Origin of the sequence: Alkalilimnicola sp. S0819 (assembly GCF_009295635.1) — a bacterium.
Taxonomy (GTDB): domain Bacteria; phylum Pseudomonadota; class Gammaproteobacteria; order Nitrococcales; family WHIW01; genus S0819.
The window spans coordinates 1-55,514 of sequence record NZ_WHIW01000010.1 but is presented as its reverse complement, the minus strand read 5'-3'; the positions used below and the strand labels follow the sequence as shown (position 1 = coordinate 55,514).

Genomic DNA, 55,514 nt, shown 5'->3' with positions numbered 1-55,514 from the left:
CCACCGCCGCCTCCGCCTGCTTCAAGTTCTGCACCTGCGCTAGCAGAACGCAGTCCGCATCTTTGACCCTCTGGGCGAACGGGGCAAGCTCGCCAAACGAGAGCATTAGGGCGCGAGGTTGGTGGGCCAGTGCCCGATCAAGCAGCTGAGGCTTCGACTTCAAGCTCCATGTGATAAATCCGACACCGATAGGAGCGTCACCGGCTACTTCAAGCTCATGCTCCAGCCACGTTTCGTCGCCGTATCCTCCGCCGATGAACCCCAATCCGCCGGCGCGGGAAACTGCCGCGGCCAGCCGCCCACCGGCAACCAGAGCCATAGGCGCTGAGAGGATTGGGTGCTGAATTCCGAGGAGCCTCGTCAGGGGCGTATCAAGCATTGTTCATTCGCGATTATTCCGTTGTTCCTGCCGCGCGACGTTTCGTCAGCCCAACGCTTACCATGAGTCGCGGCGTCCTCGCCGTCGCGCTCGATGGTTTTGTTACGCATCGTCTTCGACATCAGCGTCTGTAAGCAGCTGGCTGGTGTGCCTGACCGTGAGGACGAAGACCGAGCGATCCACGCGATAAATGATCCGGTACTGGCCATGGAAGAGCTCCCGGACGTCGGCCCTGCTCAACTCCGGGACGCTGCGGCCGATCTCGGGAAAACCCGCCAGAGCATCAACTTTCGCGAAGATCTCATCCACCCACTGAACAGCCGCCGCCGGACTATCCAGCGCGATGTACTCGGCGTACTCCTCGACCCGCTCAAGCGCCAAGGGCGACCAGACGATATTCACTTCTTGAGCCGGGCAAGGACACGAGCCTTCGCATCCTTGTGATCGACGCCTTCTCCCGCCTGAAGCTGCCGATCGGCTTGGTACAAATCCTCCAGTAGCTCAAGCCGCTCCTGCATCGCCTCGTACTGACGAACATCAACGAGCACCGCCACGCCCCGTCCACGCTGGGTGAGTACGAGCGGACGCTTAGTTTCATGAATCTGCTTCAAGAACGAGGCCGCGCCCGACCGGAACTCGGTGAGCGGCCGAATATCCTCATCAAATCGCGTACGTACCATAGAACCTCCTGAAGACCTTTGGATGTACGTCCAAGCGTACTCCTGATGGGCAGAGACGGGAAGGGTGCACTCTTTACGAGGCATAATGTGTGATCAAGCCGCGACGGAGTCACCGGCTTGAACCGCGGCTTGCAACGGTGGGGTTTCGCGAGCCGAGAGGCAGCCTTCGAGCTTGCGGAACCGCTCCGCTGCGAACCATCAAGCCTGCAAAGCCAGCGCCAGCAACACAGCCAACTCCACCAGTTCGATCAAGGCCCCGGTGGTATCCCCGGTGATGCCGCCAAGCCGGCGCAGCATCAGCCAGCGACAGCCGCCGTACATCAGCGCCGCCGCCAGCACCGCCCACAGGCCACCGGGGACCAGCACGGCCAACAGCAGCACGCCGCCCAGTACCCACAGCGCCTGGTCACGGGGCAGATAGGCGGCCAGCGCGCTGCCCAGCCCCCCGGCGCGCACGTAAGGGGTGTCGCGGAACAGGGCCAGGGCCGACAGGCGCCCCAGCACCGGCGCCAGCAACAGCGCCCAGCCGGCTTCGCCGCGGGCCAGCAATTCCGCCAGCGCCTGCCATTTCAGCAGCAACAACAGCACCAGCACCACCACCGCCATGGGGCCGCAGCGGGGGTCTTTCATGATCTCCAGGGTGCGTTCCCGGTCGCCCTGCCCGCCCAGCCAGGCGTCGGCGGCATCGGCCAGGCCGTCCAGATGCAGGGCCGCGCTGGCCAACACCCAGACCGTGAGCAGCACCGCGGCGGCCAGGCCGGCGGCGGCCCCGCCCAAGGGCCAGGCCAGCAGCAGCAACAGCAGCCCCATGGCCAGGCCCACCAGCGGGTAATAAAGCAGGGAACGCCCCGCCGCCTGGTCACTCCAGCTCACCCGCACCGGCAGCCGGGTGAGGAACTGCACCGCCAGCAACAGGCTGCGGCCGGCCATCACGGACGCCCTCCGTGAAATACCAGGCTGGGCGCGAGCCTGCCGTTGATGTCCCGCTGCACCCGCAAGCGGCTCAGGCTGGCGTTGGCCACCTCCAGCCGCAGCACGGCGTGCAGGGGCATTTCCAGCACCCGCGCCAGCAACAATCGAATGATGCCGCCATGGGCGATGACCAGCAGATGATCCCCCTCGGCCTCGTCCAGCAGGCTGTCCAGCACCGCGCCCACCCTTCGGTGGCAGTCGGTCAGCGGCTCGCCGCCGGGGGGCGTGTGCCGCACCGGGTCCTGCCAGTAGCGCTGCAGCGCCTCGGCGTCGCGCTCCTGCACCTGGCTTGCCGTCAGCCCCTCCCAGTCGCCGAAGCTGATTTCGCGCAGGTCCGGCTCGACCCGGCAGGGCAGTTCGTGCTCGGCGGCCAGCGCCTCGGCGAAAGCCCGGCACCGCAGCAGCGGTGAGCTGACCAGCTGTCGCCAGGGTGTGGCGCCGGCACAGGCCTCGCGCATCTGTTGCCAGCCCCGCTCGGACAGGGGGTCGTCCAGGTGGCCCCGATAGCGCGCGCCGCCCCGGGGCTCGCCGTGGCGCAACAGATCGATGAAGCCCGGTTCGCCGCTGGGATGGGCGTGCATCAGCCGCCCCCGCTGATTCCGGCCTCGTCGAAGGTGGCCATGTTGTCGTGCAGGCTGCAGGCGGTGCGCAGCAGGGGCACCGCCACCATGGCGCCGCTGGCCTCACCCAGGCACATGCCCAGATCCAGCAGCGGCTCGGCCGCCAGTTCTTCCAGCACCCGGGCATGCCCCGGCTCGGCGGAACGGTGACTGAAGATCAGCCAGTCCCGCAACTCGGGCCGCAGGCGCACCGCCACCAAGGCCGCCACACTGCTGATGAAGCCGTCCACCAGCACCGGCAAACGTGCCTGACCACAGGCCAGGTAGGCGCCCACCAGCGCCGCCAGCTCGAAGCCCCCCAGGCAGCGCAGCGCATCCAGGGGCTCGCTCACCCCGTGTCGCTCCAGACCGCGCTGAATGATCGCCGCCTTGCGGGCGACACCGGCGGCATCCAGGCCGGTACCCGGCCCGGTCAGTTCGGCGGCACTCAGGCCCAGCACGGCGGCGGCCACGGCGCTGGCCGCGCTGGTGTTGCCGATGCCCATCTCGCCGCCGATCAGCATGTGGATATCGCCGGCCCGCTGCACCGCCTCGTGACCGGCATTGAGTGCCTGGGCCAACTGCTCGGCGGTCATCGCCGGCTCCTGGCAGAAGTTGCGGGTGCCGGGGGCGATGCGCTGGTCCATCACGGCATCCAGGGTCTCCAGCGGCTCCACCGTCCCCAGATTGATGACTTCCAGCTCCGCGCCGGTATCGCGGGCCAGTACGCTGACCGCCGCGCCGCCGCGAGCGAAGTTGCGGATCATCTCGCCGGTCACCGACTGGGGGAAGGCGGACACGCCCTCGGCCACTACGCCATGGTCGGCGGCGAAGATGACGGTGCGCAAACGCCCCAACCAGGGGCGGTCTACCCCCTGCCAGGCGCAGAAGTTGATCGCCAGCTGCTCCAGCCGGCCCAGGGAACCCGGCGGCTTGGTGAGGTTCGCCTGACGTTGGCGGGCACGCTCCGCCTGTACATTGTCGGGGCGGGGAATGGGCTGGTTCAGCCAGCCGAGATCACGGTGGTTCATCACTCTTCCTTCAGAATCTGCGGCAAGCCGGCGACCACCAGCGTCACCCGTTCGCACCGGGCAGCCAGTTGCTGATGGAGGCGTCCGGCTTCGTCGACGAAACGGCGAGCCAGTGGGTTCGTCGGGACAATGCCCTGGCCGACCTCATTGCTGACCAGGATGATGTGACCGGGCAGCCGGTCGAGGCAAGCGAGCAGGGCATCCCGCTGCTCTTCCAGCACCCGATCGCCGGCCTCCAGCAGATTGCTCAACCAGACGGTGAGGCAATCGACCAGAACACAGCGGTTATCGTCGGCCAGTTCCAGCAGACTGTCGGCCAGCGCCAAGGGCTGCTCCAGCAGCGCCCAGTGGGAGGGGCGCTGGGCGCGGTGTCTGCGGATGCGCTCATGCATCTCCTCATCCCGCGCCTGGGCGGTGGCCACATAGACCACCGATAGCCCGCCTTGCGCGGCGCGCCGCTCGGCCCAGGCGCTCTTGCCGGAGCGGGCACCCCCCAATATCAACTCGCGCATGTTCCACCCACGGACCGCTACGCGGCCAGGCCAAAAGGCTCATCCTACCAGCCCGCAAAGGCCTGGGGGGTCAGTGCGCCAGCATCTTCAGGTACTGGGCCATTACCACCGCATTGTTATGCTCCGGGTCGCTGGAGCCGTACAGCAGGGTGACGCTACCGCGCCGCGCCTTGTCGGCCAAGGGTCGCAGCTCTTCCCGATGACACTTCAATTCCGCCAGGTACGCCCGGCGGAAGTCCGCCCAGCTCATCTCGCCATCGTGAAACCGCTTGCGCAGCTGTTCCGAGGGGGCACAGTCCTTCAACCACTCATCCGCTTTCAGCTGCGCTTTCGACACCCCCCGAGGCCACAGCCTGTCCACCAGCACCCGGTGGCCGGCTGAGCTGGAGCCATGGTCGTAGGCACGTTGGGTATGCACAGTCATTTGCCTTGCCTCCCTGATGGTCGATCACTCCTCCATCTTGCCATGAGGGCCGAGCCTCCCGCATCGCAAGGGTGGCCGACGCCCTCTTGGCCCGCCCGCGTCGGCTGGGTATGGTTGATCGCTTACCCCCCACCGCAGGAGCAACCCATGGAATACCGCCGTCTGGGAGACACCGACCTGCAGGTCAGCCAGCTCTGCCTGGGCACCATGACCTGGGGCGAGCAAAACTCCGAGGCCGAGGCCCACGAGCAGCTGGACTACGCCGTGGACCAGGGCATCAACTTCATCGACGCCGCCGAGATGTATCCGGTGCCGCCCCGCGCCGAGACCGCCGGCCGCACCGAGGAGTATCTGGGCAGCTGGCTCGCCGCCCGCGGCAATCGGGACAAGCTGGTCATCGCCAGCAAGATGACCGGTCCGGGCAACGGCGTGCCCCATATCCGCGAGGGCAACAGCCGCTTCGTGCGCGCGCAGATGCGCGAGGCGGTGCACGGCTCCCTGCGCCGCCTGCGCACCGATTATCTGGATCTCTACCAGCTGCACTGGCCCGACCGGAACAGCAACTTCTTCGGCAAGCTCGGTTACAGCCCCCAGGCCGACGAGCCGGAGCCGGACATCGAGGCCAGCCTCACCGCCCTGGCCGAACTGGTGGAGGAAGGGCTGATCCGTCACATCGGCCTGTCCAACGAGACCCCCTGGGGCGTAATGCGCTTCCTGATGGCCGCCGAGAAGCTCGGGCTGCCCCGGGTGGTGAGCGTGCAAAATCCCTACAACCTGCTCAACCGCAGCTACGAGGTGGGCCTGGCCGAGGTCAGTCACCGGGAGGGTTGTGGGCTGCTGGCCTACTCGCCACTGGCCTTCGGCATGCTAAGCGGCAAGTACCTGGGTCGCTGGCCGGAAGAGGCCCGTCTGACGCGCTTCGCCCGCTTCACCCGCTACACCAGCCCCCGGGGCATCGCCACCGCCGCGCGCTATGTGGAGATCGCCCGCCAGCACGGCCTGGACCCGGCGCAGATGGCGCTTGCCTGGGTGAACCGCTGTCCGTGGCTGACCAGCAACATCATCGGCGCCACCCGCATGGAGCAGCTGCAGAGCAACATCGCCAGCCTCCAGCTAGACCTGCCGGACGCGGTCCTGGAGCGTATCGAGGCGGTGCACCAGGATCAGCCCAACCCTTGCCCCTGAGCCCCCAACCCGCGCCCGCCACCCGGGCTGGCGCGGCTCTCCCCCCGGTACCACTCGTCGGTCCACCTTGCACCCCCGGCGCAGTCGTCCTATAGGTAGTCCACGGGTGCGCCAAGCCATGCACCCGGCCCGGGACGGCAGGCGCTAATCCACAAGGGTGGCCCAACCACGAGGAGGGCATCATGGCAGTGCAGTATCGACCCATCATCGGCGACTGGTACCTGACCGCCGAGGGGGACAGCTTCGAAGTGGTCGCCTACGACCCGGAAGACGGCACCATCGAAATCCAGTACTTCGACGGCGCGGTGGAAGAGCTGGACCTGGAAACCTGGTGGGAACTTCCCATGATCCCCAGCGAGCCGCCGGAGGACTGGTCCGGCTCCATGGACATCTCCGCCGAGGACTATGGGGTGGACCTGGAGCGGGCGAGCCCGCAGGCCATGCAGAACCCGCTGGACGACATGGAATTCTGAACCCCTGGTGAAGCTGCAAGCCCCTCACCGCTGGGATGTCTCCCCCGCCGAGGCGGTGGCCATACAGCGGGAGTTGCGCACGCAGCTTCGCCTGGAACCTCTGCGCCACACCCCGCGCCTGATCGCCGGGGTGGATGCGGGCTTCGAGGATGCCGGCCGCACCGCCAGGGCCGCCGTGGTGCTCTACCAGTACCCGGAGCTGGAACCGGTGGAGGAACAACTGGCCCGCGAACCGGTGCGCATGCCCTATATACCGGGGCTGCTGTCCTTTCGGGAAATCCCCGTGGTATTGAAGGCTTTGGCGCAACTGCATCAGGAGCCGGAACTGCTGTTGTGCGACGGGCAGGGCATCGCCCATCCACGGCGCCTGGGCATCGCCGCGCACCTGGGGCTGATCACCGATCTGCCCGCCATCGGGGTAGGCAAATCCCGGCTGATCGGAGACTTTCAGGAACCGGGCACGAACCGGGGCGAGCAAAGCCCGCTGAAGGACAAGGGTGAGCGCATCGGCACCGTGCTGCGCACCCGCGACCGGGTCAAGCCGGTGTTCGTCTCACCCGGGCACCGCATGGATCAGCGCGGCGCGGTGGACTGGGTCATGCGGTGCCTCACCCGCTACCGACTGCCGGAGCCGATCCGCGCCGCGGATCGCCTGGCCTCGGCCTGGCGCCGGAAACCCTCCCCGTAGCCGCGGCTCAGGGCCGCGAATGCCTTTGAACGGGGAAAATCGCGGCCATGAGCCGCAGCTACAGGACCAGAACCACCGCCGCGGCCACCAATGCGCCGGCCACCAGGATCGCGCCGGCGATCAAGCCACCACTGCGCGCCGGCTGCGCTGCCGCGACGTCGGCCGCCTCTTCCCGCGCCGTCTGGCGGGCGGCTTCCACGGCGGCTTCCACGGCGGCTTCCACGGCGGCTTCCACGGCGGCTTTCCGCAGGGTTTGCTCCAACTCTTCGCGCAAACCGGCCAGAGTTTCCCGCGCGGCTTCGGCGGCGGTATCCCGCGCCACGCTGCGGGTCATCTCCACCACCGGCTGCTGCAGTTGCGGCAGGGCCTTCTCTTGAATCAGCCCACTCAGGCGCTGCTCCAGTTGCTGCTCGTCGGGCTGCGGGGGGCGCTCGGCACGCAGTTGCGCGGCCATGGCCTCGGCGGCGGCACGGGATAGCTGCTCGGCATCGGCGGTCCAGGCTTGGCGCAGTTCTTCCCGCAGCGGACCCTGGCGCTCCTCCAAGAGCTGTCCGGCGGCCTGCTCCGCCAGCGGCCCGGCCACGGCTCGCACCGCCTGCTCGGCGTCATCCCGGGCCTGCTTGCTGATCCGTCCGCTCAGCTCCTCCCAGCCACGGCGCGCCGCGGCCAGCTGCTCGGCGGCACTCTGTTCGGCGGCCTCGCGGGCAATGCGGCGGATATCGTCCCAGGGGATTTCGGCCGGCACTGGTGCCGGCGCCTCGGTCTGCGCGACCGGTTCGCTGCTTGCCGCAGGCGTCGGGGGCGCCGCCGCTTCGGCCGGAACGGCGGCAGTGGGCGCCGCGGGTGCAGCCATATCGGGCACGGCCTCCGGCGACCCTTCCACCACCCGCCGCAGGATCTCATTCAAGCGCTCTTCGCTACTGGGCTTGATCAGGAAACCGATCACACCCAGGTCGGCGCCCCTGGCGCGATCCTCAGGGGTGTCCTGAGAGGTGTACATCACCACCGGCAACTGGGCGCAATTGGGCAATTCCCGCAGCTGGCGCACCGCCTCGAAACCGTCCATGTCCGGCATCATGAAATCCATGAACACCAGATCCGGCTGGGACTCGCGCAGCTTCACCAGCGCCTCGCTGCCGTCACCAGCCATGTCCACGGCCAGCTCGCGCTTCTTCAGCTGCTTGCTGAGCGCGATCCGCGCCAGCCGGGAATCGTCCACCACCAGGACCGTGTTGATCGTGCGGGCCATTTCTCCCCCGGAATTCTCGGAAAATCTTATGCCCCCACAATAATCCAAAGCCGGTGCCCGAGCTACCGACGAGGATCGATTGCGCTATGCTGGCCAAAAAACAGCACAGGAAAGCCCCCGCCCATGAACCTGGAAAAGGTGATCTTCGGTTTCTTCATCCTGCTCGCCCTGACACTGAACTTCGGCTTCTTTCTCGGCGACATGGACAACCCCGCTCACCACAATGCCTACGAGCTGTTCGCCGCCCTGGTGGTGAGCCTGGTCGCGACGGTGCTCAAATTCGGCGAGCGCACCCAGATCGGCGCGATACTGCTCGCCTCCAGCCTGGTGGCGGACCTGCAGCTGATCACCGCGGCGATCATCTGGGGGGTGGCGGTCCATGGGCTGGAGATCGGCCTGACACCCGCGGTGATGGCGAGCATCGTCTCGCTGTCCGGCGGCGCCCTGCTCGCCAACCTCACCTCGGTGGTTCTGCTGCTGGTGGAAACCACCAGCCTGCACCGCTGAGATGAAGCTCTCCGACGCCCCGGACACCCCGCGCCCCAGCGTCATCCCGCTGGTGCTGCGGCGCATGCGCGCGCCGCTGCTGCTGCTGATCGGCGCCTACACGCTGGCCATCACCGGCTTCGTGCTGATCCCCGGCCAAACGCCGGCGGGCGAGCCCTGGCGCATGGATTTTCTGCACGCGCTGTACTTTGTCAGCTACACCGCCACCACCATCGGCTTTGGCGAACTGCCCCATGAGTTCACCCGGCTGCAACGGCTGTGGGCGCTGGGCACGCTGTACTCCTGCGTTATCGGCTGGTTCTATGCGCTGGGCAGCATTATCGCGCTGATGCAAGAGCCGGGCTTTCGCCGGGCGCTGGCGCGCAACCAGTTCCGCCGCACGGTGAGCCGCCTGCGCGAGCCCTTCTACCTGGTCTGCGGTTATGGCGATACCGGCAGCCTGCTGGTACGCGCCATCAGCGAGCGCGGACGGCGTTGCGTGGTGATAGAGCGGTGCCAGGGGCCGCTGGACGCACTGAGCCTGGAAGATCTACCCCTGTTCGTGCCTGGGTTGCGGGCCGACGCACAGCACGCCGAGAGCCTGATGGATGCGGGCCTGAGCCACGATTACTGCGCCGGCGTGCTGGCCGTCACCGACGATGATCATGCCAATTTGCAGATCGCCCTGACGGCGAAACTGCTGGGGCAGGGCCTGAGGGTGATCTCCCGCGCCCATACCTCGGCGGCGGAGGAGAATCTGGCGAGCTTCGGCACGGATCACGTGATCAACCCCCATCACAGCCTGGCCGATACCCTGGCCATGGGCATTCCGCTACCCGCCTTCCACGCGGTCTACAACGCCCTCACCGGTGTCCCGGAACAGCCGCTGCCTCAGGCCATCGAGCCGCCCGGCGGGCGCTGGATCCTGTGCGGCTATGGCGCGTTCGGCGAGGCGCTGGCGCAACGATTGCGCGAGCTGGGGCTGGAAACAGTGATCGTCGACACGCAAGCCGCTGGCCGCCCCCAACCCCTGGTCACCGGTCGCGGCACCGAGGCCCATACCCTGCGCGAGGCCGGTATCGGCGAGGCCAGCGCACTGGTGGCCGCCACCGAGGACGACGCCGACAACCTCTCCATTCTGATGACCGCGCGCCAGGAGAATCCCGACATCTTCCTGGTGGGGCTGCAGCGAGAGCGTGCCAACCACGCCATTTACCAAGCGGCCCCCGCGGACCTGATCCTGGAAGCCAGCCGAGTGATGGCGCGGAGCATGCTCAGCCGCCTGGTGGCCCCCTTGCTGCCGGCGTTCCTGAGCTGGCTGCGGGAGCAGCCGCCCCAGGCCGTAGAGGAGCTGGCCGAGCGGCTGCGCCGGCTCAACGAGGGCCGCGTGCCTCATCTGTGGAGTGTGCGGCTGACCGAGCGGGAAACCCCGGCGCTGAACGAGGCCTTCGCGCGGGGCGAGGCCCTGCGCCTGGACACCCTGCTGCGCTCACCCGGGAACCGCGAACATCATCTGGCCTGCCAGGTCCTGCTGGTGCAAAGAGAGGGGGATCTGGCTGCGCTGCCCGGCGGCGACTGGTGCCTGGCTCCGGGGGACAGGCTACTGCTGTGCGGCAGCCGCTTCGCCCGGGGGAGGCTGAACTGGAGCCTGTGCAATCACAACGCACTGGCCTACCTGCTGAGCGGCGAGCAGCGCCCCAGTGGGCTGGTGTGGCGATATCTGGCGAAGCGGCGGGCGAGGAGAAGCGTTTAAGGGAGCACTGATCGGCTCCCTCGCAATAGGCATCAGCCTTCGGTGGAGCGGACCTGCTCGGCGTCGGCGAGCTGTTCGCGCAATGACTGGCGGGTGTCATGCAGCCAATCCCGAGCCACTTCACTGCCGTTGCGCGCCGCCTTGTGGAACCACTGGACGGCCTGTGCCGGGTCGCGATCCACCCCGCGGCCTTCGGCGTACATCACCCCGAGGTTGTGCTGGGCGGCACAGTTGCCTTGCTCGGCGGCCAGACCGAACCACTTCGCCGCCATGCTCTCATCCTGCACCAGCCCCTGGCCGGTAGCGTACAGGAAGGCCAGCGCTTCCTGGGCTTCTGGCAGCCCGCGCAGGGCCGCACGCCGATAGAGCCTTGCGGCGCGCGCCACATCGGGTTCCATGCCCTGACCCCATTCCAGGCGGCGAGCGAGGTAGAAGTCGTTCCAGGCCATGTCGTTGTTCTGCATGCTCAACTCCGTCCTTGCCGAACCTCGGCACCGAAGGCCGTGCAGAAAACGGGCCAACCGGCGTTTCGCGCCCTGTCGGGCTTTAGCGACAGCGGCAGAATAGCCTCAAGTGACGGAGACTGTCACTTTATGACGACAGCTTTCAGCCCATCAGATACACCGCGCCCTCGCGCAGCCGCAGCTCCACGCCCCCCAGGAACGCCCCCGCGCAGGGCCCGCTCACGCAGAAGCCGTCCTCCACGCGAAAGCGTGCATCATGGGTGGCGCATTGCAGGTGCTCGCCTTCCGGGTCCATGAAACGATCCGGCATCCAGTCCAGGCTGGTTCCCCGGTGAGGGCAGACGTTGCGATAGCCGTACACCCACCCACCACGACGCACCAGCACCAGCGCCAGCCGCTCGTCGCCGATCGCCACCTCGAACCCCCTGCCCTGGTTCTCCGGCAGTTCTTCCAGCGCACACAATCGCTGCATGACGTTCTCCTACCCTCGCCAAACTGCACCGTCACGCTCTGTGGGAGCGGCCGAGGCCGCCCCCACAGAGCGCTTCGCAGTATAGCGCCGTGGCCCTTGCCAGCCGCCAGGCCATACCCGACCATAGCCGCAGTTTTCCCCCGCAAAGAGTTCCCCATGCCCAGTTCGCCCGCCCCCCGCGCCTCCTGGCGCGAAGCCCTGACCGCCTACGCCAATCGCCGGGTGCTGGCCATGCTGTTCCTGGGCTTCTCGGCGGGGCTGCCCCTGCTGCTGGTGTTCGGCACCCTCTCGGCCTGGCTGCGCGAGGGGGGCGTGGAGCGGGCCACCATTGGTTACTTCAGCTGGGTGGGCACGATCTACTCCATCAAGGTGTTCTGGGCGCCGGTGGTGGACCGCCTGCGCCTGCCCCTGCTCACCGGCTGGCTGGGCAAGCGGCGCAGCTGGATGCTGCTGGCGCAGGGGGGTATCGCGCTCGGGCTCATGCAGCTGGCACTGCTGGAACCGTCCACCGATGTGGGCCTGATGGCGCTGGTGGCGCTGTTCATCGCCTTCAGCTCCGCCACCCAGGACATCGTCATCGACGCCTACCGCATCGAAGCGGTGGCCGACGAGCTGCAGGCGGCCATGGCCAGCACCTACCAGCTCGGTTACCGCATCGCCATGCTCATGGCCGGCGCCGGCGCACTGTATATCGCGGAGTTCAGCAGCTGGGAGCTGTCCTACACCGCCATGGGCCTGCTGATGGGCGTGGGCATGCTCACCACCCTGGCGGTGCGCGAACCCGAGCACCCCCGCCCGCCTCCCGCCGCCGCGGCCCGCGGCCCGCTGCCCTGGCTGCGGGTCGCGGTGGTGGAACCCTTCGTGGAGTTCTTTCAGCGCAATGGCCGGCTGGCGTTGATGATCCTCGCCTTCGTCGCCGTCTACCGCATCAGCGACATCACCATGGGCGTGATGGCCAACGCCTTCTACATCGACCTGGGCTTCTCCAAGGCCGACATCGCCAACGTCAGCAAGGCCTTCGGCTTTGTCATGAGCATCGCCGGCATGTTCCTGGGCGGCGTACTGGTGGCCCGCTACGGCATCATGCGCCCCTTGGTCGCCGGCGCCATTCTTGCCGCCGCGTCCAACCTGATGTTCGTGGGCCTGGCCCTGGCGGGCCAAAGCATGCCCTGGTTGGCCGCGGCCATCACCGTCGACAACCTCGCCGGCGGCATGGCGGCGACGGTGTTCATCGCCTACCTTTCCAGCCTCACCCATCATGCCTACACCGCCACCCAGTACGCCCTGTTCAGCTCGTTGATGCTGCTGGTGCCGAAATTCATCGGCGGCTTTTCCGGGCTGATCGTGGACGGTTACGGTTATGTAAGCTTCTATCTGTACTCCACCGCGCTGGGGCTGCCCGCGGTACTGCTGGCGGTTTACCTGAGCCGCACAGTGCCGGCGCCGCGCAGGGCGCGCCCGGCAGGAAAAACCCCATAGCGCGCGGCTATGGTGGGCATAAACCGGATGAAGTTCCCCCGGCCAGCCGATACCCTTACTCTATTGGGCAAATCGGCTGAACCAGCCATCACGTTTTCAGAGGACCAACACTCATGGCCGAGACCACACACGCACGCCTGTTGATTCTGGGCTCAGGCCCGGCCGGCTACACCGCCGCCGTCTACGCCGCCCGCGCCAACTTGCGCCCGGTGCTGGTTACCGGGCTGCAGATGGGCGGGCAGCTCACCACCACCACCGACGTGGACAACTGGCCCGGCGACGTGGAAGGCCTGCAGGGCCCGGCGCTGATGGATCGTATGCGCGCCCATGCCGAGCGCTTCGATACCGAGATCATCTTCGACCAGGTGCACACGGTGGACCTGAATCAGCGCCCCTTCCGCCTGGAAGGCGACAGCGGGGTGTACACCTGTGACGCACTGATCATCGCCACCGGCGCCAGCGCGCAGTACCTGGGCCTGCCCTCCGAGGAGGCTTTCCAGGGCCGGGGCGTGTCCGCCTGCGCCACCTGCGACGGTTTTTTCTACCGCGACCAGGACGTGGCCGTGGTGGGCGGCGGCAACACCGCCGTGGAGGAGGCGCTGTACCTGTCCAACATCGCCCGCAGCGTGACCCTGATCCACCGCCGCGACACCCTGCGCGCGGAGAAGATCCTCCAGGACAAGCTCTTCGCGCGGGCAGAGGAAGGCAAGATCAATCTGCTCTGGCACCATACCCTGGACGAGGTGCTGGGCGATGAATCCGGCGTGACCGGCGCGCGGGTCAAGCACGCGCAATCCGGCGAAACCCGGGAGCTGGCGCTCACCGGCGTCTTCATTGCCATCGGCCACAAGCCCAACACCGACATCTTCGCCGGGCAGCTGGACATGGCCGACGGCTACATCAAGGTAAAAAGCGGCCTGCAGGGCAACGCCACCGCAACCAGCGTGGATGGTGTGTTCGCCGCCGGCGATGTCATGGACCACGTCTACCGCCAGGCCATTACCTCGGCGGGCAGCGGCTGCATGGCGGCGCTGGACGCGGAACGCTTCCTGGACCAGCAGGACTGAAGCGGAGGGACTCATGCAGAAACCGAAGCATCTGGCGCTCTACAACTACTATTCCTGCCCCTTCTGCATGGTGGTGCGCGACGCTATCCGCCAATTGGGCGTGGACGTGGAGAACCGGGACACCCTGAAGAACCCGGCGCACAAGGCCGAACTGGTGGAACAGGGCGGCCGCGGCACCGTGCCCTGCCTGCGCATCGAGCATGCCGATGGCGAAGTGGAGTGGATGTACGAATCCGCGGTGATCGTGGACTACTTGAAGCGACTCGCCGCCTGAGCCGTAACCGCAACACCGCCGCAGTCGGGGTCGGAGACGCCCTGCGAAGCCTCCGACCCCGGCCTGCGGCGCCGCCGAAAACTGTGATGTACAGCACACTATTTTTACACATCACTCATCTTTCCCCACTGCTTGCCGCTATAGAACAGCGCATGCCATGAAACCCGGAGTCCGCCGGGCATTCCTGTCTGAAGAGGACGCGTTGTGAACACACTCTTGGCCCGCGCCGGCATCGCCGGCAAGATCCTGCTCGCCCCCGTGGTGATTCTGGTGCTGTTGCTGATGATCGGCCTGGTCTCCCAAGGCCAGATCAGTCAACTCAACGAGCGAGTGACTCGACTGGCGAAAGAGGAAGCGCCCAAGACCGGTGAGGCGGCGGAGATGCTGTTCAACCTCTACCGCCAGCGCTTGCGCCTGCAGGAGTATGTCCTGACCGCCAACGCCGAGGAGCTTGATCAGTTTCGCCAACTGGCAAACCGCCTGCGCGAGGAGATCCGCCAGGCCCAGCAGCACTTCTCCAACCCGGCCCAACTCGACCGGCTGGAAAAGTTCAGCACGCTGCAGCAACGCTATGTGCAGAGCATGGACCAGGACGTCGCGCCCTCGGTGCAGGAACGGGAGCGTGTTTTGCGGGAGGTGCTGGACGTAAGTGGCATCCAGGCTGCGAACAGTCTGGAGGAGCTGACCGTCAGCTTTTACGAAAGCTACTCCGTGAACAATGCCTACAACACCGGCCGTGCGAACCATCATCTGATGCTCGCCCGACTGTACAGCCAGCGCTACTTCGCCACCCACAACCCGGACCACATCGACCGCGTGCATGATGAGCTGGCGGAAATGGAGAATTTCCTCGGCAAGCTGGAACTGGTCGACCAACTGGACCAGGAAGCCAACGCCAAGCTGCAGGCCGCGCGCCTCGCCGCCCAGACCTTCCGCGACGGCTTCGACCGGCTGGTGAAGGCCACCCAGACCCTGGGCGAGGCTTTGGAGCGACGCATGAACCCCACTGGCGTCGAGATGGGCGCCTTGGTCGCCGACATGCAAAAGCAAGTCTTCCAGGAACTGGTGCGCGAATCGGACAGCGCCACAGAGGCCTCCAACAGTGCACAACGGAATATCACCCTGTTGCTCATTGGCGCCATCGTGCTGGGCGCGCTGCTGGCCTGGCTGATTACCCGCAGCATCGTACGGCCCATGCGCCGGGCCGATATCCTGGTCACGGACCTGCTGAGCGAGATCGAGGCCGGGCGGGGCGACTTGACCGTGCGCCTGCCCGCCCATGACCGGGACGAGTTCGGGCGCCTGAGCCTGTCCATCAACCGCTTCCTGCAGACTCTTCAGGCCCTGGTGAGCAATATCAGCCGGGAAAGCGCCCAGCTGGCCGCCGCCGCGGAAGAGCTCAGTGCCGTGACCCGCCAGACCAGCGATGGCGTGAAGACCCAGCAAAGCGAGGTGGACCAGGTGGCCACGGCCATGAACGAGATGACCGCCACCGCCCACGAGATCGCCCGTAACGCCGCTGGTGCCGCCGAAGCCGCCGGTGACGCCGACGGCGCCGCCAAACAGGGCGCCCAGCTGGTCGAACGCACGGTCGCCGCCATCCATACCCTGGCTGCCGAGGTTCAGGAGGAGAGCAAACTCGCCGCCCGCCTGCAGGCGGACAGCGACAACATCGGCACCGTGCTGGAGGTAATCAGCGGGGTAGCCGAGCAAACCAATCTGCTCGCTCTGAACGCGGCCATCGAGGCGGCCCGCGCCGGCGAGCAGGGCCGCGGCTTCGCCGTGGTCGCCGACGAGGTGCGCACTCTGGCCAGCCGAACTCAGGAATCCACCGAGGAGATCCGCACCATCATCGAGCGTCTTCAGGACGGCGCACGCCACGTGGCACAGAGCCTGCAGCGCTGCGGGCACAGTGCGGCCGAGACCGAGGAGCAGGCCAGCGAAGCCGGCGAGGGGCTTGGCTCCATCACGCAGAAGGTCACGGTGATCAACGACATGAATTCGCAGATCGCCAGTGCTGCCGAACAGCAGACCGCCACCGCGGAGGACATCAACCGCAGCACCGTGCGGGTGCGGGAAGTGGTGGACCAGACCGCCGCCGCCTCGGCGCAGCTGGACACCGCCGCCGAGGAACTGGCGCGGATGGGCAGCCGCCTGCAGGATCAGGTGAAGGGGTTCAAGAGCTGAAGCCGGGGAAGGCGGAGATCCTCGATCCCGCCTTCGGCGGCTTCGCCGCTAAGCGTGTGACAAAGCCCCCTGCAGGAGCGGCGAATGGCCTCGGCCCTCTCGGCGAAAGGCCATCGCGGCCATACGCCGCTCCCGCGGACACCTATTCCGCGGCCCAAGCCGGATAGTCATATACCAGGGTCAGTGGTGCATGGTCCGAGAAGCGCTCGGCGGTGTAGATATCCGCGCTCAACACCCGGTCCTTCAACCCCGGCGTGATCACGTGGTAATCGATACGCCAGCCCACGTTCTTCGCCCAGGCCTGGCCGCGGTTTGACCACCAGGTGTACTGATCCTCTTCCTGGTTCACCAGGCGGAAGGCGTCGTGGAAGCCCTCCTCGCCGAACAGCCGATCCATCCAGGCCCGCTCCTCGGGGAGAAAACCCGAGTTCTTGCGGTTGCCCCGCCAGTTCTTCAGGTCGATTTCCTTGTGGGCGATGTTCCAGTCGCCGCAGATAATGTAGTCTCGCCCCGAGGCCTTGATCTCTCGCAGGTGCGCCATGAAACGCGCCATGAAGTCGAACTTCACCGCCTGGCGCTCCTCGCTGGACGAGCCCGACTGCACGTACAGCGAGATCACCGACAGATTGCCAAAGCGCGCTTCCAGATACCGCCCTTCCGCGTCCACATCCGGCCAACCCAGCCCCACGATGACCTCATCGGGCTCGCGCCGGCTGTAGATCGCCACGCCGCTATAGCCTTTCCTTTCGGCGGAATGGAAATGGTGGTGATAGCCCTCGGGGTAGAACAACGCATCGGTGAGCTGCTCTTCCTGGGCCTTGATTTCCTGCAGGCACACCACGTCCGGGCGCTCCTTCGCCAGCCACTCGAACATGCCCTTTCGGGCCGCGGCGCGTATGCCGTTGACATTGATGGAGGTGACTTTCATTGGAGATATTCCTCGCGTGAAGCTCGCAAAGGCGCAAAGGGTAGCGCAGACAAAATAAAAAGGCGCCGGGGTGAGCGGGCGCACCGAATCTTCGACTATCCGGACGGCGCGGGAACGGGCGGGTGAGCATCGGCGCCGGCCGTAGGCTCCCGGTAGGCCCTGGGGGTTCCGGGGTGGGTGCGGTTCGGGGCGGCCGTCGATGCAGCCGAGCATCGCAGCCGGAAAGGGATCAGCTTGTTCGAGCGTAGCGAGTTTGCTGCTCGCCCCTCTCCGGCGAGAAGCGCAGGGGACCGGGCCAAAACGAAAAAGGCGCCGGGTTTACCGGCGCCTTCTGGCTTTCCTGCTGCGGGAGCGGGGCCTTAGAGCCGCTCGAACAGGGCGGCGATGCCCTGACCGCCACCGATGCACATGCTCACCACGGCGTAGCGGCCGCCGGTGCGCTGCAGCTCGTAGACAGATTTCACGGTAAGGATGGCGCCGGTGGCACCGATGGGGTGCCCCAGGGAGATGCCGGAACCGTTGGGGTTGACCTTGGCTTCGTCCAGCTCCAGGTCACGCACCACGGCGAGGGCCTGGGAAGCAAAGGCTTCGTTCAGCTCCCACAGGTCGATGTCTTCCTTGGCGACACCGGTGTCGGCCAGCAGCTGCTTGATCGCCGGCACCGGGCCGATGCCCATGTACTGCGGATCGACACCGGCCACGCTGTAGCCCACCAGGCGCGCCAGGGGCTTCAGGCCCTTGGCTTCGGCGACACCCCGCTCGGCCAGCACCACGGCGGCGGCGCCGTCGTTGATGGAGGACGCGTTGCCAGCGGTGACCGAACCGTCCTTCTTGAACACCGGGCGCATGCCGGCGAGCTTCTCGGTGGAAACCTCACGCGGGTTCTCGTCGGTGTCGAAGACGTTCACGCCCTTGCGGGTCTTGATCTCCACCGGGACGATCTGGTCCTTGAACACGCCATCCTGCACGGCCTTCACGCCCCGACGCTGGGCTTCCGCGGCGAAGGCATCCTGGTCCTCGCGGGAGATCTTCCACTTCTCGGCGATGTTCTCGGCGGTGATGCCCATGTGGCAGGACTCGAAAGGATCGGTGAGCGCGCCCACCATGGCGTCCAGGATCTGGCCGTCACCCATGCGCTGCCCCCAGCGGGTCGTCGGCAGCCAGAAGGGCGCGCGGCTCATGGCCTCGGCGCCGCCACCCACGGCCATGTCCGCCTGGCCCAGCTCGATCTGCTGCGCGGCGGTGACGATGGCCTGCAGGCCGCTGCCGCACAGGCGGTTCAGGGTCAGGGCGGGAGTGGAATGGGGCAGACCGGCGTTCACCGAAGCCAGACGGGAGATGTACATATCCCGTTTCTCGGTGTGAATCACGTTACCCAGCACGGTGTGACCGATATCCTCGGCCTGCGCACCGGAGCGGCTCACCGCCTCCTTGATGGCCAGGGTGGCCAGATCGGCCAGGGGCACATCCTTCAGGCTGCCACCATAGGCACCGATGGCGGTACGTGCGGCTCCGACGACTACGACTTCACGGCTGTTGTTCATGAGACCTCCGTTACTGCCCCGGTGGGGCGTGAACCCGGGCGCCCGCCCGGTTCGGGCGGAGCCTGATGGGGTGCGGCCAACAGGGCCGCGGCCAGGCACTCCGGCGCGGCGTCAGGGTGTTTCGGACAAGCCCCGCGTCCGGAAAGGTGAGCGCGATTCTATCTTGCGCTGCAACAACTTGTCGAGACAGGCGGAAAACCTCGTAAGAAATGGCTTACGCAGTGTCTACCTCGAAATGTCAGGCATGCCCCCCCTCGGGGGAGACTGATCAATCCCCACGGCCCCTTGGTCGCCTGGCGCGTTCGCCGCCGGGTCGAGAAACGCCGGGCTGGCGCGACGGCCCATGGGAATCGATCAGCGTCTCCGGAGGCGGCCTTGCGAGCTTTGCGCGAGACAGCTTCCCCCATGACGCACTGCGCCTTGATACCCCCCCGGGGCTCCGCCAGAATTGATTTCACGAACCTGCCCAGTCGGTGCCCAAGGAGGAGCCATGAGCCGCCACATCCGGTATCCCGAATCCGGCGAAAAGATCACCATCGTGGACGACCAGCTTCAGGTCCCCGACAACCCCATTCTTGGCTATGTGGAAGGCGACGGCATCGGCCCCGACATCACCCGCGCCTGTCTGCGCATCTGGGATGCGGCTGTGGAGAAGGCCTATGGCGGTCAGCGCAAGGCCCACTGGGCGGAGCTGTACATGGGTGAGAAGGCCGCCGGCCTCTATGACGGCGAGTATTTCCCCGAGGAAACGAAGGAGGCGCTGCAGGATCTGGTCGTCTCCATCAAGGGGCCGCTCACCACGCCGGTGGGCGGCGGCTACCGCTCGCTGAACGTCGCCCTGCGCCAGGATCTGGACCTCTATGCCTGTGTGCGCCCGGTGCGCCATTACCCCGGCGTGCCCTCGCCACTGCGCAAGCCCGAGGACGTGGACGTGGTGATCTTTCGCGAGAACACCGAGGACGTCTACGCCGGCATCGAGTACCAGTCCGGCAGCGAAGAGAACCGGAAGCTGGCCACGTTCCTCAAGGAGGAAATGGGCGCGAACTTCTTCGACGAGGCCGGTCTCGGCATCAAGCCCATCAGCCCCCACGGCACCAAGCGCCTGGTGCGCAAGGCCATCCAGTACGCCATCGAGCACAATCGGGAAAGCGTCACCCTGGTGCACAAGGGCAACATCATGAAGTTCACCGAGGGGGCCTTCCGCACCTGGGGCTATGAGGTGGCGCGGGAGGAGTTCGGCGACTGCACCATCACCGAGGAAGAGCTCTACGCCACCTACGGCGGCAAGCGCCCCGAGGGCAAGATCGTCATCAAGGACCGCATCGCCGACATCATCTTCCAGCTGATGTTGCTGCGGCCCAATGAGTTCGACGTGCTGGCCACCATGAACCTCAACGGCGATTACCTCTCGGATGCCTGCGCGGCGGAGGTGGGCGGCGTGGGCATCGCCCCGGGGGCGAACATGTCCAACCATGTGGCGGTGTTCGAGGCCACCCACGGCACCGCGCCCAAGTACGCCAACCAGGACAAGGTCAACCCGGGCTCATTGTTGTTCTCCGGCGTGATGATGCTGGAATACATCGGCTGGAAGGAGGCCGCCGACCTGATCACTGCCGCCTACGGCGAGGTGGTGAGCAGGAAAATCGTCACCTACGACTTCGCCCGCCAGATCGAGGGCGCCCACGAGGTCTCCACCAGCGGCTTCGCCGATGCCCTGATCGACCAGATCAACGGCGAGGTGGATGTGGCCAAGTACCGCCAGGAGCGCGAGGAAGCCGTGCGCCAGGACCGCCGGGTGCGCGAACTGCGCCGGGTCTCCTCGCCGCTGGAAGAGATGATCGCCTCCGGGCGCACGCCCCACACGGTCAAGGACCTGATGAACCCCAACCCCGTCTCCGTCCCGCCCAACACCACGGTGGAGGACGCCATGCACCTGATGCGCGACCGGGGCATCAGCAGCATCATCAGCCGCCCCGGCGAGGACGGCCAGTGGGGCATCATGACCCAGCGCGACGTGCTCTCGCGCATCGTCTCGGCCCACCGCCAGCCCGCCAGCGTGCGGGTGACCGAGGTGGCCACCAAGCCCCTGATCTCCGTGCCCGAGGACCTGAGCCTGCACGACTGCGCCGATCGCATGAGCCACCACAACATCCGCCGGGTTTGCGTGGTGGACGCCGCCGGCGAGCCCATCGGCATCATCTCCGACACGGATATCTTCGCCAGCGTCGAACAGTTCGGGCTCCCGGAGTAGCCGCGGGCGGGCGGGGTAACCGCAGAGGCGCCGAGGGCGCGACGTTACGCGGAGAAAGGCGGGGTTAGAAGCACAAAGGCACAGAGATCGACGCAGAGCGAAACGTTCCTGTGCCTCTGTGGTGAACTTCCCCCATGTCGTTCCTCCGCGTAACGCCGCGCCCTCGGCGTCTCCGCGGTCAACCCCCCATAATCGGTAAAGAACCACACAGGGACACAAGCTGTTATGGCAGACAATAACCGCGACGCCCCGCTGCGCGAGGACATTCGCATGCTCGGCGAGATGCTCGGCGAACTGCTGCGCGAGCACGGCGGCGAGCAGCTGTTCGAGGCCGTGGAGAGCATCCGCCAGTTGGCCAAGGACGCCCGGGCCGGCCAGGCCGAGGCCGAACGGGCGCTGGCCGAGCGCCTGAGCACGCTGGACGACCCCATGATCCTGCCCGTGGTGCGGGCCTTCACCCACTTTCTCAATCTCGCCAATATCGCCGAGCAGCACCACCGGGTGCGCCGCTCCCGCGCCTGGCAGCGGGACCCGGAGGCCGGCGCCCTGCTCGGCTCCCTGGACGAGGCCCTGCCCCGCCTGCTGGAGAAGACCGAGCCCGACGCGCTGCACCAGGCGGTCTGCGAGCTGAACATCGGCCTGGTGCTCACCGCGCACCCCACCGAGGTCTCCCGGCGCACCCTCCTGCGCAAGCACAACCACATCGCGGAGCTGCTGGATCAACGGGATCGCAGCGACCTCACGCCGGACGAGCAACTGGACACCGAGGATGCCCTGCGCCGGGAGATCGCCGCCGCCTGGCACACCGACGAGATCCGCACCCGCCGCCCCACCCCGGTGGACGAGGCCCGCTGGGGCATTGCGGTGGTAGAGAACACCCTTTGGGAGGCGGTCCCCCGCACCAGCCGCCGGCTCGACCGGCTGCTGCGCAAGCACACCGGCAAGGGGCTGCCCCTGGAGGTCGCCCCCATCCGCTTTGGCTCCTGGATGGGGGGGGACCGGGACGGCAACCCCCGGGTCACCGCCAAGGTCACCCGGGAAGTCTGCCTGCTGGGCCGCTGGGAAGCCGCCACACTGTATGAACAGGAAGTGGACCAGCTGGTGCAGGAGCTCTCCCTGCAGTGCGCCGATGAAGACCTGCGAATGCAGGTGGACGGCGCCTGGGAGCCCTACCGGCTGTTGCTCAAGCGGGTGCGCGCCCGCCTGCGCCTGACCATCGAATGGGTGGAGGCGCGCCTGCAAGGGCGCCAGCTGCCCCAGGGCGAGGTATACCTCCGCGCCGAGGAGCTGCGCAAGCCGCTGCTCGATTGCTACCACTCCCTGCACCGCTGTGGTGCCGGCGTGGTGGCCGACGGGCGTCTGTTGGACCTGCTGCGCCGCCTCGCCGTGTTCGACCTGACGCTGACCCGGGTGGACATTCGCCAGGAGTCCACCCGCCACACCGAGGCCATCAGCGCGATCACCGAAGCGCTGAATCTCGGTCGCTATGAGGATTGGCCGGAGGAGCAGCGCCAGGATTTCCTGGTGCGCGAACTGGAAAACCCCCGCCCGCTGATTCCGCGCGACTTCCAGTGCAGCGAAGAGGTCCGCGAAGTCCTGGACACCTTCGCGGTGCTGGCCGAGCTGGGGACGGAGTCCCTGGGCGCCTACGTCATCTCCATGGCCTCCCGGCCCTCGGACATCCTCGCCGTGGAGCTGCTGCAGAAGGAAGCCGGGGTGCGGGAGCACCTGCGGGTGGTTCCCCTGTTCGAGACCCTGGACGATCTGGAAGGCGCCGAGCAGTCCATGGAGCGGCTGTTCAGCGTGAACTGGTATCGCCAACGCATCCAGGGCCAGCAGGAAGTAATGATCGGCTACTCGGACTCCGGCAAGGACGCGAGCCACCTCACCGCCGCCTGGTCCCTGTACCAGACCCAGGAGAAGCTGCTCGCCGCCTGCCGGCGCAACAATGTGCGCCTTACCCTGTTCCACGGCCGCGGCGGCTCCGTAGGCCGCGGCGGCGCCCCCACCCATGCCGCCGTGCTCTCCCAGCCCCCGGGCACCGTGCAGGGCAGCCTTCGGGTGACCGAGCAGGGCGAGGTCATTCAGGCCAAATTCGGCCTGCCCGGCATCGCCCAGCGCAACCTGGAGCTGTACCTCTCCTCGGTGCTGGAGGCGACCCTGCAGCCGCCGGCGGAACCCGAGCAGGCCTGGCGCCAGCTCATGGACGCGCTGGCCGACACCAGCAAGCAGACCTACCGCCGCGTGGTGCGCGACACGGAAGGCTTCGTGCCCTACTTCCGCGCCGCCACCCCCGAGCAGGAGATCGCCGGCCTGGCCATAGGCTCCCGGCCTGCGAAGCGGCGCAAGACCGCCGGAGTGGAAAGCCTGCGGGCCATCCCCTGGATCTTCGCCTGGACCCAGACCCGCCTGCAGCTGCCCGCCTGGCTGGGCACCGGCGAGGCGTTGGCCCGGGCTCTGGAGGCCGGCCACGAAGCCGAACTGCAGCGCATGTACGAGCAATGGCCCTTCTTCCGTGCCTTCATGGATATGGTGGAAATGGTCATGGCCAAGGGGGACCCGAAGGTGGCCGCCCAGTACGACCAGCGGCTGGTGCCCGAGGAGCTGAAACCCCTGGGCGTGGAGTTGCGGGAACGCTTCGAGCAGACCCTGCGTGGCGTGCTGCGGGTCACCCGCCACCAGCGCCCGCTGGAATCCTCACCGGTGGTGCGCCGCTCGGTGGACGTGCGCAACCCGTACGTGGACCCGCTCAACCTGCTGCAGGTGGAGCTGCTGCACCGGGTACGCCACGGCCAGGAAGAGAAGCTGCGCAAGACCCTGCAGGTGTGCATCAACGGCATCGCCGCGGGGATGCGCAACACCGGATAGGCCACCGCCGGGGCCTATCGCGCACGGATCGCAAAGGCGCAACGGAGAAAGAAAAGATCCCCGGCGGGCGGGCAAAGCCATGATGGGCGCACCGCACCCTGGCTGGCCTGCCGCGCCCTCCCGAGGTCGTCTCTTTGCCGCTTTTCGGCCTTTGCGTGCGACAATCCCCCCTTTCCCGCAATCACCGACAACCGCTGACACGAGAACACCATGCCCAGCGATTACCGCCACGATTTCATCGACTTCGCCCTCTCCCGCGAGGTGCTTCGCTTTGGCGAATTCACCCTCAAGTCCGGCCGCATCAGTCCCTATTTCTTCAACGCGGGCCTGTTCAACACCGGCGCCAGCCTGGCGGAGCTGGGCCGCTTCTACGCCCGGGCGGTGATCGAATCGGGGGTGGCCTTCGACATGCTCTACGGCCCCGCCTACAAGGGCATCGCGCTCGCCTCCAGCCTCGCCATCGCCCTGGCCGACCATCACGGCCGGGACGTCCCCTACTGCTTCAACCGCAAGGAAGCGAAGGACCACGGCGAGGGGGGCATGCTCATCGGCGCGCCGCTCAAAGGCCGGGTACTCGTGGTGGATGACGTGATTTCCGCCGGCACCTCGGTGCGGGAATCCGTGCAGATCATCCGCGCCCAGGGCGCCGAGATGGCGGGAGTGGCCATTGCCCTGGACCGCCAGGAACGCGGCCAGGGGGAGAGCTCGGCGGTGCAGGAAGTGCGGCGCGAGCACGACGTGCCGGTGGTCAGCATCGCCGCCCTGGATGATCTGATCGACTACCTGCGCGCCCACGGGCGCATGGATGGGGATCTGGCGCGGGTGCGGGCGTACAAGGCTCGTTATGGAGCGGGTTGACCGGCAAAGACACAGCAACCGCAGAGGCGCAGAGAACACAGAGACCGATACACAGCGAAAGGCGCTTGTGTACACCCCTTCATGATCTCTGTGTCTCTGTGGTTAACTTTCCCTGGTCTTAACTCTACGAGACTCTGCGCCCTCCGCGTCCCTGCGGTTCCGCCCCTAGGGCAACTCAGGCGGCATATAGCGCCCGAAACTTCTCCGGCGCCGCCGACAGCACGTCGTTGCGACTGGCCAGGCGTACGTACCAGGCCCGCAACTGCTTGTACTCGCGCGGAATCGGCTCGCCGTAGAGCTCGGCCAGGGCAAAGCGCGGCCAGAGCGCGCAATCGGCCAGGCCCGGTGCCTTGCCGCTGAAGTACTCCTGCGCGCCCAGGCGCTGCTCCAACGCCGGTAGCGCGGCGTGGTACGCCGCCACGCCGGCGTCGATAAGCGCCTGATCCCACTCGGATTCGGGCTTGTCCCGCTTCTCGAAGACGAACGTCTTCGTGGCCTTGCCCAGGGGGTTGTCGGCGTAATAGACCAGGTTCCGCGCCTCCGCCCGGGCTCGGGGCGCGTCCGGCAGCAGAGCCGTGCCGGTCTCCGCCAGGTACTCCAGCATGGGCATGGACTCGGTGAGGACGAAGTCCCCGTCGATCAGCACCGGTACGGTGCGGTTGGGCGAGAGCCGCTCCCACTCGGCCAGCACCACCGGGTCTTCCCGGTTCAGATGCGCCACCTTGCGCCCCTGCAGCGCGGCGGCCATGCGCACGCGCCAGCAGAAGGGACACTCGGGCTTGTCGATCATGCGCAGTGTTTCACTCATAGCCTTACCAGACGCAGTTCCCGCAGATGATCCTCGACGAAGTCGATCCGGTCCTGCCCCCAGAAGATCTCCTCGCCGATGACGAAGCTGGGCACGCCCAACGCGCCGCGCTCCTGGGCCTCGTTCCAGTTGCGCTCCAGCACCGCCTGACGCTGGGGGTCGTCCATGGCGGCGGCCACGGCGCTCCGCTCCAGCCCCACCCGGTCGGCCACGTCCATCATCACCTCGGCGTCGCCAATGTCCCGGCCCTCGGCCCACTCGGCGCGCATGGTCTCGATGATGAATTCCCGCAGCAGACCTTGTTCCTCGGCCAGCAGGGATGCCGCTCCGGCGCGGGTGGGGTCGGTGGTCTTGGGCGGCGGGGTCAGCGGCACGCCCAGGCGGCGCGCCCAGCGGGCCACATCCTGGCGGGCGATGGGCATCTTCTTCACCGCGCGCTCCGGGGCGGAGCGCCCGCTCCAGCCGCCCAGGGGGCGCCAGACCAGATTGACGTGAAAGTTATCGAAAACGCCCCACATCCGCTTGCTCGCCAGGTAGCAGTAGGGGCTGCGGAAATTGAAAAACAGTTGGACGTCGACGGGCTCGACCATGACTCCTCCAGAATCGCTTGCCAGGTAGTGCCGGCGGGCACCGGCCTGCCCTTGTTATGAAAACGGGGCGCCCATGGGCACCCCGTTCGATGTGGACAACGCTATCGGCCCATGGCCTTGGCGCTCTTGCCGCCTATGCCCCAGTTGATCTTGGGCACGTCCTGGATCAGCACCCGCACCCGCTCTTCCGGGGTACCGGTGACCTCACTGATCGCCTGGGTGACCTTCTCGATGAGCTCGGCCTTTTGCGCTTCCGTGCGGCCTTCCAGGATCTGGATATTGGCAATGGGCATTGCGATGACCTCCTCAGGCGAAGCGGAAGGACAGACTACCCAGGCCCTGGGCGCGCAGGGTGACGTTGTCGCCCGCTTCCACCAGCACCGCAGCGGTGATCGCCCCGGAGAGAATCACGCTGCCGGCGGGGATCTCTTCACCGCGCTCGCCCAGCATGTTCGCCAGCATGGCGACGGCGGTGGCGGGGTGGCCGAGCACGGCGGCACCGGCGCCCACCTCCACCACTTCACCGTTCTTCTCCATCACCACGCCGATATTGGCCAGGTCCACATCCCGCGGGTCGGCGATCCGGCTGCCGGTGACGTAGCGCGAGGAGGAGGCGTTGTCGGCCACCACACTGATCAGGTCGAAGCGGAAGTTCTCATAGCGGGAGTCGATGATCTCCACCGCCGGCATGACGAAATCGGTGGCGGCCAGCACGGCACCAACGCTGCAGCCCGGCCCCTTCAGCGGCGCCTTGGTGACGAAGGCAATCTCGGCCTCGACCTTGGGGTGAATCAGCTTGCTGATGTCGATGGTGCCGGCTTCCGGCTGCTCGAAATAGTCGGCCAGGAAGCCGTAGACCGGCGTGTCCACGCCCATCTGCTCCATCTTGGCCCGAGACGTCAGGCCCATCTTCATGCCGACGATGCGGTTGCCCCGGGCTTCCTTGCGGCGGCGAATCTCCCACTGCACCTCGTAGGCCTCGGCCATGGTCATGTCCGGGTACTTGTCGGTGATTTTCTTGACGTCGTGGGCCTGCAGCTCGGCGTTCTCGAGGTGCTCGGCCAGTTCGTTGATCTGTTCCTTGGTGAGGCTCATGGGGCTCTCCGATTGTAAATACTGAAAGACTTGACCGCAGAGACGCAGAGTCCCGCAGAGAAAGGCATCAGGATGATCCAGATGCCTTTCGCTTTCCCTGCGTGTCCCGGCGGTTAAACCACGTTAAAGAGTTCAGCCGGCGACCTTGGCCGCCTTCTGTTCGCCCTTGAGCATGTCCAGGGCGACGTCGACGATCATGTCTTCCTGGCCACCCACCATGCGGCGCTTGCCAAGCTCCACCAGGATGTCCACGGTCTTCAGGCCGTAGCGTTCGGCGGCGGCTTCGGCGTGACGCAGGAAGGAGCTGTACACGCCGGCGTAACCCAGCGCCAGGGTCTCCCGGTCCACCCGCACCGGGCGGTCCTGCAGCGGGCGCACCAGGTCGTCGGCGGCGTCCATCAGGGTGTAGAGATCGGTGCCGTGGTTCCAGCCCATGCGCTCGGCGGCGGCGATGAACACTTCCAGCGGCGCGTTGCCCGCGCCCGCGCCCATGCCGGCCAGGCTCGCATCCACCCGGTCACAGCCCTCTTCCACCGCGACGATGGAGTTGGCCACACCCAGGGAGAGGTTGTGATGGGCGTGAATGCCGGTCTCGGTCTCGGGCTTGAGCACGTCCTTGAACGCGCGGAAGCGATCCCGCACATCGTTCATGTTCAGCGCGCCGCCGGAGTCCACCACGTACACGCCGGTGGCCCCGTAGCTCTCCATGAGCTTGGCCTGCTCCGCGAGCCCCTGGGGGGTCTGCATGTGGCTCATCATCAGAAAGCCCAGGGTGTCCATGCCCAGTTCCCGGGCATACTCGATGTGCTGCCTGGACACATCGGCCTCGGTGCAGTGGGTGGCGACGCGTACCACACGGGCGCCGGCGTCATAGGCGGCGCGCAGGTCCTGCACCGTGCCGATGCCCGGCAGCAGCAGGGTGGCGACCTTGGCGTGCTGCACGGTCTCGGCCACCGCTTCGATCCATTCCAGATCGGTGTGGGCGCCGAAGCCGTAGTTGAAGGAGCTGCCCTGCAGGCCGTCGCCGTGGGCGACTTCGATGGAATCCACCTTGGCCTTGTCCAGGGCGGCGGCGATCTGTTTGACGTTCTCGACGCTGTACTGGTGACGGACCGCGTGGGAGCCGTCGCGCAGGGTCACATCGGAGATATAAAGCTTCTTGGACATCTCTCGCCCTCCTTAGGCCGCTTCGGCGACCAGCTGCTTGGCCAGCATCTCGCCGGTGCCCAGCGCGGCCGACGTCATGATGTCGAGGTTGCCGGCGTAAGACGGCAGATAATGGGCCGCACCTTCCACCTCCAGGAAGATGGTGGTCTTCAGACCGGCCATCTTGCCCACACCCGGCACGTTCAGCGGCGAGTTGTCGTCGAACAGCTCGAACTGCACGTCCTGCTTCAGGCGATAGCCCGGCACGTACTTGTTGACGGCCTCCACCATCTCGGCCACCGAGGCGGCGATCTTGTCCTGATCGGCCGGGTCGGACAGGGTGTAGATGGTGTCGCGCATCAGCAGCGGCGGCTCGGCGGGGTTGAGGATGATGATCGCCTTGCCCTTGGTCGCGCCACCCACCACTTCCAAGGCCTTGGAGGTGGTCTCGGTGAACTCGTCGATGTTGGCGCGGGTGCCGGGGCCGGCGGACTTGCTGGAGATCGAGGCGACGATCTCGGCGTAGTGCACCTTGGCGACCCGGGAGACCGCGGCGACCATGGGGATGGTGGCCTGGCCACCGCAGGTGACCATGTTCACATTGGGCTGATCCAGGTGCTCATCCAGGTTCACCACCGGCACGCAGTAGGGGCCGATGGCCGCCGGGGTCAGGTCGACGATCTTGATACCCGGCTTGGCTTCGCGCAGCGCCTTGTCGTTGACCAGGTGCGCCTTGGCCGAGGTGGCGTCGAAGACCACGTCGATATCCTTGAATTCGGGCATCTTGATCAGACCATCCACGCCCTCGGCGGTGGTGGCGACACCCATGCGGCTGGCGCGGGCAAGGCCGTCGGAGGCGGGGTCGATGCCGACCATCACGCCCATCTCCAGGTACTCGCCGTGGCGCAGAATCTTGATCATCAGATCGGTGCCGATATTGCCCGAACCGATGATGGCGGCTTTCAGCTTCTTGGCCATCGTTGAATCCTCCGTATCCCTTTGGGGCTTACGTTTGCTGTCAGTTTAGGCAAAACGCACCGAGGCGGTACCCAGGCCGCCGATACTCACGTGCACGTGGTCGCCGGGGGCCACCGGCAGCAGCGGCACCAAGGAGCCGGAGAGAATGATCTCGCCGGCTTTCAGCGGAATGCCGAATTCACCCAGGGTGTTGGCCAGCCAGGTGACACAGTTCACCGGCGAGCCCAGGGCCGCGGCGCCGGCACCGGTGGCGACAACCTCACCGTTCTTCTGCATCACCATGCCGCAGCTGACCAGGTCGAACTGACGCGGGGTGAGCGCCGTGTCGCCCAGCACGAACACGCCACAGGATGCGTTGTCGGCGATCGTGTCCTCGATCTTGATCTTCCAGTCCTTGATACGGGAATCGACGATCTCGAAACAGGGCATCACGCACTCGGTGGCGGCCAGCACCTGGGCGTTGGTGACGCCCGGGCCAATCAGGTCACGCTTGAGGATGAAGGCGATCTCGCCTTCGGCCCGTGGCGCGATCATCTCGGTGGAGGCCGGCAGCGCATCGCCGTTGGCATGCAGCATGCGATCGGTCAGATAACCGAAGTCCGGCTGGTGCACATTGAGCATGCGCTGAACCGCCTTGCTGGTCACGCCGATCTTCTTGCCGATGACACGCTCGCCCTCGGCCACCCGGCGCTCCAGCAGCCGGGTGGAGATGTGGTAAGCGTCTTCGATGCTGAAATCGGACTCCCGCTCGGTGATGGGCGCCACGGCCTTGCGGCCGCGCAGCGCCTCGAACAGTTCATCGCCGTAGTGTTGGATCTTCTGCTTGTCCATGTGCCTTCCTTAGAGCTTGATGCAGACGTTGCGCAGTTCGCTGTAGAACTCCAGGCCGTGCACGCCGCCTTCGCGACCAACGCCTGAGGCGCCGTTACCGCCGAAGGAGGTGCGCAGATCCCGCAGGAACCAGCTGTTCACCCACAGCATACCCACATCCAGCACCTGGCCCATGCGGTGGGCACGCGAGACGTCCCTGGTCCACACCGAGGCACCCAGGCCATAGCGGGTGTTGTTGGCCAGCGCCACCGCTTCCTCTTCCGTGTCGAAGGGGGCGATGTGCACGCAGGGGCCGAACACCTCTTCGCAGGCGGGGGCATCGGTTTCCTTCAGACCGGTCCAGATCGTCGGCTGCACCCAGAAACCGCCCTGGAGCTCTTCGGGCATCTCGGGCACACCGCCGCCGGTGACCACCGTGGCGCCCGCCTCCTCGGCCTTCTTGAAGTAGGACAGCACCTTCTGCTGGTGTTCCTCGCTCACCAGCGGGCCCAGGTTGCAGCTGTCGTCATTCCAGGCACCGGGCCTGAACTGTTCCACGGCCGCTTTCAGGCGGGCGACGAACTCGTCGTGGATGTCACGCTGCACGTAAACGCGCTCGGTGTTGAAGCAGACCTGGCCGCAGTTGATGAAGATCGAGCGCAGGTGGCCGTCGATGGCCGCGTCCATATCCGCATCGTTGAACACCAGGGACGGGTTCTTGCCACCCAGCTCCAGGGACACGGGGCGCACGCCCTTGGCGGCGGCACGCATGATCACCTCCCCCGTGCGGCTCTCGCCGGTGAAGGTGATGCCGTCCACGTCCGGATGCTCGGTGAGATAGGCGCCGGCGGAATCCGGACCGAAACCATGCACCACGTTGTAGACGCCCTTGGGAATGCCCACTTCGTTCATCACCTCACCCAGCAGCGCGGCGGTGGTGGGCGTGATCTCGGAGGGCTTGACCACCACCGTGTTGCCGCAGGCCAGCGCCGGCCCGACCTTCCAGGTCATCAGCAGCAGCGGCAGGTTCCAGGGGGCGATCACGGCGAGCACGCCGCGGGGCTTGCGCACGCCGTAGTTGACCGCACCGGCGCCGTCCGGCGTGTCGGTGAAGAAGCTCTCGGTGGGAAAATTCTTCACGTGATCGGCAAAGAAGCCGAAGTTGGCCGCACCGCGGGGGATGTCCACATGGGAGGCGAGAGAGGCGGGCTTGCCGGTATCCAGGCACTCGGCTTCCAGGAACTCGTCAAAACGCTCATTGATGCGCTCGGCGACCTTCTTCACCAGCGACAGGCGCTTCTCCACGGACATGCGGCCCCACTCGCCGTGCAGCGCTTCGCGGGCGGCGGCGACGGCGGCGTTCACCTCGTCCCGACCGGCTTCGTGCACCTTGCCGAACACCTGGCCATTGGCCGGGTTGACGTTGTCGAACTGCTTGCCGCTCTTGGAGCCGACATATTCACCGTTGATGAAATGCTTCACTTCTTTCATGGGATTCACTCCTCAGTGCTGTCTTTACAGCCCCAGCGCGGCAAGCCCCGCCCGGGCGCACAATTGATCCTGTTCCTCCGAACCGCCCGAGCAGCCGATGCCGCCCACGCACTCACCATCGACGATCAGCGGCAGCCCACCACCGAACATCACCAGGCGCGGCCGGCTACCCAGCCCCGCCTTGAGGTTCTCGTTGCCCGCCACGACCCGATCCCAGTCCGCGGTGGAAAAGCCGAAGCTTGCCGCCGTGTACGCCTTGTCCTCGGCGATGCCGATGGAGTGCAGCGGCGCACCATGCATGCGCCCGAAGGCCATGGGCGTGCCGGCACGGTCCACCACGGCCACGTTCATGCGCACGCCGAGCTTCTCGGCTTCGCGCAGCGCGGCACCCACTGCCTGCTGGGCGGCGCGCCAATCCAAGCCGCTTGCGGACACGGTAATCTGCATACTGGACTCCTCCCGAGACCGTTTATTGAAGCGTATATCCTGACGAGCAAACTTCAAAATCTCGATATTTTCGCCAATAGTGTACACTTAGGATCTCGCTGTCAACACTCGAAAGATGCTCGACACTTTATGTTGTTATACTGCGCGGGCGAGACTGACGGAGGCACCGTGGCCAGAAATGAAAAAGAAGTGCCGGAACTGCAGGGCACCCTGTCAGATCAGGCCTATCGACGTTTGAAGAACGACATCGTGCACGGGCGCTTGGCTCCGGGCACTCGGCTGGCCGTGCGCCAGCTCTCCGATAGTTACGAGATTGGCGCCAGCCCCATCCGCGAGGCCCTCCACCGACTGGTGGGCGAGGGCCTGGTGGTGGCTATCGGCCAGCGGGGCTTTCGCGTACCCCCCATCTCGCTGGAAGATCTGCACGACGTGACCCGCACCCGGGCCATGATCGAGGCCGAAGCGCTACGCCAGAGCCTGCGCAAAGGCGATGACGCTTGGGAGGCCAATGTGGTGGCGAGCTTCCATCAGCTGAGCAAGCTGGAACGGGAGGGCGACCCCAGCGCCGATTTCGGCGAGTGGGAAAAGCGCAACCAGGCCTTTCATCAGGCGCTGGTGGCGGGCTGCGATTCACGCTGGATGCAGCGCCTGCGCGGCATCCTCCACGATCAGCACCGCCGTTACCGCTACCTGAGCATTCACAACAGCTCCCACCGCCATGTGGCCGAAGAGCACGAGGCCCTGCGCGATGCGGCGATCAACCGCGACGAGGAGCGCGCCACCGAAGTGCTGATGGCTCACATCGGCCGCACCGAGAGCACGGTGGTGGAGATCCTGCGCGATCAGGAAGGCGCCAAGCGCAAGCCACGCCGGACGCGCAGCACCGCGGAAGACTGACTTGGACGCAACGGACCGGCCGGCGGGGGGCGAGGGGGAGGCCCCGCGGGAACTGGACGAGGAGCTGTTGCGCCGCCACCTGAAGCTGCGCCAATTGGTGGTGCTGGACACGGTGCTGGACACCAGCTCGCTGGTGGAGGCGGCGGAGGTGCTGAACCTCACCCAGCCGGCCATCAGCAAGACCATCCACAATCTGGAGCGGACCCTGGGCGCCCCCTTGCTGGAGCGCAGCAACCGGGGCGTCAAACCCACCGTCTTCGGGGAAGCGCTGCGCCGCCGCGTCAAATCCATCCTCTCCCAGCTGCGCCGGCTGGGCGATGACATCAACGCACTGAAGGGCGCGACCGGCGGCCATGTGGTGGTGGGCACATCCATCTCGGCCGCGGCCTGGCTGCTGCCCAGCGCCATCCTTCGGCTGCAGCGCCACGCCCCCGATATCCGCATTACCCTGCGTGAGGGCACCAACGACCAGCTCATACCCGGTCTGGTCACCGGGGAGCTGGATCTGGTGGTGGGGCGCATCCCGCAGAAAGTCTACGCCGGCGTGCGCCATCAGCCGCTTTATACCGAGGCGCTGGAGGCTGTCGCCCGCCCCGGGCATCCGGCCAGCACCAGCGCGTCGCTGGGCCTTGCCGCGCTGGCCGACTACCCCTGGATACTCCCCATCAGCCAGTCCCCGGTGCACGAGGCGCTGGAGCGCATGTTCCGCGAAGCGGGCCTGGGGCTGCCGCGCCGGGTGATCGAATCCCTGTCCATACTCACCAATCTGAGCCTGCTGCGGGGCAGCGATGCGGTGGGGGTGCTGCCTCGGGCGGTGGCGGAACACTACGCTGCCCGCGGCGAGCTCAGCCGGCTGCCGGTGCGCTTCACGGAGCCCTTTGGCGAGGTCGGGGTGAGCCGCGCCGAAGGGCGCGACAGCGCACCGGCGGTACGCGCCCTGAGCGAGGCGCTGGCGGCGGTGGCACGGGAGCGAGGCCGCCAGGGTGAATAGCACGCAGCCCTTGGGTGGCGGAGACGGGCCATGCTGCTCGGTCTGACCCTCATTCTCGCCTGCCAGCTCGCCGGTGAGCTGCTCTCCCAGCTGCTGCAGCTCCCGGTGCCCGGGCCGGTACTGGGTATGGTGATTCTGCTGATCGCGCTGCTGCTCCATGGCCGCGTGCCGGCGGGGGTGCGCGTGGTGGCCGAGAACCTGCTACGCTACCTGCCGCTGCTGTTCGTGCCGGCCGGAGTGGGCCTGGTGGTGCACGGCAGCCGCCTGGCGGCGGATGGCTGGGCCATTGCCGCGGCCATCATCGGCAGCACCGTGCTCGCCCTGCTGGTGACGGCGGCTGTGCTGTCGTGGCTCACCCGCGGAGCGCGCCATGAGCAATGAGCTTGGCCGCATCTGGGTGTATCTGGCCGCCCAGCCACTGCTGTGGCTCACCCTCACAGTGGCGGTCTTTCTCGCCGCGGGCTGGCTGCAGCGCCTGGGGCGGGGCTTTCCCCTGCTGCACCCGGTGCTGCTGTCCATGGCGGTGCTGATCGGCGTACTCTCGCTTACCGGTACCGACTACGATACCTACTTCGACGGCGCCCAGTTCATTCACTTTCTGCTCGGCCCCGCCACGGTGGCCATCGCCGTACCGCTCTACGACAACCGCCACCAGATCGGCCCGCTGCTCTGGCCGCTGCTCGCCGCCTGCCTGGCGGGGGTGAGCGCGGCCGCCGCCAGCGCCGTGGGCATTGCCGCACTGCTGCGCGCGAGCCCCCAGACCCTGCTCTCGCTGGCACCGAAATCGGTCACCTCCCCCATCGCCATGGGCATCGCCGAGAAGCTGGGTGGGCTGCCGTCGCTGACCGCGGGCATGGTGTTGATCACGGGTATTTTCGGCGCGCTGGTCGCGGGGCCGCTGTTCCGTTGGCTGCGCATCCGCGACGAGCGCGCCCGGGGGCTGGCCCTGGGGGTGGCGGCCCACGGCTTCGGCACCGCCCAGGCGCTGGGCATCAGCACCCTGGCGGGCGCCTTCGCCGGCCTGGGCATGGGGCTTGCCGGGGTGTTGACAGCCTTTCTGCTGCCGCTGCTGGCTGGCCTACTGGGCGGCTAGAAAGGCGTAGGCGTCACCGTCACGTTCGATACGCCCGATGGACGGCGGCAGGAAATGCCCCGGCACCACCCAGGTCTCGGTACCGGCAAGCTCCGCGAGCACGCGCTGGCGAGTACGCCGGGCGCCTTCCGGGTCCACACAGAACCGGGTCGAGACTTCCGGGCGCAGCAGCTGCAGGGGATGGTGGAGCAGATCGCCGCAGACCACCGCCCGAGCGCCTTCGCTCTCCAGATGGATGAGCGCCGCCCCCGGCGTGTGCCCTGGCGCGATCTCCAGGTGCACACCGGCCAGCGGTGAATGGCCATCGGCCACCAGCTCCGCCTGCCCTGAATCGATTACCGGCAGCACGCTGTCACGGAAGGAGCCGTAGAGGATATTCCCCTCCGGCCCGGCAGCCCGGTGCTCGTCCAGCCAGTAGTCGTACTCCCGTTTGGCGAACACATAACGTGCATTGGGGAAGGTAGGCACCCAGCGGCCATTCTCCAGCCGGGTATTCCAGCCCACGTGGTCCGCATGCAGATGGGTGCACATCACCAGATCCACGTCCTCCGGACGCACCCCTTGGGCGGCGAGCTGCTCCAGATAGTCGCCCTGGCGGCGATGCCAACCGGGGCGGGCCGGGCGCTCCTTGTCGTTGCCACAGCAGGTGTCGATCACGACGGTCTTGCCCGCGATGCGCGCGACGGTGGAGTAGAAGCTCAGACACAGCGCGCCCTGCTCCAGGTCCACGTGGCGCTCGCCGATGCGCCGCGCCACCGCCGCCAGGTCCTCGGGCGCGGCATCGGGGAAGATGTCGTGCAGGCCGAAACGCTCGCAGGGGATATCCACCAGCTGACGCAGCTGCGCGGCGCCCAGGCTCAGCGGTGCGAGGGCCGCGCCGGCATTCCGCTCATTCATAAACGCTCTCCAGCCAAGCTTCGCTCAACGCCCCACCAGCCACAGGGACAGCGAGGGGATGAAGGTCACCAGCAGCAGGGCCACCAGGCTGACCGCGATGAAGGGCAACAGGGCCCGGTACAGGGCCGGTAGGTTCCCGCGGAACAGGCCCTGGACGATGAAGATGTTCAGGCCGATGGGCGGCGTGAACATCCCTATGGACAGGTTCAGGGTCATGATGATCCCGAAGTGCACCGGGTCCACGCCCAGCGCCACGGCGATGGGCAGCAGCAAGGGGGTCATCACCAGGATGGCCGAGGCCGTGTCCATGAAGCAGCCCACCACCAGCAGCAGCAGGTTGATGGCGATGAGCAGCACCCAGCCAGGCACCGGCAGCTCGGTCAGCCAGCCGGCCAGCGCCTGGGGAATGCCGTTGACCGTGAGCATCCAGGCGAACACCCCGCTGGCGGCGACGATCACAAGGGTCTGGGCGGTCAGGTGCATGGCGCGCACGGCGGATTGCCACAGGTCCGCCAGCCGCAGGCTCGGCTCCGCGAACAGGGTCACCAGAATGGCGTAGGCACAGGCCGCGCCCGCGGCTTCGGTGGGCGAGAGGATGCCCAGATAGATCCCGCCCAGCACCACCACCGGCATGCCCAGCGCCAGCCACGCCCGCCGAGTGGCCCGCAGCAACCGGCGCAGGCTGAAGGCTTCGCCCGCGGTGCGGCGGCCGGCCCGCCAGGCGATGTACAAGGCCAGGCACAGCGCCAGCACGAAACCCGGAATGATCCCGGCGATGAACAGTTCCGCCGCCGACTCCTCGGCGGCGATGCCGTAGAGGATCATGGCGATGGACGGCGGTATCACCGAAGCGATGGCCGCGGACGAGGCGATCAGCGCCTGGGCGAAGGGCGTATCGTAGCCTTCCTCGAGCATGCGCCCGTGGGAGATGCGCCCGATGGCGCCCACGGTGGCCACGCTGGAACCGGATATGGCACCGAAGAAGGTGGAGGCACCGACCGTCGCCACGCCGGTGCTGCCCGGCAGGCGCCCCATGCCCGCACCGGCCCAGTCCATCAGCTTGTGGGCCTGGGTGCCGCGGGCCATGAGCTCGCCGGCGAAAAGGAAGAAGGGAATGGCCAAGAGCGCGCTCTTGTCCAGGCTGGCGAACAGGTACTGATGCACCGCCATGCCGGGGACATCCATGATGACCACGATACCCACGGCGGCGGCGGCCAGCAGCCCGACGAACACCGGCAGGCCCAGCAGCACCAGTACCAGGGGAATGAAAAGCAGAAACCAGGCCATGACGCTACTCCACCGCCCCGGTGTTCCGCAGCACGCGCCAGAGGTCCAGCCCCCCGCGCAGCACCGCCAGCACCGCCATCAGAATGAAACCGACCAACACCGCGCCGTGGGCGAGACTCATGGGCATGCCCACTACCACGCTGCGTCGGCCGCTGCGCAAGGCGGAATCCACCACCTCCCAGGACTGCAGCGCGACGTAGCCGCAGATCACCCCGCCGGCGACCAGCAGCAGCGCCCGCAGCCCCCGCGCCAGCCGCTCCGGCAGCAGGGTGGCGGCCAGATCGATGCGGATGTGCTCATCGCGGAGCATCAGCACCGCCGCCCCCAGAAAGACCGCCCAGATCATCCCGTAGGCCAGCGTCTCCTCGGCCCAGGGCAATGCCGAGCCGAAGAAGCTTCGGCCCACGGCATTGGCGACGTTGATGGCAATGGCCACGAAGGCCAGCACGGCCAGCAGGGCGTTGATCAGCCCGGTGAACCAGCGCTCCATGGAGCGCAGCAGGCGCGAAGTCGACATCGGCTTGCCTCATACAGGTATTGCCCCGCCACGCGAACACGCGACGGGGCAACACGGTCGGCCGCGGGAATTACTCGGCAGCGAGTTCCTTGAGGGTCTCGTACAGCGGCTGCATGGCCTCACTGCTACCGATGTGCTTCTCACTGGCCTCGCGGTTGAGCCGCATCAGTTTTTCCTGCTGATCCTGGGGCAGGGTCGCGACCTCTCCACCCATTTCCTGCCAGCGGCCGATCATCATCTCGCGAATGCCCAGCACCTTGCCGCGCATCTCCAGCTCCACCTCGCGACCGACGGTGTCCACCACCTGTTGCAGGTCTTCCGGCAGGCGGTCGTAGAAGCGCTGGGAGACGAAACCACCAATGGCGATGGGCGCATCGTTGGTGATGGTCAGGTACTTGGCCACCGTGGGCACCCGGAAGGCGGTCATGATGATGGGCGAGGTGCGCACCCCGTCAATGGTGCCGCGCTGCAGGGCCGGCACCACCTCGACGAAGGGCATGGGCACGCCGCTGGCACCCAGGTCTTCCATCAACTGCCGCTCCAGGTCGGAGGCCAGCACCCGCAGTTTCAGGCCACGCAGCTGGTCCAGATCCTGGAAGGGCTCCTGGGTGGCGAAGGCGGTGGTGTCATACACCCACAGGGACACGCCCCGCATACCGTTGTCGTTGGCCACGTTCAGGAAGGGGTCGCGGAACTCGGGGTTCTGCAGCACCTCGTAGGCGTGGTCCAGATCCTCGAACAGGCCCATGGCATCGGCCACCTGGAAGCGCGGGTCAACGCCCTTCAGGTACACGGCGGGGATGGCCACCATCTCGATGGTGCCCAGCTGCACGCCCTCGGCCAGGGCGGACTCACCGCCCAGCTGGGCGCCGGGGTAGAGCTTCGCCTCGATGCGTCCATCGCTGGCGGCCTCGATACGCTCCTTGAACAGCTTGATGTAGGCATGCAGCGGATCATTCTGGGCGATGATGCCGATCTTCATGGTGTAGTCGGCGGCGGCCGCCGGCAGGGACACCGCCGCGGCACAGACCGCGGTGGCCAGCAGTTTGCCGAGGGTCGGCAGCAGTTTGCGCAGGTTCATGGGATCTCCTCCAGATCAGTCTCGTCTTTGTTGTCGATGGGTTTGTTTCAGGCCAGGCCGAAGAAAGCCTCGGCGTTGCGACTCATGATTTTCTGCTTCTGCGCGGCGCTCAGCGCCTCGCTCTCGCGCACGAGCTTGCCCGGCTCCTGCTCGCCCAGGGGGAAGGGCTGGTCGGTGCCGAACATCACCCGGTCCTCGCCCATGACCTTCACCAGCAGTTCCAGGGCGTTGGGGTCGAACACGGCGGAATCGGTGTACATGCGCCGTGCGTAGCTGGAGGGCAATTCGGGGCAGTGCTCGCGAACGATGTCTCGATGCCGCCAGGCGTTGTCCACCCGGCCCAGCAGATAGGCAAAGCTGCCACCGCCGTGGGCGAAGCATATCCGCAGCGATTCCGGCAGCCGCTCGAAGGCGCCGGAGAGGATCAGCGAGAGCATGGACAGCTGGGTTTCCGCGGGCATGGCCACCAGCCAGGGCAGCATGTAGCGCGGCATGCGCTCCTGGCCGAGCATGTCCCAGGGGTGCACGAACACGGGCATGTCCAGCTTCGCGCAGTGGGCGAGGAAGCTCACCAGGCCCTCGTCGTCCAGGTTCTTTTCGTCCACGTGGTTGCCGATCTGCACGCCGATCAGCCCCAGCGCCTTGGCCCGCTCCAGCTCGCGGCAGGAGGCGTCGATGTCCTGCAGCGGCACCTGGGCGAGGGCCTTGAGGCGATCCGGAGCGGCGGCGCAGTACTCGGCGGCGCGCTCGTTCATCAGGCTCGCCCAGCGGGCAGCTCGATCGGCCGGACGCTTGTAGCCGAACAGCACCGGCGTGGCGCAGTTGATCTGCACATCGATGCCGGCGGCGTCCATCTCCTCCACCCGGCGTTTCGGGTCCCACAGGGAGCGGTGCACCGGGCGGAACTTGCGCTCGCCCAGCATGATTTCGCCGCGCTCGCCGTCACCGGTATCCAGCCAGGGGCCGGCGTCATCGTCCAGCAGCCGCGACTCTTCCCGCGTGATCGGCGGGTAGAAGTGGGCATGCATGTCTATCACTCGTTCAGTCATGGGATTCGACCTCACTTCTTACCGGGGTGGATGGCGCCGCACTCAGGGCAGGTGCGCAGGGCTTCATCGTTGTGGAACTTCTCGAACAACGGCGGCAGATCCCGAACGATGCTCTGCAGCTCCACCTCGGCCCGGTGCACCAGGGCGTGGCATTCCTGGCAGAACCACTCGAAGCCGTCCATCGCGCCCGGCGGCCGCTTGGGCTCCACCACCAGGCCGATGCTGCCCGGGACGGGTCGCTGAGGCGAATGGCGCACATGGGCGGGGAGCAGGAAGATTTCGCCCTCGCGGATATGAACTTGCCGTGGCGGCTTGCCCGGCTCGTCCATCACGTTCAGGTACATATCGCCTTCCAGTTGGTAGAAGAACTCCTCCACCGGGTCGTCGTGGTAATCGAGGCGCTCGTTGGGACCGCCGACCACGGTGACCATCAGTTCGCCGTCTTCCCAGATCTGGGCGTTGCCCACGGGCGGCTTGAGAATATCCCGGTGCTCTTCAATCCATTGCTGGAAGTTGAAGGCCTTCATAGTGCTGATGCTCGGCATGAACCCTCCCTCAGGCTCGCGACTGGGGCGCGTAGGCCACGACCTTGATCTCGATGAGCAGATGCGGATGGGGGAGCTGGTGCACCGCCACAGTGGTCCGAGCCGGACCGTCATAGCCGAAGTACTCGCCGTAGACCTGGTTGTAACCGCCGAAGTCGTTCATGTTCACCAGGTAGCTGGAGACTTCCACCACGTCATCCAGGGACGAGCCCGCCGCTTCCAGGATGGCACGAATGTTCTCCAGCACGGCGATGGTCTGCGCGCGAATGTCGAGGCTGGTGGTGCCCAACTCGTCCACTTCAACGCCCTCGAAAGTGTTGTCCGGGCGACGAGAACTGGTGCCGGAGACGAAGATGAAATCCCCGGCTCGCTTGTAGTGCGGGAAACGCCCGCGGGGCTTGGCCTTGCCGGCGATGACTTCGCCCTGGTTCTGATCGCTCATGCTGCTACCTCATGCGTTGGATTGCCGCCGGGGCGGCAAATCAGAAACTTGAGGTAAACATAGGCCCTGGCTGGTAGAACTGCCAATGAAATATTGGGCTTCCTGATATTCCACCAGGGAATCCCTGACGGGCGGGGCTCAACGCCCTGCAGGAGCGGCTCATGGCAGTGACTTCTCCCTCGTGGACGGTGGAGAAATCGCGGCCATGAGCCTCTCCTACAGGGCGTTGGCGGACCAGATGCCTTTTTCCAGCAGGGCCATCAGCAGCTCCGTGCCCGTGGCCGAGACGCCCAGGCTTGCCGAGCGCTCCAGCACCGCGCCGCAGATGCCCTGCAGCTCCAGCGGCCGGCCATGCTCACGGTCCACCAACATGCTGGTCTTGATGGGGTCCAGATCGTGGATCACGCGGAACATTTCTTCCACGTCCGCCTCGTCCAGCACCACACCATCGGCCCCGGCCGCCACGGCGGTTTCCTGCATCAGGCGCTTGACCATCGGGCCGATGCGTTCGTCGTGGGTGATGCGCCGGCTGTCCCAGCCGGTGATGGCCGAGAGCGGATTCACGCCGTTGTTGATCACCAGTTTGCGCCATAGCTCACGGCGGATATCGTCGCTTTCCTGCATGGGTATGCCGGCGGCGCCCCATTGCCCGATCAGCCGCGGCAGCAAGTGCCGGGCCGGCCCGTCTTGCGCCGCGCGGACATTGGGCCAGGGGCCGAGCGTGACCTGCCCCGGGCCCACCGCCTCGATGCACCCCGGTTCGACCACATGGGTGCCGATACGGATGGCCAACCCGCCCAGCACACAATCCGCCCCCAGCGCCCGGGCCAGGGTGGGCTCGTTATCCACACCGTTCTGCAATGAGAGCACCGCGGTGCGCTGGCCGCGCTCGGCGAACCAGTGCCGCAACTGTTCGGCAAGCTCGGCGGTGGCGCCGCCCTTGACCGCCAGCACCAGCAGGTCGAAATCCACCGGGCTGTGCTCGGCGCACAGCCCGGCCATATCGGTGACCCGCACCGGCTCGTCGAACGCCAGTTCCGGGTGCGATACCCGCAGGCCCCGCTCCCGCAGCGCCTGCGCCTGGGCGCCCCGGGCGATGAACAGCAGCTCATGGCCGGCCCGCTGGAGCTTCGCACCGTAGTAGGCGCCTATGCCGCCGGCGCCGATCATGGCAATGCGCATCATGGGCCCCGCTCCGCTCAGGCGTCGCGCTCCAGGAAGAAATCCGTGGCCAGCTTGCAGAAGCGGGCATTGTGCTCGATCTGGGTCCAGTGACCGCACTGGCCGAACACGTGCAGCTGGGAGCGTTCGATCAGCTGATGCAGCTTCAGCGAGGTCTCCAGCGGTATCACCCGATCATCCCGGCCATGCACCATCAGGGTGTGCTGACGGATGGCGCGGATCTGCTCCTCGGGGGTGACCATGGCATCCACCCAGCGCTGGCGCGGCGCGGGGAACATGGCCGCGTAGGCCTCCTGCACGCCCGGGCGTATGCTCGCCTCGTAACGCATCCTCGCCAGTTCCTCGCTGAGCAGGCTGGTGTCGTAGGCGAAGGTGCGCATCATCTCGCCCATGTTCTCCACGGACGGGGTATAGCCCCAGACCGCGTCCAGCTCGGGGGTGATCTGGAAGGGCACGCCCACGCTGCCCATCAGGATCAAGCGCCGCACCCGCTCCGGGTGACGCGCGGTGAGCGCCAGGGCGAGCGCCCCGCCATAGGAATTGCCCACCAGATCCACCTGGGGCAGTTCCAGGGCATCCATGAAATCCAGCGCATGGCGCACCCAGCTGTCCATATTGTAGTCCCAGCCTTCGGGGCGTTCGGTGTAACCGAAGCCCACCATATCGGGTGCCACCACCCGGAAGTGCTCGGCGAGCTTCGGGATCACCAGCCGCCAGTTGGCCCAGGCCGTCACGCCGGGCCCGGAGCCGTGGATGAGCATCACCGGGCTGCCCTCGCCCTGGTCATGGTAGTTGGTCTCGAAGGTACCGGTGCGAATGCGCTTGCCGATTTCCGGATTCTCGCTCATGGGTCTTACTCCCTGGGTCGATGTCAGGCCGCGCTGGGCGCGGCCGCCTTCAAAGTCTGTTCATGGGCGCGCAGGGCCAGCGCCACCATCACGCCCAGCGCGGCCAGCACGACGAAGAGCCAGCGGCCGGCGTCCCAGCCGCCCAGATGGGCCACCACCGCGGCAATGGCCGGCGGGCCCAGCAGAATGCCGATGTTCGCCCCCTGGGTGATGAGGCCGTTGCCCATGCCCACGTCCTCGCGGCGCTCCACCAGCTGGGGCACGCCGATGAACAGGGTCGCCGGCAGCAGACCACCCAGCCCGCAGCCCAGCACCGCCATCACCAGGCGCAGGCTCGGTTCCAGGGCCGCCGTGAAGACAATCAGGCCGGTCAGACCCATGAGCAACTGCACGCCCAGGGCCACCACCCAGCGCGGCACGCCGCGGCGCGACAGCGGCGCGGCGGCCAGGCAGCCCACCACATTGGCGAAGGTGGCCAATGCCGCGAGCCAGCCGGCCTGATGCAGCGCCAAGCCCATGTGCGAGACACCGAAGGACGGCAGCCAGGTGATGATCATGAACCACTGGGCCGAGTAGGCCCCGAAAGCCAGGCCCATGAGGACGGGCCCGCGCAGCCGCACGGCATGACGCAGCTGGGCGCGCAGGGGCCGGCCGCCGGGGGCGCGGGCTTGGGGCAGGTGGGCACGCAGCAGCAGGGCGAGCAACAGCAAGGCGCCCAGCAGGGCGACGTTGACCCACCACAGCAGGCGCCAGCCACCGGCGCCGATCAGCACGGGACTGAGCAGCAGCATGGCGCTCACGCCCAGGGGCATGTAGCAGCCCCAGACCGCCAGCCAGCCACCGCGCCCTGCGGGGGTGGCGGAGGCGGCGATGATGGAGGGCGCGGCCACCACCACCAGCACGAAACCCACGCCTTCCAGCACCCGACTGCCCAGCAGCAGGCTGCCGTTGACGCTGAGCGCCCCCAACGCGCCGCCGAGCACGGCAATGAAGAGCCCCGCGAGCAGGGCGGTGCGGGTGCCGCGGCGCGCGGCCAGCAGGCCACTGACCAGGCCCAGCAGGGCGGTCACGGCATTGATGGCGCTGGACACCCAGCCCGCCTGCACCAGGCTCAGGCCCAGGTCGGATTGCAAGACGGGCAGGGAACTGGGCAGTTTGCCCACCTGGGCGGCCAGCAGTATGCCGGCGCTCAGCGCGACCAGAATCGCGATCAGGCGGGATGCGTTCTCGGACGCCACGGCCATGGCGCTACCCCCCAATAAACGGAAACACGGCCCGCAGGCGCAAAGACCCCCGTAGCCGCGATGAAACGCAGTGGAATCGAGGATTCCCCGATCAAAACGAGACCCCGGGTTCCCGCCTTCGGCTCCCCCCGGGCTACGCGGCCTTTGCCGCCATGGTCCGTGCAATTCGGAAGTCATGGGGCGCGGAAACCCGCGCCCCATGCCAAGGCCGTTAAACGCCTTCGGTGTACACCGAGGTGAAGGCCTCGTTGAGCTCGCCGGTGTGGTAGAAGATCGCCGAACCGATGTTGTCCTCGGTCCAGGTGATCACCGGCATGTCGGGATAAGCCGCGTAGCCGAGCCCCGCGAAGGTCTCGTTGCGGTTGCCCGAGGGGTCGAAGAAGTAGATCGTCGCACCCCGGGTAATGCCGTGGCGCTGCGGGGTGACGTCGATCTTCACCTTGTTCTTGCCCATCACGTCCGCCGCCTTCAGCACGTCCGCCCACTCGTCCAGGTAGAAGGAGATATGGTGCAGCCCCATCTCCGGCCCGCCCACGAAGGCGATGTCATGGGGCGTGGTGGTGCAGGTCATGAACGCCGCCGCACGCACCTGGTGCCCCGGGCCCACCATCAGCTGCTCGGTCAGACGGAAACCCAGGATGTCGCGGAAGAACACGTGGTTCTCTTCGACCTTGTTGACCCCCTGCTCCGGGTCCAGCTCGCACATCAGCAGGCAATGATCCAGCCAGTGCGCCCCCGCCCCCTTCAGACCATCCGGCCAGGGCTCCGGGTTCTCCGTGCCCACCGACTTGCCGACGAACTCCTTCTCGGCATACAGGTACATCTGGTGCCCGCTGGGGATGTGAAAACGCAGGCTGCGGCCGCAGAAGGGCAGCTCACCCGCCGCCAAATCCTCCACCGGATGGCTCGCCGCTTCCAGCTTCGCCTTGATCGCGTCCAGATCCGCCTCGCTCTCCACCTTGAAGGCCATGTGGTTCATGCCCGCACGATCCGACTCGGTCAGAACCAGACAGTACTTGTCCCACTCGTCCCAGCCCTTCAGGTACACATTGCCGGCCGAGTCCACATCGGTGGGCAGCAGCCCCAGCACGTTCTCGTAATGATGCCGCGCCGCCTTCATGTCCAGCACACGCAGATTGATGTGACCTATGCGCATAACGCCCATTGTCGTTCTCCTCCTGGCTCTAGATCCAGCCTCGTGGGACCGGGTGTGTACAAATCCTGGATGCTTAAACGAAACCGTATTTCTTCCGCTGAGTGCTGGCGTTGGCGCCATGCTTCAGCATCGCCTTGCGCATGCCGCCCACCACTTCCAGGGATACATCGGTTTGAGGAAAGGCGCGGCAGGCCAGCACATAGCCCTGGGCCTGCTCGTCCACGCTCACGTGGGAGCGGCACATGGCGAGGGTGCTGCACTCGCCGGAGACGATGCGCACCTTGCACACCCCGCAACCCCCGCCGTGGCAGCCCGAGGGGATGCCCTTGCGGCCCAGCGAGGCCATGGCACCCAGAATGTGCCGACCGCCGGCGCAGGGGTAGCGCTCACCGGTATCCAGTATCGTCACCTCACGCCGCTCCACACGGGAACCCTCCTCACGTCACGGGCAGCGCCTGCGAACATCGCCAAGCCCATGCGCTCTCGATATGTTACCAAAAAACCGATATTAAGGATCTCTGTCACTAAATATGCAGCATCTTTTGCGTCACTGCCACCCACCTCCATCGACGGACGGAGCCGATTGGGGAAGGCACCGCCATGACCAACATCGTGAACATGCCGCGGGAACGGCTGATCGACTACAGGTAAAACCGTTTTCCTGGCGCATCGCGGTTTAACGGGAACAGGGAAAGACGGAGAACGGGCCTGCGCGGAGGGCAGGCGCTGCCGGTATCGGGGCGAGGCCCTGAGCGTTCGCTGGGGCCGCCGGCGCTTCGTGCGCTGGAGGGTCACAGGCCCGGATGAGGCTTCCATTAATGAAGGTGGCCGGCTCGCGGGCCACCTTCTGATTGGGCGGCCTGGGCCGCCACCCATCCATGTCCGGTTCGGGCCGCTCAGGGCCCAGGCCGCTCCCACAGGAGGACAATGGGGAGGCACCGACGCCCCATCAACGCACCTTGAAAGCAGCTACCTGTTGGGCGAGTTCCTGGGCCAGACCGTTGATCTGCTCGCCGGCCGTGGAGGTCTGATCGGCGCCGGTGGCGGATTCGTCCGCGGCCTTGCTGATCCGGTTGAGGTTCTGGTTCATCTCCTCGGCGGTGGCATTCTGCTGCTCGGCGGCGCTGGCTATCTGGGTGTTCATGTCGCGGATCGCCATCACGGCGCGGGCGATTCCGGCCAGGGCCTGGCCGGCGGCGCGGGCCTGCTCCACCGCGTCCGAGGCCCCTTCGCGGCTGGTATTGAGCACGCCGCTGGTTTCGGTGGCCGCCTCTTGCAAGCGCTCGATGATCGCGCTGATCTCCTGGGTGGATTCCTGGGTCCGCTGGGCCAGCGAGCGCACCTCGTCGGCGACCACGGCGAAACCCCGGCCCTGCTCCCCGGCGCGCGCCGCCTCGATGGCGGCGTTGAGCGCCAGCAGATTGGTCTGCTCCGCCACCCCGTTGATCACCTCCAGCACCACCGCCATCTGCTGGCTGTCGTTCTCCAGGCGTTCCATGGCGGCGCCCGCCTGCGAGAGCTGTTCGGAGAGCCGCTCGATGGATTCCGCGGCGGTGGAGGCCAGACGTTCACCGTCCCGCGTCTGTTGATCGGCCTCGCCGGCCTGGTCGGCGGCCTGGGAGGTGTTGCGCGCCACCTCGTGAGTGGTAGCACTCATTTCTTCCATAGCGGCGGCGGTCTCGCCGCTGCTCGCCTGCTGGGCCTTCATGCTGCGCCGCGTCTGCTCCGACACGGCACTGAGTTGCGCGGCGGCGTCCTGCATCTGCGCCGAGGCACGGGTGATCTCGCGGATCACCGCTCCCAGGCGCTGCTGGACTTCCTTCACCCGGGTGGCGATCTCGGCCAATTCATCATTGCCATAAATCTGTATATCTGCCGTGAAATCACCCCCTGCCAAGGTACGCAAGTCCGTGACCAGGGCCGAGGCTGGCCGAAGCACCGAGCGCTGCAGGAACCACAGGAACACCCCGAACGCGAGAACAAGGGTCACCACGATCAGACCCACACTGATCTGCAGGCTGCGCAGTGCGGCCGCCGCCGTGCGATCGCTCGCGGTCTGGGTGCGCACGGCGATCTCCTCAGCCAGCCCCGTGAGCAACTGGTCCGGCCCCAGGGAGGCGCCCTCGGCCCACATATCCCCCGTGGACGCATCCCCACCGGAGGACTCGAAGGCCTGGAGGGCTTCACGATAAGTGCCGCCCATCTGCTCATGGGAGGCAAGGAACGCGGCAAGACTCTTCTTCAGGCCCTCGTCCTCCAAGGCGCCGAGAAGATGCGCGCCGACCTCGCGCACCTCTTCCTCGTTCTCCTGGAATCGGGCCCAGTACTGGTCCTTCTGTCGCGACTCGCCACCGCGCAACAGCAGGTTCTTCCAGGCCTCGATCTGCTGCACGAAACCGATGCGCATCTCCATGATCTGGCGCTCGTTGGCCACGCCGGTTCGCTGGAGTTGCTCATAGGCGGCCACGCCGGACCAGAGCTGGAACATGCCGAAGGTCACGGCCAGCAACAACAGCGTGGTGGCCAGACCAGTGAGAAGAAGAAGCTTGTTGCGGATACTACCGGTGAGTCGGTGCAGCACGACACACACCCCTTGCTTGATGAAACCCCATAGGCGACAACCAACCGATCTACTCGCCGGTTACTGTGTGGATCGGCCGCGAACGGGAAAACTGTAGAGTAACGCCCCCCAACGGAGTAGAGCGGGTCGCTCGCTTAATCGCAAAGCGTGATGCATTCCACACTATCTGTAGAGCCAGGGTTTGAGCAGCCTGGTCACCTGGGGCATGACCAGATAAGTAAGCAGGCCGATCTGCAACACCACCACGACCGCCAGCCGCGGTATCCAGTGCATGCGCGCCAGCAGCGGGATCTGGTTGAAGAGCAGGTTCAGCAGCAACAACATGGTGAACACCACCACGGCCAGCACCAGCGCCATCTTGTGCTTGGAGGGCGGCTTGGCACCCGCGGGCACCGTGGGTAGATCGAACCAGAATTCCAGCCCCGTGACCCGTTTCACCTTGGTGTCACCTTCCACCAGCGGCTCCAGCCGAGCGGTGAATTCGGCCCGCTCGGCGGACTCGTCCCAGGCGCGGGCATGGGCGTAGCTGTCGAAGCGGTAGATGATCACGTATTCGTTGTCGGTGCTGGGACCGGGGCGCAGCACATTCACCCCCAGGTGCCCCGGGAATTCCAGGGCCGCGTCAGTCACCCCTTTCACCCAGTCCTCGTACTCCGCCTCCCGGCCGGGCCGCACCTTGCGCGACACCGCCACCGTGATCGGGCCTTCATCACCCGCGTGAATCTTCCGTGTGGGCATATCGCTCCTCCCGTGGTTCGCTACCTCCCATGGTAGTCGCGCAGCGGCGCGGGCGGAATCGCGATGGCGACCCGGCCGGTCAGGATTCCCCCGGCTCCAGGGAGGGCTTGCGCCGCCCGGCGCGGTGCCCACTCAGGCGGTGGAGCAACAGGCAGGCCAGGCCGGTCAGCCAGGCAGACCAGTGCAGCCAGGCCAGCGGCGTGATCAGCGCCAGGGCCAGCACCACCCGGAGTAGCCGTTCGGGCCCGGCGAGAGGGCGCACATCGTAGGCAGTGGCCGCACTGGACAACAGGTAGATCAGCCCAAGGGTGCGCAGGATAACCGCCACCAACTCCCACGCACTCGCCTCCCCCCCGGCCTCGCCAACGATCAGCAGCTCGGGATTGAAGGCGAACATGAAGGGTATGACGAAGACCACCGCGCCGATACGGGTTGCGGTGACGGCGGTGGCGAAGGGCGATGCACGGGCTATCGCCGCCGCCGCATAAGAGGCCAGCGCCACGGGGGGCGTGATGTTCGAGGCGACGCCGTAGTAGAAGACGAACATATGGGCGGTAAGCGCGGCCAGACCGAAGGACTGCAGAGACGGCCCGAGGATCAGGATGATGGTCAGATAGGCCGGCAGCGTCGGCATCCCCATGCCCAGCAGCAAAGAAGCGAAGGCGGCCATGATCAGCGTCAGCAGCAGCATCTGGTCCGCCGCGCCGCCGATCAGCTGCGCCACCTGACCCGGCAGGTTGGTGGTGCCCAATACGGCGGTAATCACGCCGATCACGCCCACCGCCAACAGCAGCTTGGCGAAGTTGCAACCACCCTCGGCCAGGGCGGCCAGCAGGCGCCAGGGCTGACGGCGTATCGCCGGGTTCAGCGGACTGGCCGCGACCAGAACCAGCAGCGCCGTGATGCCGGCACCGGCCGCCGACATGCCTTTCAGCAGGGCTGCGATGAGGGCCGCCACGGGCAGCACGACGAGCACCAGATTGACCCAGTCCTGCGGTGCCATCCGCATCTGCCGGTCCAGCTCGCCCGCATCGGCCACCTCCACGCCCAGCTTGCGCGCCTCGAACATCACCGCAATGAAGAGGCTGGCGTAGTACGCCAGCGCCGGTAGCAGCGCCGCGACGATGATCGTCAGATAGGAAACGCCGGTGAAATCCGCCATTACCAGGGCAGCCGCGCCCATGATCGGCGGCATCAGCTGGCCGCCGGCCGAGGCGCTGGCCTCCACGCCGCCGGCGAAGCTCGGCTTGAAGCCGCGGCGTACGATCGCGGGAATGGTCAGCACACCGGTGCCCACCACATTGGCCACGGCACCACCACTCATGGCGCCGAACAGGGACGAGGCGGCGATGGCGGCATGGGCCGGGCCGCCGCGGAACCGGCGCATGAGGTTGTAGGACGCCTTGATCAGGGACATGCCGGCGCCGGTGCCTTCCAGCATGCCGCCCAGCAGGATGAACGGGAACACGGTCAGCAGGATGATGCCGGCGATGGTGCCGAGTATGCCCTTGCCGAGATTGAACCACAGGTCACCGGGCACGTCGGAGAGAAAGTCCAGCGGCGCCGTTTGCAGGGGCCCTGGCCAGTATTGGCCGGTGAGCAGGTAGAGCAGGCAGAGCAGGGCGAACAGCGGCAGCGCCGCGCCCCACTCCCGCCAGCACAGGATGATGAACACCGCCGCACCGGCCAGCGCGGTCCAGGCATGGTGCGTCTCGAAGAAGAACAGGCCGGTATTGAGGCGCGCCATGACCTGGTAGAACTGCCACAGGGTGACCAGCGCCGTGACCGCCAGCGCCCCATCGAGCAACAGCCCGGCGGCGAAACCGAAACGACGCCCGCGCCAGTGCACACTGAAGGGCTTCAGCAGCAAGACGATCAGCACGGCGGCGGCGAACATCACCGCCCTAAGCAGTTCGGTCTGAAACGGGCCGATCCGAGGTAACAGGCCACCATAGGTCGGCAGGGCATTCGCCAGACCGAATAGCGCCATGGCCAGCGCCAGCAAGCCGGCCAGCAGCCTACGGCGGGCCGACCACTTTTCCGCCTGATGTTCGTTGCTCATATGCGCTCCCCCCTTGAACAGCACGGATCGGGAGCGGCCACCACTCGGCGCCGCTCCGTCACCGGGGACTTATTTCGCTTCCGGCGGACGCAGACGCTCGGGCACGCTGATGCCCTGCTCGATGTAGTAACGGTAGGCGCCCACATGCAAAGGCATGTTCAGCGCCTGAAACGCGTTATCCAGTGACACCCGCGCCAGCGATTTGCTGGTCGCCTGGACTTCGTCGATATGCTCCCACTGCGCCCGCGTCACCTGATAGACCACATCGGCATCGATGCCCGCACGGGTGGCGGAAATCATCACGAACATGGGCACCGTCACCGCTTCCTCGTTGACCTGGCCGCTGTAGGTGCCCGGCTCGATCAGATCGAAGGCCCGCCCCGGCACCGACAGGAAGCCATCAAAACGGCCGCTGTCGATCTGCGCCTGGCTCAAGCCCAGCAGGCGGATGTCGCGCGTCAGGCCCAACTGCTCGATATTGGCCGAACCGATGGAGGAGGCACTGAACATGGCATCGAGGGCGCCGTCCATCATTGCCTGCAGCCCCGCACCCCAGCCCATGCGCACCGCCTCGTAGTCCTCACCGGCCTTGAGTCCGGCGACGATCTCCAGAAAGTCCTCGATCTGACGGCTGGCGCCGCCCGAGGGCGGCCCGGTAAAGACGGTCTTGCCCCGCAGATCTTCGAAGGAAGCGATGCCGGAATCGGCGTAGACGATCGGGTGAAAAGCGCCACCGAGAAAGGAGTGTACCGCCCGCAGGTTCTTCGACGCCGCGATCGCCCGCTCGCCCAGTTCGGCGAACATCGCCTGGCCCTGGCTCATGAACTGATAGACCGGCGGCGGCACCGTGGCGAAGTCGATTCGACCGCTGGCCAACTTCAACGTGGCGCTGCTCAGCGTCTGACCGTCATTGACCTGAATGCGGATGCCGGCCTCTCGTCCGGCCAGGGCCCCCATCTTCACCATCAAGGCGTGGGGCGCATTGCCCGGATTCATGGTCTCCGCCTTGTAGATCTCGGCCTGAGCTGTACCGAACAGCAGCAGCGTCCCCAAGGCCGCTGCAAGCAACCTGCGTAACATGACTCTCCTCCTCCGCGACCTGACAGCCGCCTGACTCTTTTGTTTCCGGCCATAGCCTCGTCTGACCGAGTTGACATTGTCGCATCATCGTTGCAATGTCAACGTTGTCAAAACAACGAAAGCAGGTGCTCAATGAAACGCGCGGCTCGCGCCAAGCCCCACCACAACGCCCAGGCCGTCCCGCCGCAGCGCCGCTTCTCGTTCTGGTTCGCGCGGCTATCGCGCACGCTCTCCGAGCACACCCTGAACTATGTGCGCAGTCACTTCGGGCTGAACCTGGCGGAACACCGTGTGCTGGCGGTGCTGGGGGACGACGACGGGATGTCTACCCGAGACATCTCTGCCTACGCCTCCCTGGACAAGGGGCAAACGGCACGCGCCTTGGCGAGCCTGGCCCAGCGCGGCCTGGTCACCCAGCACATCGACGAGCAAGATCGGCGCCTGCGCGTGGTCTACCTCACGGCCAGCGGCCGAGAGACGGCGCAAGCCATCCGCCCGGTGATGAGTGCCCGGCAAAACCAGTTGATGGACTGCCTGAACGAGGCCGAGCAGAAAATGGTGTGGCCCATCCTGCAAAAGCTTTTCGATGAAGCCGAACGCTTGCGCCGAGACGGCGAGCAGGGCCGCTTCCCCGAGCCCCTCGGCACCCCCCCGTCTCACCCGGAGGACGCATGAGCGCGCAACCCAACTTCATTCTGTTCATGACCGACCAGCAACGGGCCGATCATCTCGGCTGCTATGGCAACACGGTACTGCGCACCCCGCACATCGACAGCCTGGCAGCCAGCGGCACACGCTACAACCGGAGCTATGTCACCAATCCGGTATGCATGCCCAACCGCTCCTCACTCATGACCGGGCGCATGCCCACGGCGCACGGCGTGCGCGCCAACGGCATCCCCCTGCCCACCAACCGCCGCACCTTCGTCGAGCAACTGGCCGCGGCGGGTTACCGCACCGGGCTCACCGGCAAGGCGCACCTGCAGAACATGACCGAGGTGCCGCCGGGGCGACGCCCCGGCACGGCAGCGCTGGCCGATGCCGAGCGCTGGGATTTCGAGCAGGAACCCTACCTGAACGAGGCCCTGCGTCTCTGGCGCGACCAGCCGACGCATCGCGTCCAGACCCCCTACTACGGATTCGAGCACGTGCGCCTGTGCACCGATCACGGCGACGAAGTGGGCGGCGACTACGCGCGCTGGTTAGCCAGCGAGCATCCGGAGTGGGCGACGCGCCGCGGCCAGGCGCAAGCCATTCCCGATCCGCGCATCAACACCCCCCAAGCCTGGCGTACGCCGCTGCCCGAAACGCTCTACCCCAGCCACTGGGTGGCCGATGAGGCCATCGCCTTTGTGGAGGGCTGGCGGGAGGACGCGCGGCCCTTCTTTCTGCAGTGCTCCTTTCCCGACCCGCACCACCCGTTCACCCCGCCCGGCAAGTATTGGGACATGTATGACCCGGCGGACATAGACACGCCCGCCTCCTTCGGCCTGGGCGACTCGCCGGTGCTTCGGCATCTGCGCGAAGAACTGGCGCAGGACGGCCGCTTCCGCTTCGGCCCGCTGCACCGCCCATTCGCGGTCACGGCACGCGAGGCGCGGGAGGCGATCGCGCTCACCTACGGCTCCATCAGCATGATCGATGACCAGATCGGTCGCGTGCTGGCGGCACTAAAGCAGCAGGAGCTGGACGACAACACGGTGCTGATCTTCATGTCGGACCACGGCGACTACATGGGAGATCACGGCCTGATGCTCAAGGGGCCGATGCACTACCAGGGCCTCATCCGAACGCCGTTGATCTGGCACGACCCACAACGTCCCGTGGCGGCCCAATGCATCGAAGCGCCTGTGTCCAGCATCGACATCACCGCGTCAATACTCGCGCGAGCGGGCGTCGAGGCCTATCGGGGCCTGCAGGGCAGAGCACTGCCGGGGCTGGGCCAGGCCGGCCTGCCGCGCGACTCGGTGCTCATCGAGGATGATCGCGAACGTATAGCACCCGGCTTCGATGATTTTCAACGCGTGCGCACGCTGGTCACCGAGCGTTACCGCCTGAGCCTGACGCGGCCCGCCGGCATCTCGGAGCTGTTCGATCTGCAGGAAGACCCGCACGAGACCGTCAATCGCTGGGACGACCCCGCCTATGACAACACCCGGAAGCAGCTCACGGAGCAGCTGCTGGAGAGCCTGATCGAGCACCAGAGCTGGTCTCCCGCTTCGGTGCGGGCGGGCTGAAGGCCCTGATCACAAGCACCCATCGCTCCGTTGCATAACTCACCACAACGATACCTCTGGAGGGGATCCCCACAGGAAGAACGGATTTTCCACCCTGGCGCTGGCGGCGCTGCTCGCCGGCACCGCGGCCCAGGCCGAAGTCGACTTCGGCGGTGACTTCGACAGCCGGGGCTTTCATCTGGACGAACACGACGGCGGCGCGCGCAGCCGCGGTTACGATTCTCGGCTGCGCTTGCGGGCGCACTTTCGCAACGATGACGGCGTCCAGGTACACACGCGCATCGCTCTGATGGACCGCAATTGGCAAGGGGATGCCTCCGGCCAAGGTGGCGTTTATTCGCCCGACGGGGCGGACACGGTCAGCCTGGACTACGGTTTCGTTCAGGCCCCGATCGCCGGCTGGATCGTCCGCGCCGGGCGGCAGCGGGCCAGCTTCGCCTACGGCTTTCACGCCTCGGACGATCGGCGCGATCGAATCAGCCTGTCGCGCCGCTTCGGCAAGACGGTGGTCGTTGCGCTGCTGAACAAGCGCCTGGAAGGCCAACTGGCCGACAACGACGATGACCGGGACGGGTTAGGAGCTCTGGGAAGCATCCGCTTCGACAACGGCACGGACGATGAGCGCAGCGGTTTCGTGGATCTGCAGGCGCACTACCGACTCAGCCCGTCCACCACCGTGTGGGCCACTGCCGGTCGACTCGAGAAAAACCCCGTCGCCGGGCTGAACGACAAGGTCACGGGCCTCAGCCTCAACCTCAGGACGCAGTTCTAAGGCAGAGCTGAAAAAACGCACGGCGCACCAGCGCCGTGCGTTCTCGCCTGGCGGAGTCGTCGACCCCGCCACGCCTCCCGGAAGCTTAGACCCCTTCGGTGTACACCGAGGTGAAGGCCTCGTTGAGCTCCCCGGTGTGGTAGAAGATCGCCGAGCCGATGTTGTCCTCGGTCCAGGTGATCACCGGCATATCGGGATAGGCCGCGTAGCCGAGGCCCGCGAAGGTCTCGTTGCGGTTGCCCGAGGGGTCGAAGAAGTAGATCGTCGCACCCCGGGTAATGCCGTGGCGCTGCGGCGTGACATCGATCTTGACCTTGTTCTTGCCCATCACGTCCGCCGCCTTCAGCACGTCCGCCCACTCGTCCAGGTAGAAGGAGAGATGGTGCAGGCCCATCTTCGGCCCGCCCACGAAGGCGATGTCATGGGGCGTGGTGGTGCAGGTCATGAACGCCGCCGCACGCACCTGGTGCCCCGGGCCCACCATCAACTGCTCGGTCAGACGGAAACCCAGGATGTCGCGGAAGAACACATGGTTCTCCTCGACCTTGTTGACCCCCTGCTCCGGGTCCAGCTCGCACATCAGCAGGCAATGATCCAGCCAGTGCGCCCCCGCCCCCTTCAGACCAT

58 protein-coding genes and 1 pseudogene (1 of these 59 running past the window's edge) are annotated in these 55,514 nt (G+C 66.6%); 20 read left to right on the top strand and 39 right to left on the bottom strand.

From position 1 onward, the window contains the following. The 8 genes from GBG68_RS09730 to GBG68_RS09695 all read right to left on the bottom strand — a co-directional run. On the bottom strand, positions 1-379 hold the 5' portion of the coding sequence (locus GBG68_RS09730; RefSeq protein ID WP_152146757.1) for an NAD(P)H-dependent flavin oxidoreductase. Its footprint begins 602 nt before the window's first position; only the first 379 of its 981 coding nucleotides appear in the window; its start codon is at positions 377-379; the stop codon falls past the left edge of the window. A gap of 102 nt (positions 380-481) precedes the next feature. Then, positions 482-781, bottom strand: coding sequence for a type II toxin-antitoxin system RelE/ParE family toxin (locus GBG68_RS09725; RefSeq protein WP_152146756.1), 300 nt, complete (start codon positions 779-781; stop codon positions 482-484). Then, positions 778-1,059: a type II toxin-antitoxin system Phd/YefM family antitoxin gene (locus tag GBG68_RS09720; protein WP_152146755.1), complete on the bottom strand. Its 282-nt coding sequence runs from the start codon at positions 1,057-1,059 to the stop codon at positions 778-780. The genes GBG68_RS09725 and GBG68_RS09720 overlap by 4 nt, the downstream gene beginning before the upstream one ends. Before the next feature lie 198 nt (positions 1,060-1,257). Further along, positions 1,258-1,989 carry an adenosylcobinamide-GDP ribazoletransferase gene (locus GBG68_RS09715; protein WP_152146754.1) on the bottom strand — a complete coding sequence of 244 codons (732 nt, stop codon included), beginning with the start codon at positions 1,987-1,989 and terminating at the stop codon, positions 1,258-1,260. Further along, positions 1,989-2,612 (bottom strand): histidine phosphatase family protein, encoded by a 624-nt coding sequence (locus tag GBG68_RS09710; RefSeq protein ID WP_152146753.1) that lies wholly within the window; start codon positions 2,610-2,612, stop codon positions 1,989-1,991. The genes GBG68_RS09715 and GBG68_RS09710 overlap by 1 nt, the downstream gene beginning before the upstream one ends. Next, a complete protein-coding gene (gene cobT, locus GBG68_RS09705; RefSeq protein ID WP_152146752.1) occupies positions 2,612-3,661 on the bottom strand; it encodes a nicotinate-nucleotide--dimethylbenzimidazole phosphoribosyltransferase in 1,050 nt (349 codons plus the stop codon). Before cobT ends, GBG68_RS09710 begins: the two co-directional genes overlap by 1 nt. After that, on the bottom strand, positions 3,661-4,173 hold the full coding sequence (cobU, locus tag GBG68_RS09700) for a bifunctional adenosylcobinamide kinase/adenosylcobinamide-phosphate guanylyltransferase (RefSeq protein WP_152146751.1): 513 nt from the start codon (positions 4,171-4,173) through the stop codon (positions 3,661-3,663). Before cobU ends, cobT begins: the two co-directional genes overlap by 1 nt. 70 nt (positions 4,174-4,243) lie before the next feature. After that, on the bottom strand, positions 4,244-4,597 hold the full coding sequence (locus GBG68_RS09695) for a DUF488 domain-containing protein (protein ID WP_152146750.1): 354 nt from the start codon (positions 4,595-4,597) through the stop codon (positions 4,244-4,246). Between the two features lie 147 nt (positions 4,598-4,744). On the opposite strand from GBG68_RS09695, the gene GBG68_RS09690 reads away from it, so the two are divergent. From GBG68_RS09690 to nfi, 3 genes are all read left to right on the top strand, one after another. Next, positions 4,745-5,782, top strand: coding sequence for an NADP(H)-dependent aldo-keto reductase (locus GBG68_RS09690; RefSeq protein ID WP_152146749.1), 1,038 nt, complete (start codon positions 4,745-4,747; stop codon positions 5,780-5,782). A gap of 182 nt (positions 5,783-5,964) precedes the next feature. Continuing rightward, positions 5,965-6,255, top strand: coding sequence for a DUF6763 family protein (locus GBG68_RS09685; protein WP_152146748.1), 291 nt, complete (start codon positions 5,965-5,967; stop codon positions 6,253-6,255). 7 nt (positions 6,256-6,262) lie between these two features. Next, entirely contained in the window at positions 6,263-6,943 is a 681-nt protein-coding gene (nfi, locus tag GBG68_RS09680) for a deoxyribonuclease V (protein ID WP_226801760.1), read from the top strand. 58 nt (positions 6,944-7,001) lie between these two features. Here nfi and GBG68_RS09675 read toward each other — a convergent pair whose 3' ends face one another. Next, the gene (locus GBG68_RS09675; RefSeq protein ID WP_152146746.1) at positions 7,002-8,192 is read right to left on the bottom strand and encodes a response regulator; all 1,191 of its coding nucleotides are present in this window, start codon (positions 8,190-8,192) and stop codon (positions 7,002-7,004) included. Positions 8,193-8,315: 123 nt separating this feature from the next. On the opposite strand from GBG68_RS09675, the gene GBG68_RS09670 reads away from it, so the two are divergent. Then, entirely contained in the window at positions 8,316-8,699 is a 384-nt protein-coding gene (locus GBG68_RS09670) for a DUF6394 family protein (protein ID WP_152146745.1), read from the top strand. Position 8,700: 1 nt separating this feature from the next. After that, positions 8,701-10,431 (top strand): potassium channel family protein, encoded by a 1,731-nt coding sequence (locus tag GBG68_RS09665; protein WP_152146744.1) that lies wholly within the window; start codon positions 8,701-8,703, stop codon positions 10,429-10,431. 32 nt (positions 10,432-10,463) lie between these two features. Here the strand turns inward: GBG68_RS09665 and GBG68_RS09660 are convergent, their stop codons facing one another. Both GBG68_RS09660 and GBG68_RS09655 read right to left on the bottom strand, forming a co-directional pair. Next, the gene (locus GBG68_RS09660; RefSeq protein WP_152146743.1) at positions 10,464-10,895 is read right to left on the bottom strand and encodes a tetratricopeptide repeat protein; all 432 of its coding nucleotides are present in this window, start codon (positions 10,893-10,895) and stop codon (positions 10,464-10,466) included. A gap of 142 nt (positions 10,896-11,037) precedes the next feature. Then, positions 11,038-11,367, bottom strand: coding sequence for a Rieske (2Fe-2S) protein (locus tag GBG68_RS09655; RefSeq protein ID WP_152146742.1), 330 nt, complete (start codon positions 11,365-11,367; stop codon positions 11,038-11,040). Positions 11,368-11,523: 156 nt separating this feature from the next. Between GBG68_RS09655 and GBG68_RS09650 the strand changes: the two genes are divergently transcribed. From GBG68_RS09650 to GBG68_RS09635, 4 genes are all read left to right on the top strand, one after another. Beyond that, a complete protein-coding gene (locus GBG68_RS09650; RefSeq protein WP_226801759.1) occupies positions 11,524-12,846 on the top strand; it encodes an AmpG family muropeptide MFS transporter in 1,323 nt (440 codons plus the stop codon). A 113-nt stretch (positions 12,847-12,959) separates the two neighbouring features. Then, entirely contained in the window at positions 12,960-13,913 is a 954-nt protein-coding gene (gene trxB / locus GBG68_RS09645) for a thioredoxin-disulfide reductase (protein WP_152146741.1), read from the top strand. Between the two features lie 13 nt (positions 13,914-13,926). After that, a complete protein-coding gene (locus GBG68_RS09640; protein WP_152146740.1) occupies positions 13,927-14,187 on the top strand; it encodes a glutathione S-transferase N-terminal domain-containing protein in 261 nt (86 codons plus the stop codon). 204 nt (positions 14,188-14,391) lie between these two features. Beyond that, on the top strand, positions 14,392-16,374 hold the full coding sequence (locus GBG68_RS09635; protein WP_152146739.1) for a methyl-accepting chemotaxis protein: 1,983 nt from the start codon (positions 14,392-14,394) through the stop codon (positions 16,372-16,374). A gap of 142 nt (positions 16,375-16,516) precedes the next feature. On the opposite strand, the gene GBG68_RS09630 is transcribed toward GBG68_RS09635, so the two are convergent. Together GBG68_RS09630 and GBG68_RS09625 are read right to left on the bottom strand one after the other, a co-directional pair. Then, positions 16,517-17,302 (bottom strand): exodeoxyribonuclease III, encoded by a 786-nt coding sequence (locus GBG68_RS09630; protein WP_152146738.1) that lies wholly within the window; start codon positions 17,300-17,302, stop codon positions 16,517-16,519. A 359-nt stretch (positions 17,303-17,661) separates the two neighbouring features. Continuing rightward, a complete protein-coding gene (locus GBG68_RS09625; protein WP_152146737.1) occupies positions 17,662-18,846 on the bottom strand; it encodes an acetyl-CoA C-acyltransferase family protein in 1,185 nt (394 codons plus the stop codon). Positions 18,847-19,336: 490 nt separating this feature from the next. On the opposite strand from GBG68_RS09625, the pseudogene icd reads away from it, so the two are divergent. The 4 genes and pseudogenes from icd to pyrE all read left to right on the top strand — a co-directional run. Then, positions 19,337-20,575 (top strand): annotated as a pseudogene (gene icd, locus GBG68_RS09620) (isocitrate dehydrogenase (NADP(+))); the annotation flags it as partial. Positions 20,576-20,680: 105 nt separating this feature from the next. Beyond that, positions 20,681-21,097, top strand: a complete 417-nt coding sequence (locus tag GBG68_RS14685; protein ID WP_319020498.1) for a cyclic nucleotide-binding/CBS domain-containing protein — start codon at positions 20,681-20,683, stop codon at positions 21,095-21,097. A 225-nt stretch (positions 21,098-21,322) separates the two neighbouring features. Continuing rightward, entirely contained in the window at positions 21,323-23,965 is a 2,643-nt protein-coding gene (ppc, locus tag GBG68_RS09615) for a phosphoenolpyruvate carboxylase (protein ID WP_152146735.1), read from the top strand. 210 nt (positions 23,966-24,175) lie between these two features. Further along, entirely contained in the window at positions 24,176-24,823 is a 648-nt protein-coding gene (pyrE, locus tag GBG68_RS09610; RefSeq protein ID WP_152146734.1) for an orotate phosphoribosyltransferase, read from the top strand. 175 nt (positions 24,824-24,998) lie between these two features. Here the strand turns inward: pyrE and GBG68_RS09605 are convergent, their stop codons facing one another. From GBG68_RS09605 to GBG68_RS09565, 9 genes are all read right to left on the bottom strand, one after another. Continuing rightward, positions 24,999-25,631: a glutathione S-transferase family protein gene (locus GBG68_RS09605; RefSeq protein ID WP_152146733.1), complete on the bottom strand. Its 633-nt coding sequence runs from the start codon at positions 25,629-25,631 to the stop codon at positions 24,999-25,001. Beyond that, complete coding sequence (locus GBG68_RS09600; protein ID WP_152146732.1) at positions 25,628-26,221, bottom strand: 2-hydroxychromene-2-carboxylate isomerase; 594 nt, start codon at positions 26,219-26,221, stop codon at positions 25,628-25,630. Before GBG68_RS09600 ends, GBG68_RS09605 begins: the two co-directional genes overlap by 4 nt. A gap of 101 nt (positions 26,222-26,322) precedes the next feature. Beyond that, positions 26,323-26,514 carry a 2-hydroxymuconate tautomerase gene (locus GBG68_RS09595; protein ID WP_152146731.1) on the bottom strand — a complete coding sequence of 64 codons (192 nt, stop codon included), beginning with the start codon at positions 26,512-26,514 and terminating at the stop codon, positions 26,323-26,325. A gap of 13 nt (positions 26,515-26,527) precedes the next feature. Further along, positions 26,528-27,316 carry a 2-oxo-3-hexenedioate decarboxylase gene (dmpH, locus tag GBG68_RS09590; RefSeq protein WP_152146730.1) on the bottom strand — a complete coding sequence of 263 codons (789 nt, stop codon included), beginning with the start codon at positions 27,314-27,316 and terminating at the stop codon, positions 26,528-26,530. A gap of 132 nt (positions 27,317-27,448) precedes the next feature. Then, a complete protein-coding gene (gene dmpG, locus GBG68_RS09585) occupies positions 27,449-28,483 on the bottom strand; it encodes a 4-hydroxy-2-oxovalerate aldolase (RefSeq protein WP_152146729.1) in 1,035 nt (344 codons plus the stop codon). Positions 28,484-28,495: 12 nt separating this feature from the next. Then, the gene (locus GBG68_RS09580) at positions 28,496-29,440 is read right to left on the bottom strand and encodes an acetaldehyde dehydrogenase (acetylating) (protein ID WP_152146728.1); all 945 of its coding nucleotides are present in this window, start codon (positions 29,438-29,440) and stop codon (positions 28,496-28,498) included. Between the two features lie 45 nt (positions 29,441-29,485). Beyond that, positions 29,486-30,271 carry a 2-oxopent-4-enoate hydratase gene (dmpE, locus tag GBG68_RS09575; protein ID WP_152146727.1) on the bottom strand — a complete coding sequence of 262 codons (786 nt, stop codon included), beginning with the start codon at positions 30,269-30,271 and terminating at the stop codon, positions 29,486-29,488. A 9-nt stretch (positions 30,272-30,280) separates the two neighbouring features. Continuing rightward, on the bottom strand, positions 30,281-31,741 hold the full coding sequence (locus tag GBG68_RS09570) for a 2-hydroxymuconic semialdehyde dehydrogenase (RefSeq protein ID WP_152146726.1): 1,461 nt from the start codon (positions 31,739-31,741) through the stop codon (positions 30,281-30,283). A gap of 24 nt (positions 31,742-31,765) precedes the next feature. Further along, on the bottom strand, positions 31,766-32,188 hold the full coding sequence (locus GBG68_RS09565) for a GlcG/HbpS family heme-binding protein (protein WP_152146725.1): 423 nt from the start codon (positions 32,186-32,188) through the stop codon (positions 31,766-31,768). A gap of 168 nt (positions 32,189-32,356) precedes the next feature. On the opposite strand from GBG68_RS09565, the gene GBG68_RS09560 reads away from it, so the two are divergent. Genes GBG68_RS09560 through GBG68_RS09545 form a run of 4 tightly spaced genes read left to right on the top strand, consistent with a single transcriptional unit; the run spans position 32,357 to position 35,169 of the window. Beyond that, the gene (locus GBG68_RS09560; protein ID WP_226801758.1) at positions 32,357-33,085 is read left to right on the top strand and encodes a GntR family transcriptional regulator; all 729 of its coding nucleotides are present in this window, start codon (positions 32,357-32,359) and stop codon (positions 33,083-33,085) included. Position 33,086: 1 nt separating this feature from the next. Beyond that, on the top strand, positions 33,087-34,076 hold the full coding sequence (locus GBG68_RS09555) for a LysR substrate-binding domain-containing protein (RefSeq protein WP_152146723.1): 990 nt from the start codon (positions 33,087-33,089) through the stop codon (positions 34,074-34,076). 30 nt (positions 34,077-34,106) lie between these two features. After that, complete coding sequence (locus GBG68_RS09550) at positions 34,107-34,457, top strand: CidA/LrgA family protein (protein ID WP_152146722.1); 351 nt, start codon at positions 34,107-34,109, stop codon at positions 34,455-34,457. Further along, complete coding sequence (locus GBG68_RS09545; RefSeq protein ID WP_152146721.1) at positions 34,447-35,169, top strand: LrgB family protein; 723 nt, start codon at positions 34,447-34,449, stop codon at positions 35,167-35,169. The genes GBG68_RS09550 and GBG68_RS09545 overlap by 11 nt, the downstream gene beginning before the upstream one ends. Here the strand turns inward: GBG68_RS09545 and GBG68_RS09540 are convergent. The 16 genes from GBG68_RS09540 to GBG68_RS09465 form a co-directional block, all read right to left on the bottom strand. Then, the gene (locus GBG68_RS09540) at positions 35,155-36,066 is read right to left on the bottom strand and encodes an MBL fold metallo-hydrolase (protein WP_152146720.1); all 912 of its coding nucleotides are present in this window, start codon (positions 36,064-36,066) and stop codon (positions 35,155-35,157) included. The two genes, GBG68_RS09545 and GBG68_RS09540, sit on opposite strands and share 15 nt — an antisense overlap. A gap of 24 nt (positions 36,067-36,090) precedes the next feature. Beyond that, positions 36,091-37,353 carry a TRAP transporter large permease gene (locus GBG68_RS09535; RefSeq protein ID WP_152146719.1) on the bottom strand — a complete coding sequence of 421 codons (1,263 nt, stop codon included), beginning with the start codon at positions 37,351-37,353 and terminating at the stop codon, positions 36,091-36,093. A gap of 4 nt (positions 37,354-37,357) precedes the next feature. Then, positions 37,358-37,870 carry a TRAP transporter small permease gene (locus GBG68_RS09530; RefSeq protein WP_152146718.1) on the bottom strand — a complete coding sequence of 171 codons (513 nt, stop codon included), beginning with the start codon at positions 37,868-37,870 and terminating at the stop codon, positions 37,358-37,360. Positions 37,871-37,940: 70 nt separating this feature from the next. After that, complete coding sequence (locus tag GBG68_RS09525) at positions 37,941-38,951, bottom strand: TRAP transporter substrate-binding protein (RefSeq protein ID WP_152146717.1); 1,011 nt, start codon at positions 38,949-38,951, stop codon at positions 37,941-37,943. Between the two features lie 47 nt (positions 38,952-38,998). Then, on the bottom strand, positions 38,999-40,000 hold the full coding sequence (locus tag GBG68_RS09520; protein WP_152146716.1) for an amidohydrolase family protein: 1,002 nt from the start codon (positions 39,998-40,000) through the stop codon (positions 38,999-39,001). 11 nt (positions 40,001-40,011) lie between these two features. Further along, positions 40,012-40,545 (bottom strand): 3-hydroxyanthranilate 3,4-dioxygenase, encoded by a 534-nt coding sequence (locus tag GBG68_RS09515; RefSeq protein WP_152146715.1) that lies wholly within the window; start codon positions 40,543-40,545, stop codon positions 40,012-40,014. A 10-nt stretch (positions 40,546-40,555) separates the two neighbouring features. Then, positions 40,556-40,987 (bottom strand): RidA family protein, encoded by a 432-nt coding sequence (locus GBG68_RS09510; protein WP_152146714.1) that lies wholly within the window; start codon positions 40,985-40,987, stop codon positions 40,556-40,558. Positions 40,988-41,203: 216 nt separating this feature from the next. Then, positions 41,204-42,172 (bottom strand): ketopantoate reductase family protein, encoded by a 969-nt coding sequence (locus GBG68_RS09505; protein ID WP_226801757.1) that lies wholly within the window; start codon positions 42,170-42,172, stop codon positions 41,204-41,206. Between the two features lie 14 nt (positions 42,173-42,186). Then, positions 42,187-43,017: an alpha/beta fold hydrolase gene (locus tag GBG68_RS09500; RefSeq protein ID WP_152146713.1), complete on the bottom strand. Its 831-nt coding sequence runs from the start codon at positions 43,015-43,017 to the stop codon at positions 42,187-42,189. 23 nt (positions 43,018-43,040) lie between these two features. Next, a complete protein-coding gene (locus GBG68_RS09495) occupies positions 43,041-44,261 on the bottom strand; it encodes an MFS transporter (protein WP_193222290.1) in 1,221 nt (406 codons plus the stop codon). 211 nt (positions 44,262-44,472) lie between these two features. After that, positions 44,473-45,426 (bottom strand): catechol 2,3-dioxygenase, encoded by a 954-nt coding sequence (locus GBG68_RS09490; protein WP_152146711.1) that lies wholly within the window; start codon positions 45,424-45,426, stop codon positions 44,473-44,475. Between the two features lie 64 nt (positions 45,427-45,490). Continuing rightward, positions 45,491-45,841, bottom strand: coding sequence for a 2Fe-2S iron-sulfur cluster-binding protein (locus tag GBG68_RS09485; protein WP_152146710.1), 351 nt, complete (start codon positions 45,839-45,841; stop codon positions 45,491-45,493). Positions 45,842-46,366: 525 nt separating this feature from the next. Then, a complete protein-coding gene (locus GBG68_RS09480; RefSeq protein WP_152146709.1) occupies positions 46,367-47,998 on the bottom strand; it encodes a methyl-accepting chemotaxis protein in 1,632 nt (543 codons plus the stop codon). A 162-nt stretch (positions 47,999-48,160) separates the two neighbouring features. Beyond that, entirely contained in the window at positions 48,161-48,736 is a 576-nt protein-coding gene (locus tag GBG68_RS09475; protein WP_152146708.1) for an antibiotic biosynthesis monooxygenase, read from the bottom strand. 79 nt (positions 48,737-48,815) lie between these two features. Further along, positions 48,816-50,798 carry a TRAP transporter permease gene (locus GBG68_RS09470; protein WP_152146707.1) on the bottom strand — a complete coding sequence of 661 codons (1,983 nt, stop codon included), beginning with the start codon at positions 50,796-50,798 and terminating at the stop codon, positions 48,816-48,818. A 69-nt stretch (positions 50,799-50,867) separates the two neighbouring features. Beyond that, complete coding sequence (locus GBG68_RS09465) at positions 50,868-51,878, bottom strand: TAXI family TRAP transporter solute-binding subunit (protein WP_152146706.1); 1,011 nt, start codon at positions 51,876-51,878, stop codon at positions 50,868-50,870. 132 nt (positions 51,879-52,010) lie between these two features. Between GBG68_RS09465 and GBG68_RS09460 the strand changes: the two genes are divergently transcribed. From GBG68_RS09460 to GBG68_RS09450, 3 genes are all read left to right on the top strand, one after another. Further along, positions 52,011-52,553 carry a MarR family winged helix-turn-helix transcriptional regulator gene (locus GBG68_RS09460; RefSeq protein ID WP_152146705.1) on the top strand — a complete coding sequence of 181 codons (543 nt, stop codon included), beginning with the start codon at positions 52,011-52,013 and terminating at the stop codon, positions 52,551-52,553. Further along, complete coding sequence (locus tag GBG68_RS09455) at positions 52,550-54,115, top strand: sulfatase (RefSeq protein WP_152146704.1); 1,566 nt, start codon at positions 52,550-52,552, stop codon at positions 54,113-54,115. Before GBG68_RS09460 ends, GBG68_RS09455 begins: the two co-directional genes overlap by 4 nt. Before the next feature lie 289 nt (positions 54,116-54,404). Then, positions 54,405-54,887: a hypothetical protein gene (locus tag GBG68_RS09450; RefSeq protein ID WP_152146703.1), complete on the top strand. Its 483-nt coding sequence runs from the start codon at positions 54,405-54,407 to the stop codon at positions 54,885-54,887. Positions 54,888-54,972: 85 nt separating this feature from the next. On the opposite strand, the gene GBG68_RS09445 is transcribed toward GBG68_RS09450, so the two are convergent. After that, on the bottom strand, positions 54,973-55,514 hold a 542-nt coding region (locus tag GBG68_RS09445), incomplete at its 5' end, for a VOC family protein (protein ID WP_193222289.1).

Coding starts and splice junctions, on each gene's coding strand:
- GBG68_RS09720 (WP_152146755.1), bottom strand. CDS start 1,059: ATGGTACGTACGCGATTTGATGAGGATATTCGGCCGCTCACCGAGTTC.
- GBG68_RS09715 (WP_152146754.1), bottom strand. CDS start 1,989: ATGGCCGGCCGCAGCCTGTTGCTGGCGGTGCAGTTCCTCACCCGGCTG.
- GBG68_RS09710 (WP_152146753.1), bottom strand. CDS start 2,612: ATGCACGCCCATCCCAGCGGCGAACCGGGCTTCATCGATCTGTTGCGC.
- cobT (WP_152146752.1), bottom strand. CDS start 3,661: ATGAACCACCGTGATCTCGGCTGGCTGAACCAGCCCATTCCCCGCCCC.
- cobU (WP_152146751.1), bottom strand. CDS start 4,173: ATGCGCGAGTTGATATTGGGGGGTGCCCGCTCCGGCAAGAGCGCCTGG.
- GBG68_RS09695 (WP_152146750.1), bottom strand. CDS start 4,597: ATGACTGTGCATACCCAACGTGCCTACGACCATGGCTCCAGCTCAGCC.
- GBG68_RS09690 (WP_152146749.1), top strand. CDS start 4,745: ATGGAATACCGCCGTCTGGGAGACACCGACCTGCAGGTCAGCCAGCTC.
- GBG68_RS09685 (WP_152146748.1), top strand. CDS start 5,965: ATGGCAGTGCAGTATCGACCCATCATCGGCGACTGGTACCTGACCGCC.
- GBG68_RS09675 (WP_152146746.1), bottom strand. CDS start 8,192: ATGGCCCGCACGATCAACACGGTCCTGGTGGTGGACGATTCCCGGCTG.
- GBG68_RS09670 (WP_152146745.1), top strand. CDS start 8,316: ATGAACCTGGAAAAGGTGATCTTCGGTTTCTTCATCCTGCTCGCCCTG.
- GBG68_RS09665 (WP_152146744.1), top strand. CDS start 8,701: ATGAAGCTCTCCGACGCCCCGGACACCCCGCGCCCCAGCGTCATCCCG.
- GBG68_RS09660 (WP_152146743.1), bottom strand. CDS start 10,895: ATGCAGAACAACGACATGGCCTGGAACGACTTCTACCTCGCTCGCCGC.
- GBG68_RS09655 (WP_152146742.1), bottom strand. CDS start 11,367: ATGCAGCGATTGTGTGCGCTGGAAGAACTGCCGGAGAACCAGGGCAGG.
- GBG68_RS09650 (WP_226801759.1), top strand. CDS start 11,524: ATGCCCAGTTCGCCCGCCCCCCGCGCCTCCTGGCGCGAAGCCCTGACC.
- trxB (WP_152146741.1), top strand. CDS start 12,960: ATGGCCGAGACCACACACGCACGCCTGTTGATTCTGGGCTCAGGCCCG.
- GBG68_RS09640 (WP_152146740.1), top strand. CDS start 13,927: ATGCAGAAACCGAAGCATCTGGCGCTCTACAACTACTATTCCTGCCCC.
- GBG68_RS09630 (WP_152146738.1), bottom strand. CDS start 17,302: ATGAAAGTCACCTCCATCAATGTCAACGGCATACGCGCCGCGGCCCGA.
- GBG68_RS09625 (WP_152146737.1), bottom strand. CDS start 18,846: ATGAACAACAGCCGTGAAGTCGTAGTCGTCGGAGCCGCACGTACCGCC.
- GBG68_RS14685 (WP_319020498.1), top strand. CDS start 20,681: ATGATCGCCTCCGGGCGCACGCCCCACACGGTCAAGGACCTGATGAAC.
- ppc (WP_152146735.1), top strand. CDS start 21,323: ATGGCAGACAATAACCGCGACGCCCCGCTGCGCGAGGACATTCGCATG.
- pyrE (WP_152146734.1), top strand. CDS start 24,176: ATGCCCAGCGATTACCGCCACGATTTCATCGACTTCGCCCTCTCCCGC.
- GBG68_RS09605 (WP_152146733.1), bottom strand. CDS start 25,631: ATGAGTGAAACACTGCGCATGATCGACAAGCCCGAGTGTCCCTTCTGC.
- GBG68_RS09600 (WP_152146732.1), bottom strand. CDS start 26,221: ATGGTCGAGCCCGTCGACGTCCAACTGTTTTTCAATTTCCGCAGCCCC.
- GBG68_RS09595 (WP_152146731.1), bottom strand. CDS start 26,514: ATGCCCATTGCCAATATCCAGATCCTGGAAGGCCGCACGGAAGCGCAA.
- dmpH (WP_152146730.1), bottom strand. CDS start 27,316: ATGAGCCTCACCAAGGAACAGATCAACGAACTGGCCGAGCACCTCGAG.
- dmpG (WP_152146729.1), bottom strand. CDS start 28,483: ATGTCCAAGAAGCTTTATATCTCCGATGTGACCCTGCGCGACGGCTCC.
- GBG68_RS09580 (WP_152146728.1), bottom strand. CDS start 29,440: ATGGCCAAGAAGCTGAAAGCCGCCATCATCGGTTCGGGCAATATCGGC.
- dmpE (WP_152146727.1), bottom strand. CDS start 30,271: ATGGACAAGCAGAAGATCCAACACTACGGCGATGAACTGTTCGAGGCG.
- GBG68_RS09570 (WP_152146726.1), bottom strand. CDS start 31,741: ATGAAAGAAGTGAAGCATTTCATCAACGGTGAATATGTCGGCTCCAAG.
- GBG68_RS09565 (WP_152146725.1), bottom strand. CDS start 32,188: ATGCAGATTACCGTGTCCGCAAGCGGCTTGGATTGGCGCGCCGCCCAG.
- GBG68_RS09550 (WP_152146722.1), top strand. CDS start 34,107: ATGCTGCTCGGTCTGACCCTCATTCTCGCCTGCCAGCTCGCCGGTGAG.
- GBG68_RS09545 (WP_152146721.1), top strand. CDS start 34,447: ATGAGCAATGAGCTTGGCCGCATCTGGGTGTATCTGGCCGCCCAGCCA.
- GBG68_RS09540 (WP_152146720.1), bottom strand. CDS start 36,066: ATGAATGAGCGGAATGCCGGCGCGGCCCTCGCACCGCTGAGCCTGGGC.
- GBG68_RS09535 (WP_152146719.1), bottom strand. CDS start 37,353: ATGGCCTGGTTTCTGCTTTTCATTCCCCTGGTACTGGTGCTGCTGGGC.
- GBG68_RS09530 (WP_152146718.1), bottom strand. CDS start 37,870: ATGTCGACTTCGCGCCTGCTGCGCTCCATGGAGCGCTGGTTCACCGGG.
- GBG68_RS09525 (WP_152146717.1), bottom strand. CDS start 38,951: ATGAACCTGCGCAAACTGCTGCCGACCCTCGGCAAACTGCTGGCCACC.
- GBG68_RS09520 (WP_152146716.1), bottom strand. CDS start 40,000: ATGACTGAACGAGTGATAGACATGCATGCCCACTTCTACCCGCCGATC.
- GBG68_RS09515 (WP_152146715.1), bottom strand. CDS start 40,545: ATGCCGAGCATCAGCACTATGAAGGCCTTCAACTTCCAGCAATGGATT.
- GBG68_RS09510 (WP_152146714.1), bottom strand. CDS start 40,987: ATGAGCGATCAGAACCAGGGCGAAGTCATCGCCGGCAAGGCCAAGCCC.
- GBG68_RS09505 (WP_226801757.1), bottom strand. CDS start 42,172: ATGATGCGCATTGCCATGATCGGCGCCGGCGGCATAGGCGCCTACTAC.
- GBG68_RS09500 (WP_152146713.1), bottom strand. CDS start 43,017: ATGAGCGAGAATCCGGAAATCGGCAAGCGCATTCGCACCGGTACCTTC.
- GBG68_RS09495 (WP_193222290.1), bottom strand. CDS start 44,261: ATGGCCGTGGCGTCCGAGAACGCATCCCGCCTGATCGCGATTCTGGTC.
- GBG68_RS09490 (WP_152146711.1), bottom strand. CDS start 45,426: ATGGGCGTTATGCGCATAGGTCACATCAATCTGCGTGTGCTGGACATG.
- GBG68_RS09475 (WP_152146708.1), bottom strand. CDS start 48,736: ATGCCCACACGGAAGATTCACGCGGGTGATGAAGGCCCGATCACGGTG.
- GBG68_RS09470 (WP_152146707.1), bottom strand. CDS start 50,798: ATGAGCAACGAACATCAGGCGGAAAAGTGGTCGGCCCGCCGTAGGCTG.
- GBG68_RS09465 (WP_152146706.1), bottom strand. CDS start 51,878: ATGTTACGCAGGTTGCTTGCAGCGGCCTTGGGGACGCTGCTGCTGTTC.
- GBG68_RS09460 (WP_152146705.1), top strand. CDS start 52,011: ATGAAACGCGCGGCTCGCGCCAAGCCCCACCACAACGCCCAGGCCGTC.
- GBG68_RS09455 (WP_152146704.1), top strand. CDS start 52,550: ATGAGCGCGCAACCCAACTTCATTCTGTTCATGACCGACCAGCAACGG.
- GBG68_RS09450 (WP_152146703.1), top strand. CDS start 54,405: ATGGACCGCAATTGGCAAGGGGATGCCTCCGGCCAAGGTGGCGTTTAT.